We start from the raw sequence: 56,356 nt of genomic DNA on the forward strand, positions 1-56,356 counted from the left end.
AGCCGCTCAACGATCCTCGCCACAGGCCACAGCCTATCGGGCCAATTGAGATGACTTCTTAATCTCCTTGTCGGTTGATCAGATATGTCCGTCCGGCTTGTGATCACTGATGCGATGTGGGACCGAATCGAGCCGTTCATGCCTGCCGATCGGATGGCCGGCATCCGTGTTCCGCGAAGCGGGCCAGGAAGGCCGAGGGCCCGCCCCGACACCGTCCTGGGGGACCGCGCGTACTCATCCCGCGCGATCCGTGCGCACCTTCGGCGGCGCGGAATCCGCGCAGTGATCCCTCAGCCGTCCGACCAGATCGGCCACCGACTGCGGCGAGGCCGCGCCGGAGGTCGGCCGCCCGTCTTCGATGCTGAGGCATACAAGCAGCGCGGCTCAGTCGAACGCTCCATCAACCGGCTCAAGCAGTGGCGTGGCCTGGCCATGCGAACGACAAGCTCGCCATCGCCTACCAGGCCGCACTTCACCTCGCTGCCATCTCCATCTGGGCCCGACGGTGAAAGCCGTACTACCGCAGGTCCGTGCTTGGTTGGCGGCGCCAGTCCCAATCTGGGTAGCGGTCCAGAAGTGCAATGAACTCATCCGCAGGCAGGATTTCATGGTGGTTGGTGTCGATCAGACCTAGGAAACCAGCGAGAACGTGACGGAGGAATGCGCGGGCTGCGTCCATGGACTCGCACGAGACATAGACCCCGTACGGCTCACCGATCTGGGATCTCACTTGCTCCAGCTCGTCCGGCTCGTAGTCCGCCAGGATCCTGCCTGAGAGGTCGAGGTAGTACGAGTACCCGTGCCAGTGGAGCCGCTCGTCACCCGTCGCGTCCGGCGCCAGATCGAAGGAGCGGAATGACCGCTCAAGGAACGGGCGTCGCTCCACAGGGGCAAGAACGATCACAGACGGCCAGGACACAAGACTCCACCTCCGCAGCGACAGTATCCGAGCAGCTTTCTCAGGTCGCCTGACTTCTCCACCAGCCGGGGCCGCCTGACACCGGCTGGTGGACCAAGGAGACACGCTCTAGTCGGCCTGGGACCACGGGGCGGGGGCCGCCGTGGCCGACGGGCCCCCGTTCGGAGCGTCTGCGGTCACTGCGTTCCGCGGGTCCTGCGCAGGTAGTAGGCGCGGGTGACCACGGCGAGCAGCGGGCCCCACGCCAGGATCGGGAGATAGCAGACCCACAGCGCCCAGGCGCCCGGCCCGCTTGTGGGGAACGCCTCGCCGTTGTCGTTCAGCGGCGGGACGAAGTGGAAGAAGTAGTTGAGCGTGGCGTAGGCGGACAGCGCCGTGGCGAGGAAGGCGCCCACCGAGGCGGGGACCACGACGGCGCGGACCGACAGCGCGCGTCCGCCGACAAGCGGGACCCAATCGGGAAGGCGTTCACCCCACGGCTTGACCAGCCCTAGCGTGAGCAGAGCCAGGCATTCCGCGACCAGCGAAAGGAAGACGACGTACGGGCGCTCGCCCGGCAACCAGGTGTGGCCCGCGTACCAGTCGAACCATTCCGAGACGAGCGCGATGCGCCAGAGTCCGGACGGAAGTGCGCAGAGGGGGATGGCGTACGCCGACCACATGATGGCGCGTGACACCTGTGGCGTGCGCACTCCGGTGCCCGCGCCGGCGGTCGCACCGGCAAGGGTGGGAGTCTCGGTGGCGCTCATCGCGGCCTTCCTTTCACCGGGACCCGAGAACACTCGGGGACACCAGGGGATGCCCGGGGAAGCCCGGGAGTTGCTGCCGTTCCCATCCTCCGGCGCCCTCCCGCCGCCCGGCGTCCTCCCCCGGTGCCGACCGTCTCCCCCGTACGGCGGAGGCGGTCCCCGCCCTGGGCCGACCCGACCCGCACACATGGCCAGGAAAGGACCGACCGGCTCCGGCCGGCAGCTTTTCCGGGCCCGGCGATTCTGGGGCATGCTGTTTTCGAGGGCCGCGTTGACGAGTTCATCGCGATTCAGTCTCGGTCTCTACGGGGATGGGAAGTGTGGCGCGATCTCCGCGGTGTGATCGAGCCAGCCTTCACCTTCTTCGAGCGGTGTGCGGAGTACCCGTCGACCACGAGGTGGATTTCATGGTCGACGTGTCCGACGAGCCGCTCCAGGAATGGGCGGAATTGGCACGTCCCGGCGGAGTCGAAGGTTCCTGCGACGACCATGAAGTGCATCTGGTCCTTCGTGTTGATCGCCGACATCGCATTCACCGAGAACCGGTTGCCGGTACGCCGCGCTATCGGGGCGCGCCCCTTCTCGCCCCACCTGCGCCCGGATCGCCGGCCAGGTCCGCTCATGCCGACGGGTCGCCCCTCCGGCCCCTGTTCCACCGCCCGTCTGTCGGGTCGCAGGAAGGAAATCCCTTACCGCTTCGGGCAGTTGCCCACTCCGGTCCCGGTCAGCCGCAGCCGGTCGCGGCCACCACCCGCAGCCGCAGAACCTCCTGCGCCGCCGACGGATGGTGCCGCGGATCCCCCACCGGATCACCCACACCTTGCGTGCCAGATCGATACGCGAACTGTCACCCGCCCGCCGTGCGTGCCGCCTTCCTGATCGCCCCCGGGAGGGCATTTCCACCCCGGCGAAGACCTTCCGCGCGTCATCGCCGAGCTGATATGCCGCAAGCGCCGAACCTTCAACCGTTCCGCCCGGAAGTCTTCCCCTCCACCCCAAGGCCATTTCAGCCACCAACGGTGACATTCCATTTCAGCACCACGGCGAGCGTTCCCAAGACCCCCAGAACAAAGATCAGCACATAAGACGTCCATACTATTCGCCGTACGACAACCTCGCGGATTCCTGCTTGCCGAAGATATCCGAGCGCAGCGAGAATCAAGCATATTCCCATGGCCACGAACCACGGCTCATAAAAGAGTACGTTCCACAGATTCAGCGCGGTGACGTCGAGGGTGACCCAGTCGCTCGGATAGTCGACGTGGATCACCCCGCAGAGCTCCAGCAGCTGGGTGACGATCCCCACGATCCCGTGCGCCACCGCGAAGACTCCGCCCGCCAGTACCGGGACCACGCAGCCGGCCAGCATCAGCGGCCGGGGCAACTCCTGACCCGGCCGGACGGGGAAGCGCCGCGGGAGCGTGCGCACCCACGGCTCACTCAGAAACAGACAGGCCACGCCGCCGAGCAGAATCAGCAGCCCCGCAACGTAATTCGCCATGTACCAGACGTCGAGGCTCTCCTCGGTGAAGGTTCCCGGAACTCCGATCGTCCCGCCCGCGGCCTGGTAGAAACGCACCAGCACCGCATAGAAGACGGAAAGACCGAATCCCCATCGCCCGGCCACCCTTCCGGACTTGCCACCGATCATTTCCGCGCTCCTTCTCGATCCGCTTCCCGGCGGCTCCCGACCTGGCCTCCGCCGAACTCATCATCGCCCAGCGGAGACCGCCGAAGCACACCCCGCCCGTGCACCTCCCTCCATTTCGAAGAATTGAAATCAGGCTAGGGAAGTCCGTACGCGCGACGATACGTTCGACCGGCCATATGCTGCTCCGTTTCCGATCATTTCCGAGTGGCACCGACCATCAGCTGAGGAGGGCCTGTGAGCATCGCCATTTCTGCGCAGGGGCTGCGCAAACGCTACGGAGACCACGAGGCCCTCAAGGGCGTCGATCTCACAGTCGAGGAGGGCACCGTACTGGGCCTGCTCGGGCCCAACGGTGCCGGCAAGACGACGATCGTGCGCATCCTGGCCACGCTCATCGAGGCCGACGCCGGACAGGCCACCGTGGCCGGGTACGACATCGCTCGCCAGCCCCGCGAGGTGCGCCGCAGGATCGGCCTGACCGGCCAGTACGCCGCTCTCGACGAACGTCTGACGGGCCGCGAGAACCTGGTGCTGATCGGCCGGCTCTTCCACATCGGACGGTTCGCTGCCCGGACCCGGGCGCAGGAACTGCTGGAGCAGTTCGGCCTGACGGAAGCCGCAGGCCGCCGGGTCAGCACGTACTCCGGAGGCATGCGGCGCAGACTCGACCTCGCGGCCAGCCTCATCGCGTCCCCGCCGATCATCTTCCTGGACGAACCGACCACGGGGCTCGACCCCGCGAGCCGCAACGTGCTGTGGGAGATGGTCCGCGAGCAGGTCCGCAACGGTGTGACCGTGCTGCTGACCACCCAGTACCTGGAGGAGGCCGACCAGCTCGCCGACCGCATCATCGTCATCAACGACGGACTCACCGTCGGCGAGGGCACGCCCGACGAACTCAAGCGCACGGTCGGCGGCGAGCGCCTGGAGATCACCTTCACCGAGACGGAGACGGCAGAGGTCGCGGCGAAGGCGCTGAGCGCCGTCGGCTTCGCCCCCGCCATGGCGGACCAGGCAGTGCCCCGGCTCTCCGCGCCGCTGGAGACAGGCCTGGTCGGCATCGCCCTGGCATCCACCACCCTCGACCAACTCGGCCTGGCTGTCGCGGACTTCTCGGTGCGCAAGCCGTCGCTGGACGACGTGTTCCTCGAACTGACCGGCAAGCAGGGCATGCAGAGGGCAGAGGCCGAACACACGATGCAGGAAGACCCGGAGGCCGTGTCCCGATGAATGAGGCACTGAACGACTCAGTGGTGCTCATTGGGCGCCATATGCGCCACCTGACGCGCATCCCCGAGAAGTTGATCGGCGTGACCATCATGCCCATCGCCCTGGTTCTGGTGTTCGGCTACCTCTTCGGCAGTGCCATGTCGGTGCCGGGCGGCGGCAACTACCAGGAATACATCATGGCGGGCATCTTCGTGCAGATGATGCTGGCGGGCATCGGCACCACCGCGATCGGCGTGGCCGACGATCTCAACAACGGCCTGGTGGACCGTTTCCGCTCACTGCCGATGTCGCAGGTGGCCGTGCTGATCGGCCGCACCGCCTCCGACCTGGTCCTGACGCTCGTGTCCTGTATCGGGATCACCGCCGTGGGCTATCTGATCGGATGGCGCACCCACCAAGGGTTCGTGAAGACACTCGCCGGTTTCGGGCTGCTCCTCCTCCTCGGCTACGCCGTCTCCTGGCTCGGTGTGCTGATCGGTCTGGTCGTGCGCAACCCCGAGGCGGTCAACTCGATCTCCGTGTTCATCTCGATGCCGCTGTCGTTCCTCTCGGCGGCGTTCATCCCGCTCAACAACCTTCCCTCGTGGCTCCAGGTCATCGCTGAATGGAACCCCATGAGCGCCGTGGTGACCGCCGTGCGGTCCCTGTGGGGCAACCCGACCGCAGTGACCGCGGACAGCAGCTTCGCTCTCAGGCATCCGCTCCCCTTCGCGCTCATCGGGTCGATCCTGCTCCTCGCCGTCATGGTGCCGCTGGCGAGCCGCGCCTACCGCCGCGCGGTAGCCGCCTGACCTGACCGCGCGTCACCCCACGGCCGACCGTACGCAGAGAACGGAGTGTGACATGACCAATCGCTTCACGGTGCTCGGCATCGGCGGTTCGCCCCGGGCCGGGTCGACGTCCGAGCGAGCGCTGCGCATCAGCCTGGAAGCGGCCGAACGCCGGGGCGCCCGCACCGACCTGATCACGGGACCCGAACTCGACTTGCCGCTGTACGACCCACGAACCCCGGTACGCACGCCCCGGGCCCGGCACCTGGTCCAGCGGATCGCCAAGGCCGACGGAATCATCCTTGCGACGCCCGCCTATCACGGCACCGTGTCCGGGCTCGTGAAGAACGTCCTGGACTACGTGGAGGATCTGCGGGACGACCCGCGGCCGTACTTCACCGGGCGTGCCGTCGGCTGCCTCGCCGTCGGCCAGGGCTGGCAGGGCGCGGTCACAGCGCTGGCGGCGCTGCGTACGACCACGCACGCGCTGCGCGGCTGGCCGACCCCGCTCGGCGTGCCGGTCAATACCGAGACCGGAGTCTTCCGCGACACCGAGCGGTGCAGTGACCCGGGGACCGAGGTCCAGCTGGGGATCCTGGGCGACCAGGTCGTGGAGTTCGCCCAGATGTACAAGGCGCTGGAAGCGGCGCGACTCGTCGGCGCGGCAGCCGCCGGCTGACAACGCCTGGCCGGGACAGGACAGGCAGTGAAAACGAGAGTGGAGCAGTTGTGGGCAGACTAGGCCGTTGGTGCTTCCGACACCGGTGGATCGTCATCATGTTGTGGATCGTCGCCTTCGCGGGCGTCACCATGGCCAGTTCGGCTGCGGGCGGAGCCAAGTTCTCCAGTTCGTTCTCGCTTCCGGGCACCGAGTCGACCAAGGCGCTCGACCTCATGAAGGAGGCGTTCCCGAAGCAGTCGGGCGAGTCCGCCTCCATCGTGTGGAAAGCCTCGTCGTCCGTCCGCGACGCCGACGTCGAACGAACGATGTCCGACCTCCTCAAGAAGGCGGCGAAGCTTCCCAAGGTCGGGCAGGTCGCCAGTCCGTACACGCCGCACGGCGCGGCGCAGATCAGCGAGAACGGGAAGATCGCCTACGCGCAGATCACCTTCACCCAGTCCTTCGACAAGCTGGTGGTTGACGATGTCAAACCGCTCGTCGACGCCGCCAAGGCCGCCCGCGGCGACGGACTCCAGGTGGAGCTGGGTGGCAACGTGATCACGCTGGCCGACGCGGCCCCGGCCAACATCAGTGAGATCGTCGGCGTCATCGCGGCCGCGATCGTGCTCTATCTCGCGTTCGGCTCCTTCCTCGCCATGCTGCTCCCGATCGTCACGGCGATCTTCAGCGTCGGCCTCGGAATGAACGGCATCGCCCTGTTCACGCACACAGCCGATGTACCGTCGTTCGCTTCGATGCTCGGCATGCTCATCGGCCTGGGCGTCGGCATCGACTACGCCCTCTTCATCGTCACCCGTTACCGCACGGGCATCCGCGACGGGCTGACCCCGGAGGAGGCGACGGTCCAGGCGATCAACACCTCCGGCCGTGCCGTTCTGTTCGCGGGCGGCACCGTGTGCATCGCGCTGCTCGGCATGCTCGTTCTCAATCTGAGCTTCCTCAACGGTGTGGCCGTCGCGGCGTCCATCGTCGTCCTGTCCACGATGGCGGCGGCGGTAACCCTGCTGCCCGCGATGCTGGGCCTGATGAAGGCCAAGGTGTTCAACCGCCGTCAGCGGCGTCGACTGGAGCAGCCCCGGCAGGACGAGGAGAAGACCACCCTCGCCGCGCGCTGGTCGGCACTGGTGGAGCGCCGGCCCAAGGCCCTGGCCGCCATCGCTCTCATCGTCATGGTCGCCTTCGCCATCCCGACGATGTCGCTGCGGCTCGGATTCTCCGACCAGGGCAACAGCCCGAGTGCCACCACCGTACGCAAGGCCTACGACACGCTGGCCGAGGGCTTCGGCCCGGGTTCCAACGGCCCATTGCAGCTCGTCGCCGTGCCCGGGAAGTCGGCCGACGACAGCGCGCTCACCTCCTTGGTCGCCAAGGTGCGCGATACCGAGGGTGTCGCCCAGGCCGTGGCACTGCCGCCGACCCCCGAGGCCAAGGTACGCATCGTGCAGGTCATACCGACGACCTCTCCACAGTCGGAGGAGACCTCGGAACTGATCACCACGCTACGCGAGGACGTCATCCCCGGAGCTGTCGAGGGCAGTTCGCTGGAGGTGTACGTCGGCGGCGGCACGGCGATCGCCGACGACTTCGCCGAAGTACTCTCGGCCAAGCTGCCGCTGTTCATCACCGTGGTCGTCGCGCTCGGCTTTCTTCTTCTGCTGCTGGCCTTCCGCAGCTTCGTCGTCCCCGCCACCGCCGCCGCGATGAACCTGATCGCCGTCGCCTCGTCCTTCGGTGTCCTCGTCCTGATCTTCCAGTGGGGCGTGGGATCGGACCTGCTGGGCGTGGGCAAGGGACCGATCGAGGCGTTCCTCCCGGTCGTCATGCTGTCGATGCTGTTCGGCCTCTCCATGGACTACCAGGTCTTCCTGGTCAGCCGCATGCACGAGGAGTGGGTCAAGGGCGCGGACAACACCCGCGCGGTCCGCACCGGCCTGGCCGAGACGAGCCGCGTCATCAACGCCGCCGCCATCATCATGATCGCGGTGTTCGGGGCGTTCATCCTGGCCGGCGAGCGCACCATCGCCATGTTCGGCATCGGCCTGGCGGCCGCGGTCGCGATCGACGCGTTCGTGCTGCGCACCATGCTGGTACCCGCTCTGATGCACCTCTTCGGCGCATCCAACTGGTGGCTGCCGTCCTGGCTGGACCGGATCCTGCCGCGTCTGACCGTGGAAGGGCCGTCACCGTCCGAGCCCGCGCGGATCAGCCCGGACGAGGACCGCCTGGTGCTCAGCGGCAAGAACTGAACGATCTCGGTTCCTTCGGGGGCGGGGGGGCGGTCGCAGCTGCGACCGCCCCGTTGTCTTCTTCGCGGTCCTGCAAGAGGGCCGCTGGCCTCCGGGCCCGGCATGACTGTTGCCCCCTGTCGAACGGATGACCTGGGGGGTGGTGTCACCGGGACCGAGGGGTGCCGTCGGAGACGCTGATCAGAGGCCCGACCACCGCCCGGCCGGGCGCAATGCCCGGTCAACTGCGGGCGGCAGGTCTGCATAACGTGGATGCGCGCGAACGGACCCACCGCCGAGGCCGGCACCGGCCCGGGTCCCGGGTCCGGGTCCGAGGCCGGGTCCGGGTCCGGGGATGCCGGAGCGGCTGGGAGCGTCCCCTACATGGTTCCGTTCGTCGCCGCGGGCGGTCTGCTCATCGCCCTGTCGTTCGCCATCGGCGGCTACGAGACAGCGAGCGCCAGGTCGTCCCCAGCGATGGACCTATGACCAGGACGGGGCGTCCTCGGGACCGTCGACGCAGTACTTGAGGGTGTTCCTTGGTGTGTCGCTCACCCGCTCGCCCCTCTCATCCGGCTCCCGCCTCCCCCGACTCAGGTGGCCGGCGTCGCGGGGCCCTGGCCGCCCCGGGTGGGGAGCGGGGTGCGGACGGGAACGCCGCGGTGGGTCATACGACGGTGAGCACGTCGGCGACCGGTCTGCGCGGGGTGGCCGCCGCCGGGGGACCGTAACCGAGGCGGAAGACCATGTGGACGAAGCCCATCCCGGACGCGGGGTCGCGTGCCATCGACCTCAGCTCCGGCCATTCCAGCGGCTGGGACATCAGGGAGGTCGCGAGCCCGTCCTCCGTCGCCACCAGCAGGACCCGCTCCATGGCCTGCCCCGCGCGCAGCCAGTCGGCGGGGCGGTCCGATTCCGTACCGAGCACCGCCAGCTGGGGGTGCTCCTCGAACGTTGCCGTGGGACGGCGCCGGGAGTCCTGGGACAGCCCGAAGTCGCGGACGGGCACCTTCACGTCGTGCTGACGGGGGCCGAAGGCGTAGGCCGGTACGCCCTCGGCCACCGAGCCCTCGCCCGCCCGGCCCATGCGCGTCCAGGCGGCGATCTCCGCCTGCATGAGGTCGCTGGCGGACTCGTGGAGCTCGGCGTCGTGCACGAGGTCGACGAGGTCTTCGGCGTGCCAGCCGCTCGGAACGGCGAGCCTGGCCCCTTCCAGGAGCGCGGCGGCACACAGCTCGTCGAAGATCTCCGGCGGGATCCGCTCGTCGGAGAACGGGAGGCGGCTGGTGTGCCGGGCCCGCACCGCGGGCCCCAGCTCCGCCAGCGCCCGGTCCGGAAAGTCGCCCGCCGGCTCGCGCAACGCGACATCGGCCAGCCGCCAGGGGTCGTTCCGGTCCGGGAGCGTCTCGGTGACCGCCTCCCAGCCGGCCTCCGCGGCGGCCACCCGGAGGTTGAACAGCGCGGCTCCGCATCCGAGATGCATGCCCCGGCCATCGGGGTCTCCGGCCGGCAGGGCTCGGTCCGGATCGCCGTACAGCGAGAGGACGCCGGTCTCCGTGTGATGGACGAACCTCCACGGCTGGGCGTTGTGCATGGACGGCGCGGCGACGGCCGCCGCGACCAGCGCGGGAACGACTTCGGTGACTCGGTCTCTCATGGCTGACCCCTCTGGCTCACAACGCCGTCGCCCGTCCCCGGCGCATCCGGCCCGCCCGGCCGTGCCGGTGTCCGGACCGCCTGCTTCCAACCTAACCCCGCAGGCGCGCCGCTTCATGCCCAACCCGAGAAGGGCCGGCACCGGGGGTCTCCCGGTGCCGGCCGCCCTTGGGCCGGGTGCCGTCAGACGCGGTCGGCCGCGATGAGGACGTACTGGAAGGACCCGTCCCGGTAGGAGTTGATGAACGCGTCCTCGATCCCGGTGACCAGCGAGGATGTGGCCCGCAGCTCCCAGTAGGGCAGGGTGTCGGGCGTGAGGTCGATGACGGCCTGCGGCACGAGGCGGTTGTCGGCCATGGCGCGCAGGTACTCCCGGCGCGAGTGGATGTTGCATTCGAAGTGCGCGTTGATCTGCGAGACCCACTTCGACGGCTGACCGTAGCGCGGGTTCCAGCAGCCGGTGATGGTCACGTAGCGGCCGCCGACCTCCAGGACCCGGGAGTGCTCGGCGAAGAGATCGTCCAGGTCCACGTACATGCTCGACTCGTTGTTCCACGAGGCCGCGGCGGAACCGGTCGCGAAGGGCATGGAGAGCATGTTGCAGACCGTGGCGCGGACATGGCCGTCGATGCCCAGCTCCGCGGCGCGCCCGTTGGCGAAGTCGGCCTGCTTGGCCGACAGGGTCACGCCTTCCACCGAGCACCCGAAGCGCTGGTGCGCCATCACCATGGAGCCGCCGCGGCCGCAGCCCGCGTCCACCAGGGTGTCCTCTCGCCCGATGCCGCCGAGGTGTTCGAGGAGGACGTCCGCCTGCGCGGACTCCAGGCGGTGGAGCTCGGCGATCAGCCGGTCCTCGTACCCCCTGTCCTCGGTGTCGCCGAGCGCGGCGGTGTCGACCTCGCCGACACCGTAGTGGTGGTGGTAGAGGCCGTCGACGTCGCCGAGGCGCAGATTCACGGGCCGGGCCTCACCGTCCCAGTAGCGGGCGATGTCTCCCTGGTAGGGGGTCGCCGGGCCGGGGATGTGCAGTGCGGCGGGGGCGGTGGCGGTCAGTTCGGCGCTGGTCACAGATGGTTTCCTTCTCTTTTACCAGAAATCGGGCAGGCTGTAGCGATAGGTGTTCGACTGATGCCAGTGGTGGTTGCCGTCGACCCAGGCGGCGACGCCTCGCAGGAAGCGGTGCACGCTCGGGAGAGGGCAGGCGGCGGCCAGTGCGGCGGCCTCGGTCTCGAAGTCGCGCATCAGCTCGTTGTGGATCTCGACCGACTTGAGATAGGCGTCCTTGTCCGACAGACCCTCGCGTTCGGCGATCACGACGGGCAGGTTCAGGTGCCGGCCCGGAGCGTCGAGTTCCTTGGTGTACGAGTAGAGGTCGTTCACGATCGTCGTCGCGTTGGAGGCCAGCGCGATGACTTTCTGCATGTCGGCGCGGGCGTGCAGATCCGCGGGGAGTTCGTAGCCGCCGACGGTGTCGGTGATGGTGGGGCAGGGCCGGAAGTTGTTGAACTGGCGCATCGCCAGGTACTCCCAGACCTCCGGGACCTGGTCCTGCTGGGCCCAGGCCGCTTCGGCGAGATACCCCAGGTGCAGCCGCGCCATGTCATGGCGGAGCCGGTCCGCCTGGGAGGGCGCCGCCGCGCGGACGAAGTAGTCCATGGCGGAGCGGTAGGCACGCCGGGGAGCGTCCGCGTGGAGCGAGGCCGCCCAGTCCGGCTGGTACTCGCGCGCGGTGTACAGGGGGTCCAGCGCGGTGTGCGCGAGCAGCAGCCGCTCGCCGAGGCCGATGGGCGACCCCCCGTGGTCCTCGCAGTAGCAGTCGTCCACGGCGTTCTCGGCGACCATCAGGCGGGTGGCGAGCATCAGGTGGTCGACGGTGGGCGCGTCCGGGTGGCAGCCGACCATGTACCGGCCCACGGAGAAGCCGTCGAACTGCTCCTCCCACTCCTCGGGGTACAGGGAGACCTCGTCCAGGGCCCAGGCTTTGATGCGGCGGCTGACCTCGTCGACCCGCCCCGGGTCGGGCTCGGGAATCGGGTGGTGGTAGAGACCCGGAACCGGCCGGCCACGCTCCGTGGCCGCCGGCGCGCGGGGCTCCTCGCGCGGCGTCAGCCGCAGGCCCGCCGTGCCCAGACCGTGGGGGCCGCTCAGCAGCCGTTCCAGGCCGTCTGCCGAACCCGTCCGCGCGGCCTCCGTCCCACCGGCCGACGGCGGGACGACCGGCGGGGGGCCCAGGGGGAGGCCGACGGACGGGACCGCCCCCGTGGGCACTGCGGACGATGCGCCGACGGCGGCACCGAGGTCATGGACGCGAGCCGCGGCCGCCTCGCCTGCGGTCGTCCCGAGGCGGGAGACGGCCTCCGGCAGGCTCGACCGCACAGGCGGCAGCTCGGGCACGGGCATGCGTGGCTCCTTGATGAGGTGGGCTGTTCTTCGACGACGTCCGGGCACGCGGTCCGCTTCCGGGCCGCCGCGCCGAGCCCGCTACCGGGGCCAGTTGGCGATCTGTACGTTCTCCAGTACGCCGACGGCGTCGGGCACCAGGATGGCGGCGGAGTAGTAGGTGCTGACGAGGTAGGAAATGATCGCCTTCTCGTCGATACCCATGAAGCGCACCGAGAGGCCCGGTTCGTACTCGTCCGGGAGCCCGGTCTGCCGGAGACCGATGACGCCCTGGTTCTCTTCGCCGGTACGCATGGCGAGGATCGAACTGGTCTTCTCCGGGGTGATGGGGATCTTGCCGCAGGGCAGGATCGGGACGCCTCGCCAGGCGGGCACCTGCTGGCCGCCGAGGTCGGTGTGGTCCGGGTAGAGGCCGCGCGCGTTGAACTCGCGCCCCATCGCCGCGATCGTCCGGGGGTGCGCCAGGAAGAACTTGGTGCCGCGGCGGCGGCAGAGCAGCTCGTCCAGGTCGTCCGGGGTCGGCGGGCCGGAGTGCGGCTGGATGCGCTGCTTGAAGTCGGCCTTGTGGAGCAGACCGAACTCCCGGTTGTTGATCAGCTCGTGCTCCTGGCGTTCCCGCAGTGCCTCGATGGTGAGCCTGAGCTGTTCCTCGGTCTGGTTCATCGGACCGTTGTAGAGGTCGGCGACCCTGGTGTGGACCCGCAGAATGGTCTGGGCCACCGAGAGTTCGTACTCGCGCGGGCGCAGCTCGTAGTCGGCGAAGGCGCCGGGCAGTTCGTGCTCGCCGACGTGGCCGGCCGACATGGCGATCTCCGCCTCGCCGCGGTGGTTCTGCCGCTGCCGGGAGCGTGCGGTGAACTCGGCGAGGTGGGCCCGGAGCTCCGCCGAGTTCGACACGATGGCCGCGAAGTCCGCGCGGGACAGCGTGAGCAGCGTGCCCGCGGTCTCGGCGGTGGCGGTGTGCGCCCACCGGGCGTCGTCATCCAGCAGGACGTGCTCGCCGAAGTGGTCCCCGTCCGCCAGGACGTCCAGGGTGACCTCGTCGCCGTAACTGCCGACGGAGGTCTGGCCGATCCGGCCGTGTGCGATCAGGTGGAGCTGGTCCGCGGTCGCGCCCCGCTCGACCAGGGTCTCCCCGGCCCGGAAGTCACGCTGGACACACCGGTCGGCGATGGCGGTCAGGACCTCGACGTCGTCGAAGTCCCGCAGCGGGGCGAGTTCGCCCAGCTCCTGGGGGATGACCCGGACCGTGGCCCCGTCCTGGACGAAATCCACCCGTCCGTCACCCACCGTGAAGGACAGCCGCCGGTTGACCCGGTAGGCACCGCCCTTGGTCTCGACCCACGGGAGCATCCGCAGCAGCCAGCGGGAGGTGATCTCCTGCATCTGCGGGGCGGACTTCGTCGTGCTGGCGAGGTTGCGGGCCGCGGCCGTCCCCAGGCTGGACTGCCGGGGCACGTCCTGCCTGGTTTCCGGGCTCGATTCAACAGTCATCGGGCAGGCTCTCCTTGGTCGGGCGGGACGCGCGCAAGCGGACGCGAACGGTCGTCAGGGCGTAAAGGAGGAGGAAAGGCTCGAAAGAGAGAGGAACCCCTCCAGATCCAGGGGAACACTAGGGGCCCCCTCGCCATATGGACCAAGGAAATCCGCCGACATTAGCTCGATACGATGATCACGACCTAGGGGTGTTTGGCCGCGTCAGACGGATTTCAGCCGTGCTTGCGAGGGGCCGTCCGGCAGTTTTCCCGGACTGGTGGAGCCCACCACGGCCCCTGCCCGACGAAATCCGGCCTGCCCGGTCGGGCGGGCGGTGGCAATGCCGCGCGGGACACGGTATGGCGACCGCGGCGAGGTGCCACGCACACGCGCGTCGGCCCCGGCGGTGGGATCACCGCCGGGGCCGACGCGCTCAGGAAACGTGGGCCGGAGCGCTCCGCTCACCGGCCCGGGGTCACGAGGGGGCCCCACGGCTTCACGGCCGGGGCGGCGCCTCACGGACTCAGGTCAGGGGGTCGCCGCGGATACGACGTACACGACGGGGCTGGCCGGATCGGTCATGTTGACCGTGATGTTCTGGGTGGGGCGCGGCTTCTTGTTGCTGTGCGTGGTGCCGGCCCAGTGCTCGCCCGGGCCGAAGGACCAGCCGGTGATCTTGATGTCCCGGGGGCTGATGGTGATCCTGTCCGGTTCCAGCGCCGCACGTCCGGTGCCCGTCTGGCTCAGGAAGCGGTCGAGGCCGGCGGAGGTGGTCCGGAACTTCGCGTACAGCCGGCTGGCTTTCCAGTTGTTCGTCTCGTAGTACTGGACGCCCTGGCCGTTGCCGGGGATCGGGACCTCGAAGATCCGGCGCTGCATCTTGGAGGGCCAGCCCTCGCGCAGTCCCACGGCGGCCGCCTCGGCCTCCTTGTCCTGGCCCGAGCGGCGGCTCTGGCCTGCCGAGATCAGCAGGTAGCCGGCCGGGATGCCGATCAGCAGCACGATGATCGTGGCGGTGATGAAGCGCCGCTTGAACACGTGCCGGCGGTCCTCCGGCGGTTCGCCGTCGCCCGGCGACTCCGACTGGTGCGGCACCACGGGGTGCTCGGCTTCGATCATGATCAGGTGGTCCCTAGGTGCTGCGGCGACGTGACGAGGCGTACGGAGGGGTGGACGCCGAAGAGGGCGGTCGCGGTTCAGTCGACGGTGCGGGTGGACCGCGTGTTGCGGATGGTGCTCGCCGCCTGGTCGTAGATCTGGGCGTACCGCTCGTACCGCTCGACGCGCCGCCGGTTGGTCCGGCGGAAGCGGCGGGCGACCAGCCGCGCCAGGTCCGCGGCGCCGACCATACCCGCCTCGGGGCCCAGCTGCGCCTTGGCGATCCTCGCCTCGGGGCGGTAGCCGCGGCCGGTGAGGTGGCGCTTGAAGGCGTCCCGGGCGGGGGTGATCAGGAGGTCGTCGGCGGCGCTGACGCCGCCCCCGATGACGAAGCAGGAGGGGTCGAGCGCGGCGGCCAGATTGGCGATGCCGATGCCGAGCCACTGGCCGATGTCCTGGAGGAGTTCGATGCACATCGCATCGCCCTCGCGGGCCAGTTCGGTGATGAGCGGCCCGGTGATGTCGGAGACGTTCCCCTTCACCCGGTCCAGCAGATAGTGGGCGACCGGGGAGTCGGCGGCGGCCAGCTCCCTGGCCTCGCGGACGAGGGCGTTGCCGGAGCTGTACTGCTCCCAGCAGCCCCGGTTGCCGCAGGGGCAGCGGTGGCCCGAGGGCACGACCTGCATGTGGCCGAACTCACCGGCGACCCCGTACTTGCCGCGCTTGACCTGGCCGTCCTCCAGGATCGCGCCGCCGATGCCCGTACCGAGGGTGATCATGACGAGGTGGTCCTCGCCGCGGCCCGCGCCGAAGCGCCATTCCGCCCAGGCGGCGGTGTTGGCGTCGTTGTCGACCATGACGGGGACGACGAGGCGGGAGGCGATGGCGTCGCGCAGGGGTTCGTCGCGCCAGGCGAGGTGCGGGGCGAAGAGGACCTTGGAGCGGTCGGCGTCGACCCAGCCCGCCGCGCCGATGCCCACCGCGTGGACGTCGTGCCGGTCGGAGAGGTCCAGGACCAGCTCGACGATGGTGTCCTCGACGACCTTGGGGCTCTTGGACTTGTCGGGCGTCTCGGTGCGGACCTTCTCCAGGATGTTGCCGTCGGCGTCGACGACGCCCGCCATCACCTTCGTACCGCCGATGTCGATCCCGACCGTGGGGACGCGGGGCGCGGACAGGTGCGAGCGGCGTTCCTTGGTGCCGACCGTCTTGAGGACGGTGGCGCGGGCGGAGCCGCGGTGGGCGAAGTCGCGGTACGTGCTCATCGTCCCTGCGGGGTCTGGGGGGGCCGGGCCGCTGTCGCGACCGGCGGCGGACGGCGCCCGCCGGGCTCGATTCTGCCACTGCCCGGCCCCGGCGGGCCGACGGGCGGGGTCGGCCCGCCGGGGCGGGTCGTGGGTCAGGATCCTTCCTCGGTCGCCGCGGACGTGCCCGGGAGGGTGGGCGTCGGAGTGCGTTCCAGCTCGTGGCTGAGCTCCTCCAGCTCGCTGCCGCCCGCCATCTGCCGGGTCAGCTCGTCGAGCGTGATGTCGTCCTTGGTGTGGCTGCCGGACATCACTCCGCGCTTGAGCAGGACGAACCGGTCGCCGACGAGGTGGGCGTGGTGCGGGTTGTGCGTGATGAGTACCACGCCGAGGCCGGCGTCGCGGGCGGCCGCCACGTACTTGAGCACCACGCCGGACTGCTTGACGCCGAGGGCGGCGGTGGGCTCGTCGAGTACGAGGACCTTGGCGCCGAAGTAGACGGCGCGGGCGATGGCCACGCACTGGCGCTCACCGCCGGACAGGGTGCCGATGGGCTGGTCGACATCGCGCAGGTCGATGCCCATGCGGAGCAGTTCGGTGCGGGTCGTCTCGCGCATCGTGCGGACGTCGAGGCGCTTGAAGGGGCCGACGCCCGTCGTGGGCTCGGAGCCGAGGAAGAAGTTCCGCCAGACCGGCATCAGGGGGACGACGGCGAGGTCCTGGTAGACGGTGGCGATGCCCCGGTCCAGGGCGTCGCGCGGGTTGGCGAGGGTGGTCTCCTCGCCCTCGATGAGGAAGCGTCCGGCGTCGTGCCCGTGCAGCCCTGCGATGATCTTGATGAGGGTGGACTTGCCGGCGCCGTTGTCACCGAGGACGCAGGTGATCTCGCCCGCGTGGACCTCCAGCGAGACGTGTTCCAGGGCCTTGATGTTGCCGTAGAACTTGGACACGTCGTCCAGCTCGACGAGCGGGCCCGTGCTCTTCTCCGACGTGGCCGTCATGTCGTCGCCTCCGCGCGCTTGCGCACCCACGCGTTGAGCAGGGTGGCCAGGAGCAGCATCGCTCCCAGGAAGAATTTGAACCAGTCCGGGTTCCACTCGGCGTAGACGATGCCCTTGCTGGTCATGCCGAAGATGAAGGCTCCGACCGCCGAGCCGATCGCGGAGCCGTAGCCGCCGGTGATCAGGCAGCCGCCGATGACGGCGGCGATGATGTACGTCAGCTCGTTGCCGACGCCCTCGCCGGACTGGACGACGTCGTAGCTGAACAGCAGGTGCTGGCCGGAGATCCAGGCGGCGAAGGCGACGCCGAGGTAGAGCCCGATCTTGGTGCGGACGACGGGGACGCCGACCGCGCGGGCCGCGTCGGCCGCACCGCCGACCGCGAAGATCCAGTTGCCGAAGCGGGTACGGAGCAGGATCCAGGTGGCGAGCGCGACGAGGGCGATCCACCACAGGATGGTCACCTTGAACTCGACGCCGCCGAGGGTCAGCGTGGAGGCGAACAGGGCGTGGGCGGAGTCGAAGCCCTCCATGTCGCCGATGGCCTTGGTGGAGACGGTGCCGCTGATGAGCTTGGTGAAGCCGAGGTTCAGGCCGGTCAGCATCAGGAACGTGCCGAGCGTGATGATGAAGCTCGGCAGTTCGGTGCGGGTCAGCATGAAGCCGTTGAACGCGCCGATGGCGAGCGTGACCAGCAGGGACACGAGGACGCCGACCCAGACGTTGGCGGTCATCTGGTAGCTGAACATCGACGAGATCAGCGCGGAGCTGGTCACCAGGACGCCCGCGGAGAGGTCGAACTCGCCGCCGATCATCAGCAGGGCGACCGGGGCGGCCATGATGCCGAGGACCGAGGCCGCGTACAGCACGGTGCCGAAGCTGGACGCCTGGAGGAAGCTGTCGGCGACGATCGCGAAGAACAGGAAGACGGCGACCGCGCCGACGACCGAGCCCAGCTCGGGGCGGCCGAGCAGCCTGCGCAGCGGAGAGGTGTGCACGAGCCGCTCGTCGAGACGCTCCGGGGCGGCGGTGGAGCCGCTCATCGCGTGCCCCGCTTGGTGTAGTCGGCCAGGGCGTCCGCGTCGTCCTTGGTGATGACCTGCGGGCCGGTCAGAACGGGCTGGCCGCCGCCGAGCACGTTGCGGTTGTACCGGTAGAGCCAGAGCAGGTCGACGGCCTGGTACCCCTGGAGGTAGGGCTGCTGGTCGACGGCGAACCCGAGCTTGTCGGTCTGGAGGCCGGTGGCGACCTTGGCGTTGAGGTCGAAGGTGTCGATCTCGGCCTTGCTGCCCGCCGTCTGCTTGGCCTGGACGGCCGCGTCGGCGAAGGGCGCGCCGAGGGTGACGACCGCGTCGATGCTCTTGTCGGACTGGAGCTTGGCCTCGATGGACGCGGTGACGTCGGGCATGTTGGTGCCGTCGACGTACAGGTTCTGCATCGTGCCGTCGAAGGTCTTCTTCGCGCCGGCGCAGCGCTGCTCGTGGCCCACGTTGCCCTGCTCGTGCAGGACGCAGAGCGCCTTCTTGCGGTCCCGGTTGTTCAGCTCGTCGCCGACGGCCTCCCCAGCGATGGTCTCGTCCTGGCCGATGTGGGTGAGCGCCCCGAACTCCTTCGACTCGGCGGAGCCGGAGTTCACGGTGACGACCGGGATGCCCGCCTTGACGGCCTTGGCCACCACGGCCTTCATCGCGTCCGGCTTGGCCAGCGAGACGATCAGCCCGTCGACCTTCTTGTCGATCGCGGTCTGGACGAGCTGGGCCTGCTGGTTGCCCTCGTCGTTGTGCGAGTAGAGGAAGTTGATGTTGTCCTTGAGCGCCGCCTGTTCGGCGCCCTTCTGGACGATGTCCCAGAAGGTGTCGCCGTCTCCCGAGTGCGTCACCATGGCGAAGGTCCAGCGCGGGGTGTTCACCGCGGCCCGCCCCTCGGCGGCCTCGGCCGCGCGTTCTTCCGCCCGCTTGCCGCCGGTGCTGCTGCATCCCGCGGCCGCCAGCATCACTGCCAGCACGGCGCCCAGCGCGCGTACCCCTGTCCGAACCCTTGCCACGACACCGTGCCCTTCTTCTGCTGTGCGCTTCGCCTGACCGGGCCGGGGGTGTACGGTCCCGGGCCGACTGCCCAGTATCCCCGAGGCCCGCCCGAGGGCCCTGCGCGGGTGGCCGACGGTCACAGGAGCCTGGGCCACGGAGTCGCCGAGCGCAACCCGTGTGCCCGTACGAATCAAGCCCGTCCGGCGTTGGAGGACGGAACCGTCGCGGTGGTGTCGGCCGCGCCCGTGAGGCTCCTGTCCGCACCGTCGCGGTGGTGTCGGCCGCGCCGGTGAGGCTCCTGTCCGCCAGGCCCCCATGGCCGGATCCGGCGCGGCTACGGGCGGACCAGGAGCTGGAACTCGAACGCGTATCGCGCCGCGCGGTAGACGTGGGAGCCGAACTCCACCACCCGCCCCGTGTCGTCGTACGTCACCCGCTCCATCGTCAGCAGCGGCGCCCCCGCCTCCTCCTCCAGGGCCCGCCCCTCCCCCGCCGTCGCGGCGCGCGCGCCCACCGACTGGCGGGCGCTGTGCAGCGTGATCCCGGCAGCGCGCATCAGCCGGTAGAGGCCGGTGGCCTCCAGATCCTCGGTGCGCAGGGACACCAGCCCCGGCGGCAGGTGGTTGCGCAGGAGCGCCACCGGTTCGCCGTGCGCGCTGCGCAGCCGCTCCACGAGATGGACCTCGCTGCCCTCGGCGACGCCGAGCGCGGCGGCGACCTCGGCCGTGGCCGGTTCCGTCATGGTGCGCAGGACCGTGGTGGCGGGGCGCTGGCCCGCCGCCTCCAGGTCGTCGTAGAGCGAGCTGAGCTCCAGCGGGCGGCGGACCTGGCTGTGGACGACCTGGGTGCCGACCCCCCTCCGGCGCACCATCAGACCCTTGTCGACGAGCGTCTGGATGGCCTGGCGGACGGTCGGCCGGGACAGGCCGAGCCGCGCGGCGAGGTCGATCTCGTTCCCGAGCAGGGCACCGGGGGCCAGCCGGCCCTGCTCCACGGCTGCCTCCAGCTGCTGCGCCAGCTGGAAGTAGAGCGGCACCGGGCTGGTGCGGTCCACGCTCAGCGGCAGCGGCCGGTCGGTTCCATGTGCGGTCACGGGGCGAGCGTAGTTCGCTTGTCCGGACATGGCCATGGCGTCGCGTTTGTCAGGACAAACGCTTGACATGACGACCGGGCGAAGCCACCTTGGGGCCCATGCGCATCGGACTGATCGGAACGGGACGGATCGGGACATTCCATGCGGAGGTGCTGAGCCGTCACCCCGCCGTGGACGCCCTGCTGCTGGCGGACGCGGACCCCGGGCGGGCGGCCGCCGCGGCCGGGCGGACGGGGGCCGCGGCCGTCTCCGTGGACGATCTGTTCACGGGGGCGGGCGAGGCCCGGGGCGTGCCCGACGCCGTGGTGATCTGTTCGGCGACCGCCGCGCACGCCGGGCTCATCGCCCGCGCCGCCCGCGCCGGGCTGCCCGCCTTCTGCGAGAAGCCGATCGCCCTGGACCTGCCCGGCACGCTCGCCGCGCTGGCCGAGGTCGAGGCGGCGGGGAGCCTGCTCCAGCTCGGCTTCATGCGGCGCTTCGACGCCGGGTACGGCGAGGCCAGGGCCGCGGTGCGGGAGGGGAGGCTCGGCCGGCTGCACACCGTGCGGGCGGTCACCTCCGATCCCGTGCCGCCGCCCGCCGCCTACCTCCCGCTCTCCGGCGGGCTGTACCGCGACTGCCTGGTCCACGACTTCGACATCCTGCGCTGGGTGACGGGCCGCGAAGTGAGCGAGGTGTACGCCACCGGCTCCGACACCGGGCCCACGATGTTCCGGGAGGCCGGGGACGTGGACACGGCCGCGGTCCTGCTCAACCTCGACGACGGGACGCTCGCCACCGCCACCGCGACCCGGTGCAACGGCGCCGGGTACGACGTACGGATGGAGCTGGCCGGCGAGCTGGACCAGATCGCCGTCGGCCTGGACGACCGTACGCCGTTGACCTCGGCCGAGCCCGGCGGCCCCGGCGCCCCGGCGAAGCCCTGGCCGGGCTTCCTGGAACGGTTCGCCCCGGCGTACGAGGCGGAGCTGGACGCGTTCCTGCGCGTGGTTCGCGGCGAGCTGGCCAACCCGTGCGACGGGCGGGAAGCCCTGCACGCCCTGCGGATCGCCGAGGCGTGCGAGGTCTCCCGCCGCGAACGCCGGCCGGTGGCGTTGGCGGAGATCCCCGGCGGCTGAACGCAGCCCGGCCCGCCGCTACCAGGCGACCGGAAGGCTCAGCGGCCCCCGCATCAGCATCCCGGTGCGCCAGGTCAGCGTCGCGGGGTCGGCGGTCAGCCGCAGGTCGGGGCAGCGCTCCAGCAGCGACCGGATGGCGGTCCGGGCCTCGATGCGGGCCAGCGGGGCGCCCAGGCAGTAGTGGATGCCGTGCCCGAAGGCGATGTGGCCCCGGGCGTCCCGGGTGATGTCGAAGCGGTCCCCGCCGGGGTAGCGCCCGGGGTCCCGGTTGGCGTCCGACATCGCGACCAGGACCAGTTCGCCGCCGCCGGGGATCACCGTGCCGCCCACCTCGATCGGCTCGGTGGTGAAGCGGTACGTGGGGGTCTCCACGGGACCTTCGAACCGCAGGATCTCCTCGACGGCGTTGTCGATCAGGGAGAAGTCCGCGCGCAGGGCTGCCAGTTGATCCGGGTGTGCGAGGAGGTTGTGCACGCCGTTGGTGATGAGGTTGACGGTGGTCTCGTGTCCGGCGACCAGCAACAGCCAGGCCATGCCGATCAGTTCCTCGCCCGACAGCCGGTCGCCGTCCTCGTCGGCGGTGTGGATCAGCGCGCTCAGCAGGTCCTCGCCGGGCTTCTCGCGCTTGTCGGCCAGCAGACCGGCGATGTACGCGGTCATGGCCTGGGTGGAGGAGGCGCGCACGGACGGGTCGATGGAGGAGACCGCCTGGCCCGACCAGGTGCGGAAGTCCTCGCGGTCCAGGAACGGCACGCCGAGCAGCTCGCAGATCACCGACATCGGCAGCGGGAAGGACAGCGCCTCGACGAGGTCGGCCGAGCGTTTTGGAGCCGCGAGCATGGCGTCCAGCAGCTCGTCGGTCATCTGCTGTATCCGTGGTGCCAGTTGCTCCATGCGGCGCGGGGTGAACTCACGGGCGACCAGCTTGCGCAGCCGGGTGTGGTCGGGGGCGTCGGAGCCGAGCATCGAGGAGCCCGCCGACACCTTGCTGACCCCGAGCGTGGGTGAGGCGCGGCTCCAGTGTTTGGAGAGCCGCTGGTCGGCGAGGAGGGCGCGGCCCGCCTCGTATCCGACGACGAGCCAGGCGTCCGCGCCTTCGGGGATCCGGACCCGGTGGACCGGGCCCTTCGCGCGCAGCGCGGCGTAGGCCGGGTAGGGATCGCGAGTGAACTGATCGCCGAGGGCGGCGAGATCGACCAGGGGTTCGGTGGTCAACACGGTTCCCTTCTCGATGGGGTGCGGCACCTCACGGTGGCGCCGCGCCTCGATGGGCGCGGCGGACGGAGGCCGTCGCGTTCAGCCTAGGCGGCTCCCGCCCTCGTCGTCCGTGTCGAGGAGCCCCGCGTCGTGGACCAACAGCGCGATCTGTACCCGGTTGTTGAGTTCGAGTTTGGCGAGAATCCGTGAGACGTGGGTCTTGACGGTGGCGACGCTGAGGTAGAGGGAGGCCGCGATCTCCGCGTTGGAGCCGCCGCGGCCGACGGCGACGGCGACTTCCCGCTCCCGTTCGGCGAGTCGGCCCAGACGGCTGCGTGCGCGCTCGGTGCGGTCGGCCCGGTCGCCGTGCCCGCCGCCGGCGGCACGGGCCATCAACTGGCGGGTGACGGCGGGCGAGAGGACCGGGTCCCCGGCTGCGACCCGGCGGACCGAGTCGACGATCCGGGCCGGCGGGGTGTCTTTCAGGACGAATCCCGCCGCCCCGGCCCGGATGGCCCGGAGCACCTGTTCGTCGGCGTGGAAGGTGGTGAGGACGACGACTTCGGGGGCGTCGGGCCGACGGCGCAGCCGCTCGGTCGCGGTGAGTCCGTCCATGACCGGCATCCGGATGTCCATCAGGACGACATCGGGACGCAGCCGCTCGACCAGCTCTTCGGCCTCGGCGCCGTCCGCGCCCTCCCCGACGATGTCGATGCCCTGGTCGCCGCCGAGCATCAGGGTCAGTCCCGCCCGGACCAGCGGGTCGTCGTCGACGATGAGCAGCCGGACGGGCGCGGAGGGGGCCGGGGTTGGTGTCGGGGACGCCGGGGTGTTCATGACGGCCACCGTAGCCAGCCGGTGCGCGGGGCCGGTACGGCGGGCGTCGCTCGTTCCCGTGCGGACCGGCTGCCTCGCTCCCGTACGGCGGGCGTCGCTCGATTCCGTACGGACCGGCTGCCCCGCTCCCGCACGGCGGGCGCCGCCCGATTCCGTACGGACCGGCTCCCTCGCTCCCGTACGGCGGGCCTCGCCCGATTCCGTACGGCGGCGCTCACGAGGCGGGCCACGGGAGTCGGGCCCGGACCGCGAAGCCGCCGTCCTCCGTCGGGCCGTGTTCCAGCTCTCCCCCGGCGAGGGTGGCCCGTTCGGTGAGGCCGATGAGCCCCTGGCCGGAGCCGGGGACCCGTTCGAAGGGTTCCGTGGGGGCCGGGTTCACCACCTCGACGGTGAGGCCCTCGCCCGGGCCGCCGGTCACGGTGAGGCAGACCTCGGTGCCGGGCGCGTGCTTACGGGCGTTGGTCAGGGCCTCCTGCGCGATGCGGTAGACGGTGCGACCGGTGGCGGCGGGGGCGTCCCGGGGTTCGGCGACCCGGTTGTCGACGGCGACCTTCATGCCCGCGAGCCGGGACTCGGCGACGAGGGCGTCCAGGGTCGCGAGGGTGGGCTGCGGCCGGTGGGCCTCGTCCGTGTCGCCGGGCCCGCGCAGGACGCCGATGATCTCGCGGAGGTCCTGAAGGGCCTCGTGGGCGCTGTCCCGGATGACACCGGCGGCCCGGCCGATCTCGGCGGCGGGGGCGTCGGGCCGGAACTCCAGGGCCCCGGCGTGCACGCTCAGGAGGGTCAGCCGGTGGGCCAGGACGTCGTGCATCTCGCGGGCGATGGCCTCCCGGGCGAGGCGCTGGGCCTGTTCGGCCCGCAGTTCCGCCTCGGCCTCGGCGCGGCGGGCCCGTTCGCGGAGGGTGACGACGAGCTGGCGGCGGGAGCGTACGGCCATGCCCCAGCTGATCACCAGGAGGATCAGCAGGGCGCCGAAGAGCACCGAGGCGAGGAAGGACGTCGCCGGGTCGGGGCGCAGGAACGGCTGCACGGGTACCAGGGCCAGCGCGAGCGCCCCGACGATCGCGACCGGCTTGAACGGGCGGTGCACGGCCAGGCTGAAGAGGGCGACCAGCAGGGCCCCGGCGGCCACGGGCTCGACGACGGACACGACGGTGAGGGCGACGGCGAGCCCGACGGGCCAGCGCCGCCGGAGCCAGACGGCGCAGCAGGCCACCGCGCCGACCACGGAGTCGACGAAGACGACGATGTCGGCGGTCGTGTCGTCGGCCTCGATCGTGCCGAGGGCCAGCATGCCGATGCCCGCGGCGATGAGGAAGGCCGTGAGGTCGACGGCCCAGTCCCGTACGGTCCGCCGCGTCCGGATCCGGTCGTCCGGCAGGCCGGGGTCGGCCATCGCCGACGGGAGCAGCCAGCGGTACTCGGTGCGCGTCATGTCGACAAAGTTACGCAGCAGGGCGGCGGAGAAGCGCTCCGAGCGGCGCGGAAGCTACCAAAGTCGCACCCTGCGCTACTTTCGGCGCGGCGGGACGGGACCGGTGGCCGACGCGCCGGGCGCGGGGCGCGCGGAAAGCTCGGGCCATGAAGAAAATCGTCGAGACGGTCGGGTTCCTCGTCTTCATCCAGGGCGTGGGCGGGCTGCTGTACGAGTGGACCGGCTGGTTCCGTTTCTGGACGCTGGTGCGTCACATCGACTTCCTCAGCGACCGCATGCTGTTCGTCAACATCGTGCTGGTGGTGGCGGGGGCGGCCGTGATGATCGCGGCGGATTCGATCAAGACGTGACGAGGGGGTGTCCGGCGGATCAGGGCCGGACACCCCCCGCGGCGGCCCGCCGCCCCCACGCGGTGCCCGCCAGCACGAGGACCGCCCCGGCCGCCCCGAGCAGCCCGAGCTCCTCCCCGCCGAGGCTGATGCCGACCGCGGCGGCCCACAGCGGTTCCGTACCGAGCAGCAGGCTGACCCGGGACGGCGAGGTGCGGCGTACGGACCACATCTGTACGAAGAACGCGAACAGCGTGCAGAACACGGAGAGGAAGACCAGGCCCGCCCACTCCCGCGCGCCGAAGCCCGCGGCTGTGCTCCACGGCGAGGCACCGGTTCCGGGGACGGCGGCGAGGGCCGCGAAGACGGCGACCGCGCCGCCGAGTTGGACGGTGGTCAGGGAGAGCGAGTCGGCGTCCCGTACCGCCTTGATCCGGGCCATGGCCAGGACGTGGACGGTACGGGCGAGGGCGGCGAGGAGCATCAGGAGATCGCCGGCCGAGGGGCTGGTGAATCCGCCGCCCTGGGTCAGCAGGACGACCCCGGCGACGGAGAGTCCGGCCGCGGCGACGAACCCGGCCGACGGGCGGACGCGGGTCACGGCGGCCTCGGCCAGCGGGGTGAAGATCATGGTGAGGCTGATGATCAGCCCGGCGTTGGTGGCCGAGGTGTGCACCACCCCGTACGTCTCCAGCAGGAAGATCCCGCTCAGCACCAGGCCCAGCACTCCGGCGCCCCGCCCCTGCGCACCGGTCAGCGCCCGCAGTCTGCGCCATCCGACCGCCACGAGCACCGGCAGCACGATCGCGAAGCGCAGGACGAGCACGGCGACGACGGTGTGCGTGGTGGTGATGCCCTTGGCGGCGAGATAGCTCGCGCCCCAGACGACGGCGACCGCCAGCACGGGCAGATCGGTGACCCAGGCGCGGCGCGGGGAGACGCCTCCCACGGCGGGCACGGCGGCAGCGGACACGTGGTTCTCCCGGGTTCTCCACGGAACGTGATGTGGAGACCTCACCGGCTCGCACGCGGAGTGATCACGCTACCCGCCGGGTTCCCGGAAAGGGAACACCTGTCTCGGCGGTCGGATCGTTCCCGGGCACCACCCGCCGCTCCCTAGACTGACGCCCGGGTAACGCTGAGGCACGGAGTGGTCACATGGCGTCGGTAAGGGCGGACGGGCGGGTCGAGCGGGGGAACCAGACCCGGCAGTTGATCCTTGGGCGGGCGGTGCAGATCGCCTCGGTCGAAGGTCTTGAGGGCCTGTCGCTGGGGAGGCTGGCCACCGAGCTGGGGTTGAGCAAGAGCGGGGTGTTCGCGCTGTTCGGCTCGAAGGAGGGGCTCCAGCTGGCCACTGTGCGGGGAGCGGTGGCCGTCTTCGTCGACCATGTGCTGCGCCCCGCCCGGTCGGTGCCGCCGGGGCTCGGGCGGGTCTGGGCGATGTGCGAGGCGTGGATCGCGTACTCCCGCGAGCGGGTGTTCCGGGGCGGCTGCTTCTTCTACGCCGCCACCGCCGAGTTCGACGCCCGCAGCGGCCGGGTGCACGACGCCCTGGCGTCCGCGCAGACGGGCTGGGTCACCTTCGTGGAGGAGACGATCGAGGAGGCCAGGGCCGCCGGGGAACTGGCCGGGGACACCGACGTGTGCCAGCTGGCGTTCGAGGTGATCGCCCTGCTGGAGCTGTCCAACGCGGAGTCGGTGCTCCAGAACAACAACCTCGGCTACGACAAGGCCGCCCGCGCCATCCTCTCCCGGCTGCGGTCGGCGGCGACGGGCCCGGGGCTGCTGCCGCCCCCGCGGTGAGCGCCGTGTCCCCGGCTGCTCCGCACCGGCCGCGCACCTACCCTGGCCGGGACGGGGCAGCGACGGCGAGGACGGGACCCAGCACATGTCCGGCACACCGGTTCACACGCTCAACGACGGCACCCGGCTCCCCGCGGTGGGGCTCGGCACCTATCCGCTCGACGACGCGGCGGCCGAGGAGGCCGTCGCCGGGGCCCTGGAGCTGGGCTACCGGTTGGTCGACACGGCTCTCAACTACGGCAACGAGACCGGTACGGGACGGGGCATCGCCCGCAGCGGCATTCCGCGCGAGGAGGTCGTCGTCACCACGAAGGTGCCCGGCCGGCACCACGGGTACGAGGAGACGCTCGCCTCGTTCGAGGAGTCACGGGCCCGCCTGGGCGTCGACTACGTCGACCTGTATCTGATCCACTGGCCGCTCCCCCGTGTCGACAAGTACGTGGACACCTGGAAGGCGATGATCCGGCTCCGGGAGGACGGTCTCGTCCGCTCGATCGGCGTCTCCAACTTCACCGCGGCCCATCTGGCGCGGCTGGAGCGGGAGACGGGGGTGCTGCCGTCGGTGAACCAGATCGAGATGCATCCGCTGCTCCCGCAGGAGGAGCTGCGGGCGGTGCACGCGGCGAAGGGCGTCGCGACGGAGAGCTGGAGCCCGCTGGCCCGGGGCCGGGAGGTGCTGGAGGACCCCTCGATCGTGGCGATCGCGGACGACCACGGGGTGACGCCCGGCCAGGTGGTGCTGCGCTGGCACACCCAGCTGGGCGCGGTGCCGATCCCGAAATCGGCGGACCCGGGACGGCAGCGCGGGAACCTCGATCTGTTCGGGTTCGAGCTGACGGCGCAGGAGTTGACGACGATCGCGTCCGGGCGGCAGCGGCGGTTCGGGGGCGACCCGGAGTCCCACGAGGAGTTCTGAGCGGGCCACGAGACCCGTCCGCGCGCGACGACCGGCCCGGGCGCACCGCGATCCCCCCTGCGATCGCGGTGCGTCCGGGCCGGGTCCGCCGTTCGGGGTCAGACACTTCCAGCGCCGCGCGGCAGGCGGCAGTTCGGCGACAGGGCTGGGTCCTGTCGTCGAACTGCCGTTGTCGCCCGCAGGGCGGCCGCGCGGCGTCCGGTGCGTGCGATCGCAAGGCGCCGGAGTGGTCTTGTAGCGGAGCTACCAGGGCATTTCGGCAACGCCGCGAGCGTGCGTGCCGGGCGTCGCACGGCAGGCGGCAGTTCGACGACAGGGGCCTAGCCGCCGAGCTCCCGGTGACGGGCCGCCAGGGCGGCCGCGCCCTCGTCGGTGAGCGATCCGAACAGCCGGAGCCGGGAGATGCCGCCGTCCGGGAAGATGTCGATCCGTACATGGGTGGCCCGGACGGTCCCGTCGAGCACGAAGCGGTGGTTGGTGTCGGGCTGGAGGCGGGTCCGGGGCAGGATCTCGGTCCAGTCGCCGCCCTCCCCGTCCCGTGCCGAAAGGCTCGCCCAGCCGGCCGAGTTGCCCTTGAGGCAGGCGCTGTCGATCTCGACGGCCCGGATCCCGGACCGGGCGGCGAGGGCGTAGCTGATCCAGTCGTTGCCCCGGTCGCGACGACGGCGGGTCTCCCAGCCGTCGTCCATCTTGCGGGAGCGGCCGGGCTGGATGGTGTTGGTGGCCGGGGAGTAGAACCGGTCGGAGGCGTCCTCGACCCGGCCGCCGTTCTCCAGGGCCGCGAGGTCGAACGTACCGAGGGCGGCGAGCCACGCGGGGTCCGGGGCGACCTCTCCGTACACGCGCAGCCGGGCGATCCCGCCGTCCGGGTGCTGGTTGACCCGCAGATGGGTGAAGCGCTGCTCGACGTCGACGGCGAACCCGTTGGCCGCGTGGCCGCCGACCGCCGTACGGGGGACGAGCGTCGTCCACTTCACGTCGGGGGCGAGGAGGTCTTCGGGGGACGGGGAGCCGGGCAGGGCGACGGCCTCGACGGAGACGGCCTGCGGGTAGTTGCCGCGGAAGTGGGCGGTGTCCAGGACGATGCCCCGGATGACGCCGGGCACGCCGAGCCGGACGAGGGCCCAGTCGTGGTCCTCGGCGGTGGGGTGGGGTTCGGCGGCGCTGATGCCTCGGCGGCGGCGGGTCTCCCAGCCGTCCATGATCTTGCCCTTGTGGCCGAAGTGCTCCGGGTCGAAGACGGCGGGCTCGGGCTTGAGGAGGTTCTCCCGCTCGGCGAAGAACTCGTCGTTGGCCGCGATGACTCCGGCGCCGAGGCGGCGGTCGGCCAGGTCGACGAGATGGGTGAAGGGGAAGTCGGCGGTGCGGTGGTCGGCGTACGGGTCGCCGCCCGCGTACGGGCCGGCGTCGCCGGTGAAGCGGGGTATCGAGGCGTCCGTCATGGTCGGGGGGTCCTTTCGGGCACGGTCGGGGGTCGCGTTCGCGGAGGATGCCGGTGGAGCCGGTGGAGCCGGTGGAGCCGGTGGGGCCGGTGGGGCTGGTGGGGCCGGTTCAGCGGTCCCGTTCCAGGAGGCGGCCGGTGGGCTCGGCGAGGACCCCGTCGGAGGCGATGCGGACGCCGCGCAGCCAGCTGGAGCGGACCACGCCGTGCAGGGTCTTCCCGGCGTAGGCGGTGACCTGGTTGCGGTGGAAGAGCTCGGCGGGGTCGACGGTGAAGGTCGCCTCGGGGGCGAGGACCGCGAAGTCGGCGTCGCGGCCGGCCTCGATGGCGCCCTTGCGGGTCAGCCCGGCCAGCTCCGCGGGGGCGGCGGACATCCAGCGGGCCACGTCGTCGAGGGAGTGGCCGCGACGGCGGGCCTCGGTCCAGATGGCGGGCAGGCCGAGCTGGAGGGAGGAGATACCGCCCCAGGCGGAGGCGAAGTCCGGGGTCTTGAGGTCCGTGGTGCACGGGGAGTGGTCGCTGACGATGCAGTCGATGGTGCCGTCGGCGAGCCCGGCCCACAGGGCGTCCTGGTTGGCGGCCTCGCGGATCGGCGGGCAGCACTTGAACTCGGTGGCCCCGTCCGGGACCTCCTCGGCGGTGAGGGTGAGGAAGTGCGGACAGGACTCGACGGTGACGCGGACGCCCTCGCGCTTCGCGGCGGCGATCAGCGGCAGGGCGTCGCTGGAGGAGAGATGCAGAACGTGGACGCGGGCGTTGAGCCGCTTGGCGTGGGCGATGAGCCCCTCGATCGCGGTGTTCTCGGCGTCGCGCGGGCGGGAGGCCAGGAAGTCGGCGTAGGCGGGGCCGGGGCGCTGCGGGGCGTCGGCCAGGTGGTGCGGGTCCTCGGCGTGGACGATGAGCAGGCCGCCGAATCCGGCGATCTCCGCCATGGAGCGCGCCAGTTGCTCCTGGTCCAGCTCCGGGAACTCCTCGACCCCGGAGGGCGACAGGAAGCACTTGAAGCCGAAGACCCCGGCCTCGTACAGCGGGCGCAGGTCCTTGACGTTGGAGGGGATCGCACCGCCCCAGAAGCCGGTGTCGACGTGCGCCTTGGGGGCCGCGACCCGCTGCTTGGTCCGCAGGTGGTCGACGGTGGTGGTCGGCGGGAGGGAGTTGAGCGGCATGTCCAGGAGCGTGGTGATGCCGCCCGCCGCCGCCGCGCGGGTGGCGGTCCAGAAGCCCTCCCACTCGGTACGACCGGGGTCGTTCACATGGACGTGGGTGTCGACCAGGCCGGGCAGCAGGACGTCGTCGCCGAAGTCCTCCGGACGGGCGCCCTCGGGCACGTCGGCGTCGTACGGCAGGACCGCGTCGATCGTCCCGCCCGCGACGGCGACCGCCGCCGGGCGGGTGCCCTCGGGGGTGACGACGCGCGTCGAGCGCAGTACCAGGTTCACGTCCAAACCGGACACCTGTGCTCCTTCACTCCAGGATGATCACAACAGGAATTCAACGAACTGTTGAATCTCCGATGGAGTCTTCACTCGGGAAACGCCCTCGTCAAGACCCCCCTTCCGGCACGGAGGGCCGACGGGCCGGTCCCGCCGCCACGACTAGAGGTTTCCACAAAGTAAAAGTCATATTTCGAACTGCGGAACGTAGCATGGGCCAGGAGGGGCGGCGCCGAGCCGTCCGCACCGACCGGCGGCACCCGGACAAACCAGGCCCTGACCGGCACGGACGCCGACCGGGGAGCTGTGGGCCGTACCGGAACCGCCCGGTAGGCTGCTGCCTTGCCTTCCGCTTCGAAAGGACCGTTGACGTGCCGCCGTCCCACGCCAGCACAGCCGACTCCAAGCCCTCCGCGTCCAGCGGTGGGGTGCAGTCCCTTGAGCGCGCCTTCGATCTGCTGGAGCGGATGGCCGACGCCGGGGGCGAGGTCGGGCTGAGCGAGCTGTCCGCGAGCAGCGGTCTGCCCCTGCCGACCATCCACCGGCTGATGCGCACCCTGGTCGTCTGCGGGTACGTACGCCAGCAGCCCAACCGCCGTTACGCGCTGGGCCCCCGGCTGATCCGGCTCGGCGAGTCCGCCTCCCGGCTGCTCGGCACCTGGGCGAGGCCCTACCTCAGCCGGCTGGTCGAGGAGACCGGCGAGACGGCGAACATGGCGCTCCTGGACGGGGACGAGATCGTGTACGTCGCCCAGGTGCCGTCCAAGCACTCGATGCGGATGTTCACCGAGGTCGGCCGGCGCGTCCTGCCCCACTCCACCGGCGTGGGCAAGGCGCTCCTCGCGCACACCCCCGCCGACGAGGTCCGCGCGCTCCTGGCCCGTACGGGCATGCCCGCCGCCACCGAGAAGACCATCACCACGCCGGAGGGCTTCCTCGACGCCCTGGAGCAGGTGCGGCGCGCCGGATACGCGGTGGACGACAACGAGCAGGAGATCGGGGTGCGGTGCCTCGCGGTCTCCGTACCGAACTCCCCCACCTCGGCCGCGATCTCGATCTCGGGCCCGGCGGGACGGGTGACCGAGGCGGCCACGGATCGGATCGTGCCGATCCTCCAGCAGGTCGCGGGCGAGCTGTCGGAGGCGCTGGCGAGCAGCGGGACGAACGGGGGCTGACCCCCCGGCGTCCCGCGCCCCGGCCTCCACACCCCGGCGTCCCGCGCCCCGGCCTTCACACCCCGGTGTTTCCCACCCCGGCCGGGGCCGTCAGCCGGCCGTCGTCCATCGTCACCGTGCGGTCCGTCCGGTCCAGATGCGCCAGGTCGTGCGTGACCAGCACGGTGGCGGTGGCGCGCTCCCGCGTGAGGGTCACCAGCAGGTCGAGCACGGCCCCGCCGCGTTCGTGGTCCAGTGCGCTGGTCGGCTCGTCGACGAGCAGGACCGCCGGTTCGTTCATCAGGGCCCGCGCGATGTTGATCCGCTGGCGCTGACCGCCCGAGAGCTGGTGCGGCCGCCGGTCGGCGCGGTCGGCCAGTCCGACCGCGTCCAGCAGCTCCAGTGCCCGGCCCCGGGCGCTCCGGGCGGATCCCCCGGACAGATGGCGCATGGCCTGGAGCTGTTCGGCGGCGGTCAGCGAGGGCAGCAGGCTGGGCTGCTGGAAGACGATGCCGATGCGGTCCCGGCGCAGCGCCGCCCGCCCCGCACGGCTCAGCCCGGCCGTCGGCGTCCCGGCCACGACGACCTGGCCGGAGTCCGGGGTGACCAGGGTGGCGGCCGCCGCCAGCAGGCTGGACTTGCCCGAGCCGGACGGCCCGACGACGGCGGTGAGCGTGCCCGCCGGGACGTCCAGCGAGACCCGGTCCAGGGCGGTGAGCCGCCCCTCGCCGTCCGGGTAGGTGAGGGTGACATCGGTCAGGGTGAGCGTCATCGGGCACTCCCGAGTGCGGTGAGCGGGTCGACGGCGGTGATCCGCCGGACGGACAGGGCGGCCCCGAGCGCGCCGAGGGCGATCATCACGGCGGCCGGGACGAGGACGGTCGCCGGGTCCAGGACGAACGGCACGGCTCCCCCGCCGATCAGGGCCCCGGCCCCGGCGGCGAGGGCGGCGCCCAGTCCCGTACCGAGGACGAGCATCACCACGGCCTGCCCGAGCGCGTCGCGCAGGAGGTACGGGGTCGACGCGCCGAGCGCCTTCAGTACGGCGACGTCGCCGCTGCGCTGGATCGTCCAGACAGTGAAGAACGCCCCGATGACGAGCGCGGAGATGGCGAAGAGGAAGCCGCGCATCAGTTGCAGCGACCCGTTCTCGGCCTGGTAGGAGCCGATCGCGGTGAGGGAGTCGTCGAGGGTGAGCGTGCTGGTGCCCGCCGCCTCGTCCCCCGCCGCGAGGTCCACGCCGCCGGTGGTGGTCAAAGCGATCACGGTCGCCTGTTCGGCGGGCCCGGCGCCGTCGTGGCCGATCTGCTGCCAGTCGTCGAGGGTGGTCCACACGACGGGCGTATGGCTGTACGAGGCGTCGGTGGCGACGGCGGCGACCTCGCGCTCGGTCCGGCCGAGCGCGATCCGGTCGCCGGCGGCGGCGCCCAGTTCCTCGGCCGCCTCCTCGGAGAGCACGACCCGGCCGGGGCCGGTCCCGTCCGGCCCGAGGGTGCCGTCCGGTTCGACGCCGAAGGCCGACACGGCGGCGCTCCGCTCACCGGCGGTGGCGTTCAGGGTGCGGATGCCGACCGGCTGTGCGGCCGCGACCCCGGGCCGGGCGGCCCAGGCTCGCCAGTCGTCCTCCCGGACGGTCGAGTCGGCGAACGACTCCGCCCGCCCGTCGGGGGGCGCGGCGAAGGCCAGGTGGTCGGCGTCGAGCCCGGTGACGGCCGAGGTGTTCTCCCGGGCCAGCCCGGCGGTGAGGCCGGACAGCAGGCCCACGAGCAACGTGATCAGCACCACGACCGAGCCCATGAGCGCGAACCGGCCCCTGGCGAAGCGAAGGTCTCTCCATGCGACGAACATGGCCCCAGCGTCGTCCGGCGCGGCCGGGAAGACATCGCGCGGCGGACGGGCCCGGGATCAACCTTTCGGTTGACCGGGTCCCAGGCCCCCGCGGCTACGCTGGACGGACCATGGATTCGCGATCGCACACCCACGTCACGGCCGCCCTGCGGCTCTGTCTGCACGCGCTGCTGGCGGGGCTGCTGGCCCTGGTGGTGGTGCGCGCGGTGGGCGAGAGCGCGCCGGACACTGCGGCGGTCGTGGCCGTGACGCTGCTGACGGCGGCGCTGTACGCGGCGGGGGCGCTGACCTCCTCCGTGCAGCCGGGAAGCCCGGCGGGGGCGCGGTGGCTGGGCGGGCTGTGGATCCTGTGGGCGGCGCTGCTGGTGCTGTCGCCGGACGCCATGTGGGTGGCCTTCCCGCTCTACTTCCTCCAGCTCCACTTCCTGCCGATGCGCTGGGCGCTGCCCGCCGTCGTGGTCACCGCGGCCGCCGCGATCACCAGCTTCGCCGTGCACCGGCAGGAGATCGAGCCCGGCGCGTTCATCGGGCCGCTGATCGGCGCGGCGGTCGCTGTCGCCACCGTCCTCGGGTACGACGCCCTGTACCGGGAGAGCGAACGGCGGCGCGAGCTGATCGTGGAGCTGGTCGCCACCCGGGCGGATCTCGCCGAGGCGGAACGTACCGCCGGGACGCTCGCCGAGCGCGAACGTCTGGCCAGGGAGATCCACGACACGCTGGCCCAGGGGCTGTCGAGCATCCAGCTGCTGCTGCGTGCGGCCGAGCGCTCGCTGCCCGAGGACGCCCCCGCCGGCGCGCATGTCCGTGCCGCCCGCGAGGCCGCGCAGGCCAATCTCGCCGAGGCCCGGTCCTTCGTCCGCGCCCTGACGCCGCCGGATCTGGAGCACGGTTCCCTGGCCGCAGCGCTGGAGCGGCTCTGCGCCCGTACGACCGCGCCGGACCTGACCGTACGGTTCGCCGTCAGCGGCACTCCGGTGGAGCTGCCGACCCCGTACGAGGTGGCCCTGCTGCGGACCGCGCAGTCGGCGCTGGCGAACACGGCGCGCCATGCGCGGGCCGGGCGGGCGGAGATCACCCTGAGCTTCATGGACACCTCGGTGGCGCTGGACGTCGTGGACGACGGGCAGGGCTTCGACCCGTCCGAAGCGCCGGTGCACGAGCGCGGCGACGGCGGCTTCGGGCTTCCGGCGATGCGGGCGCGCGCCGGGGAGTTGGGTGGTGCGCTGAGCGTGGAGTCGGCGCCCGGCCAGGGCACGGCGGTGGCGCTCACCCTGCCGCTGCCGGTCGCGGAAACGGAGCGTGCGGCATGACCGGGAGCGCGGGCGGGGACCCGATCCGGCTGCTGCTCGCGGACGACCATCCGGTCGTCCGGGCGGGTCTGCGGGCGGTCCTGGACACCGAGCCGGACTTCCGGGTCGCCGGTGAGGCCGCCACCGCCGAGGAGGCCGTCGCCCTGGCGGCGAAGGGCGGCCTCGACGTGGTCCTGATGGACCTGCAGTTCGGTGCGGGGATGCACGGGGCGGAGGCCACGGCGACGATCACCGCCGCGCCGGACGGCCCCCGGGTCCTGATCCTGACCACGTACGACTCCGACGCGGACATCCTGGCGGCGGTCGAGGCAGGGGCGAGCGGCTATCTGCTCAAGGACGCGCCGCCGCAGGAGCTGGCGGCCGCGGTGCGCACGGCGGCGGCGGGCCGTTCGGCGCTCGCGCCCTCGGTGGCCCACCGGCTGATGGACCGGATGCGCACCCCGTCCGCGGCGCTGACCCGGCGGGAGCTGGAGGTGCTCCAGCTGGTCGGCGAGGGTCTGTCGAACCTCCGGATCAGCAAACGGCTGTTCCTGAGCCAGGCCACGGTCAAGTCCCACCTGGTGCACATCTACGCGAAGCTGGGCGTCGATTCCCGTACGTCGGCGGTCGCGGCGGCCACGGCCCGCCGGCTCATCCGCCGCTGACGCGGCCCGCCCGGGCTCCGGACGGGGCGTTCAGCCGCGCGGGGGCTCACCGAAGAGGTCGACCGCGTTGCGCACCTCGCGCAGGGCCGACGCGACCGCGCTCACCGAGCCGATCGCCCCCGCGATCAGCAGCAGGGAACGGCGCATCCGGGGGATCTCCGGCACGCCGCTGACGGCCATGGCGTCCAGGGCCGCCAGCTCGTCCTCGGCGATCGGCCGGTCGGGGAAGTCGGTCCGGACGGCCGCCAGCTCCCGGCGCAGCCGCGAGACGGCCATCCGCAGCTCGGCCACCCTCGGGTCCTCGCCGCTGCCGGTCAGCCGCTTCTGTCCCACGCTTCGCAACACAGCACTCCCCCTCGCACGTCCTTGTGCCGGCGTCTCCCCCGAATCCGGGGTGGTGGCCAAGTCCCCGGGTTCGCCAGCAAGTTAACGCCATGACAGGCAGTGCGCGCCAGCCCACGGAAAGAAATCGGGGTTACCCCTGAGGGTGACATGCGTGTCGCGTGTGCGAAGGACTCAGTGGTATCCAGACCTCATGGTTGAGGACATGGCGACGGACAGGCCGCGCAGGGCGAAGAACCCCGAGGTCGCGGGGGTGCTGCTGGCCGCGGGAGGGGGCCGTCGGCTCGGCGGCCGCCCGAAGGCACTGCTGGAGCACCGGGGCCGCCCGCTGATCGAGCACGCGGTGCGCTCCCTGCGCAACGGCGGGTGCGGCCCGCTGCATGTGGTGCTGGGGGCGGCGGCCGAGGAGGTGCGGGCCCGGGCGGACCTCACGGGGTGCGCGGTGAGCGTGAACCCGGGGTGGGAGGAGGGCATGGGCTCCTCGCTCCGGCTGGGCCTGGCGGCCCTGAGCGCGACGGACGCGGACGCGGCACTCGTCCTCCTGGTCGATCAGCCGGGGATCGGCGCGGAGGCGGTGGCGCGGGTGCGGCTCGCGTACCGCTCGCGGATGAGCCTGGCGGCGGCCTCGTACGGCGGGGAGCGGAGCCATCCGGTGCTGTTCGGGGCGGACCGGTGGGCGGACATCGCGGCGGCGGCCGTCGGCGACCAGGGCGCGCGGAGCTATCTGCGGGAGCACCGCGATGCGATCACGCTCGTGGAGTGTTCGGATGTGGCCGAGGCCCACGACATCGACACCTCGCAGGACCTCAGGCATCTGGAGTGATCCGGAGCCGCCTCGGCGGGGCGGCCCGCCGGGGGCGGTCGACAGTCCGTGGCCGCGCTGGCACGCTGCGCCGCCGTCGGCCCGTTTCTGTCGACCCGGAGAATCTCGACATCAACAAACCATTGAACTTCCACCATGAGGAAACTACTATCCACTGGTCAGAAGCCCTCTGAACCTCAGACGGCACCCACGGCCGTATCTCGGAGCCATGGCACGCCGTGCCGTCTCAGGCGACCCGGCGGCCGTCGAGACGCCGCCGCCCGCTGAAGGAGTGACAGCTCATGTCCGCACCAGCGCCGTCCACGCTGGCCATCGTCGATGCCGAGCCCCTGCCCCGGCAGGATGAGGTCCTGACCGACGCGGCCCTCGCGTTCGTGGCCGAGCTGCACCGGCAGTTCACCCCGCGCCGCAATGAGCTGCTCGCCCGGCGCGGGGAGCGCCGCGCCGAGATCGCCCGCACCTCCACGCTGGACTTCCTGCCCGAGACGGCGGCGGTCCGCGCGGACGACTCCTGGAAGGTCGCGCCCGCCCCGGCGGCTCTGAACGACCGCCGGGTGGAGATCACCGGTCCGACCGACCGCAAGATGACCGTCAACGCCCTGAACTCGGGCGCGAAGGTCTGGCTCGCCGACTTCGAGGACGCGTCCGCCCCCACGTGGGAGAACGTCGTCCTCGGCCAGCTCAACCTGACCGACGCCTACGAGCGCCGCATCGACTTCACCGACCCGAAGTCCGGCAAGTCGTACGCGCTGAAGTCCGCCGACGAGCTGGCGACGGTCGTCATGCGCCCGCGCGGCTGGCACCTGGAGGAGCGCCACCTCCAGCTGGACGGCGTCTCCGTGCCCGGCGCGCTGGTCGACTTCGGTCTCTACTTCTTCCACAACGCGCAGCGCCTGATCGACCTCGGCAAGGGCCCGTACTTCTACCTGCCGAAGACGGAGTCGCACCTGGAGGCCCGCCTCTGGAACGACATCTTCGTCTTCGCCCAGGACTACGTCGGCATCCCGCAGGGCACGGTCCGCGCCACCGTCCTGATCGAGACGATCACCGCCGCGTACGAGATGGAGGAGATTCTCTACGAGCTGCGCGACCACGCCGCCGGGCTCAACGCGGGCCGCTGGGACTACCTCTTCTCCATCGTCAAGAACTTCCGTGACGGCGGCGCCAAGTTCGTCCTGCCGGACCGCAACGCGGTGACGATGACCGCCCCGTTCATGCGGGCGTACACCGAACTCCTGGTCCGCACCTGCCACAAGCGCGGCGCGCACGCGATCGGCGGCATGGCGGCCTTCATCCCCTCGCGCCGCGACGCCGAGGTCAACAAGGTGGCCTTCGAGAAGGTCAAGGCGGACAAGGACCGCGAGGCGAACGACGGCTTCGACGGCTCCTGGGTCGCCCACCCCGACCTGGTCCCGATCGCCCTGGCCTCCTTCGACGCGGTGCTCGGCGAGAAGCCGAACCAGAAGGACCGGCTGCGCGAGGACGTCTCGGTGGCCCCGGGCGACCTGATCGCCATCGACTCGCTCGACGCGAGCCCCACGTACGACGGCCTGCGCAACGCGGTCGCGGTCGGCATCCGCTACATCGAGGCCTGGCTGCGCGGCCTGGGCGCCGTCGCCATCTTCAACCTGATGGAGGACGCGGCCACCGCCGAGATCTCCCGCTCCCAGATCTGGCAGTGGATCAACGCGGACGTGGTCTTCGAGAACGGCGAGCACGCCACCGCCGACCTGGCCCGCGAGGTCGCCGCCGAGGAACTGGCCGCGATCCGCGCGGAGATCGGCGAGGAGGCCTTCACCGCCGGCAAGTGGCAGCAGGCCCACGACCTCCTGCTCCAGGTCTCCCTGGACCAGGACTACGCGGACTTCCTGACCCTGCCCGCGTACGAGCAGCTGCGCTGACCCGACACATCGCGTCACCTCACGTACGAGCAGCCGCGCCGTCCCGTCACGACGGACGCGCCACCGCCCCCGGCACCGCACAGCGCCGGGGGCGGTTCTGACCGGCGGCGAGACCCGCACCCCGCGCCACCCGGTCCGTGGCGGACCTGTCGTCGACCAGCCGGGAGAGTCGGGCGGGCCGCACGCGGTGGCCTCCCGGAGCCGGCCGGTCATGGAGTACCGACGCCTTTCGCTTGACCAAGTCCTTTGCGAAGCAGCACCCTTGGCGAAGTGAGCCCGGAAGAAACGGTGGCGGTGGCCGCATCCACCAGGCCGTTCCCCTCGCCGGCCGAGCACGCCGGGAACGCGGGGAGCGACGGGGCGACGGGGACGCGATGACACAGGTGAGGGCCGAGGACTCGGCCCACCTCATCCTCCGGCAGGCCGAGCGCGCGGAAGCCGACCCGGGCGTTCTGGAGTGGTTCACCGGGCCGGAGGCCGCGCGGGCGGCCGACGAGGTGCTCGGCTGCCTCACCCTGCCCGACGGGAGCACGTGGGGCCCGGGTGTACTGGCGCTCGGCATCGCCGACCTCTTCCGCTACGCCGCACGGGGTCCGGCCGACCGGCCGGCGCTCGCCACCGCTCTGCTGCGGTTCTCCGTGATCGGGGAGCAGGACCCCGACCGGGTGCCGCCCGGGCTGCGCCCGGTCTTCGCCACCTTGGCGGGCGAGCCGGAGGGGGCCGCGACCGAGCCCGGTCTGGCATACGACGCCGGCGTCGGGATGATGGCGGTGTTCCAGCGGACCCGCGACCCGGAGGTGCTGCGCGGGGCGGAGGTCCTGTTACGGCACGCCGCCGCCGTCTTCGGCGGGGGCAGCGTGGAGCAGGGCATCTGCCTGTCGGACCTCGGGCTCGTCCTCTTCTACGGATTCCAGGACGGCGCCGGACGCCAGGCGCTCGCCGACGCCGTCGCCACCGGGCGCGCCGCCGTGGCCTGTGCCCCGGGCGACCGGGACGAACAGGCCCGCCGGCACGGCAACTTCGGCCACACGCTCCGCAACTGGGCCGATGTGACCGGGAACGGGAACGCGCTGCGGGAGTCGGTCGCCGCCCTGCGCAAGGCCGTGGACCTCGCCACGGGGAACAGCCCGCACCGCGACCAGCACCGCGCCATGCTCGGTTCCGCGCTCTGCCTCGCCGCCGACCGCCTGGACGAACCCGCGCTGCGCTCCGAGGGCATCGCCTTGCTGCGCACCGCCCTTCGCGAGCCGGACGCCGTCGTGGCCGACCGGGCCGCGCTCCTCTCCGACCTGGGTGTCGCCCTCTTCGCGGAAGCCGTCGCGACCGGTGGGCATGACGGGCTCCACGAGGAGGGCGTGGCCGCCTGCCGCCGGGCTGCCGACACCGCCCCGAACGCCTTCGAGCGCACCGTCTACCTCACCAACCTCGGGCTGCTGCTGTCCGGACTCGCCGAACACGCGGGTCGCCCGGACCTCCTCGACGACGCGTGCGCCACGGCTCGTGAGGCGCTCGACAGCGCTCCGGACGGCCATCCGCTGCGCGCCCGCGCCCATTTCACGCTCTCCCGGGCGCTGGACGCGCGGTACACGGCGAAGGGCTCCATGGGCGACCTGGACGAGGCCGTCGCCCACGCCCGCCTCGGAGCCGAGTCCGTGCCCTCGGACGACGTGTCCCGTCGGATCGTACTCGCCACTCACCTCGCGGAGCTGCTGGGGAAGCGTGCCGCCCGGCGGGCCGGGAACCTCTGGGATCCGGGAAGCCTCGGTGTGGCCGCGTCGCCGGGCGACCCCGGCGAGATCGACGCCCCTCTCGCGCTGCTCCGGAATCTCGCCGGAGAGGTTCCGGCCCGCTCCGCCGACCGGGCCCGGGTCCTGCGGGCACTCGGCGTCTGCCTGCTGATCCCGGGCGACGCCGACGGTGCCGCCGAGGCTGTCGACTGCTTCCGTAAATGCCTCGTCCTGCCCGCTCCCACCGGGAACTTCGAGGCCACCACGCGTATCGCGCTCGGGGCGGCGCTGGCCCGGCACGCCGGGGCGGACGGCGAGGAATGGCCCAGGGCTGCCGCCGAGCTGCGCCGGGGGCTCGGACTGCTCCGGACCGGGGGTGCGGAGTACTGGGACGGCCACGGGGAGTACGCCGAGGCCCTCATGAGACGGGCGGAGGCGACGGGCGACGCCGGCCTGTGCGAGGAAGCCGTGGACCTGTTCCGCGAGGAGTTGCGGCGAGCGCCGCTCTCCCGCGTCGACCGAGCCGTACGCCACGCGAACGTCGCCCTCGGCCTGATGAACATCATGGCGTGGTCCGCCCGGACCGAGCTCCTGACCGGGGCGGTGGCCGCCCAGCGGGAGGCCGTCGGACTGTCGAGGCCGTCCGACCCCTTCGCCGCCCGGCTGTTCCTGGGCCTCGGTGAGATCCTGATGGCACGCGCCGAGTTCTGCTCGGACGCCGAGGCGCTGGACGAGGGCATCACCGTGTTGCGCAGGGCCGTCGCCGCCTGCCACCCGTCCGTGTACAGCGGGTCCGCCTGCCGCACGGCCCTCGGCGACGCGCTGCGCAACCTCGCCCGTCACACCTCCGACCCCGCTCTGCTGGAGGAGTCCGTACGGTGGCACCGGGAGGCGGTCGCCATGGCACCGGGCGCGCCCCCGCCGATGTCTCTGCTCGGCCTCGCCAACAGTCTCGGGGCTCTCTACCGTTACAGCCGGGACGTGCGGCAGAGCGAGGAGGCCGTGCGCCACTACCAGGCCGTTCTGGACTCCCCTCAGCCCACACCGTACGGACTGCGGGGCAGCGTCCTCACCGGGCTCGGCTTCGTCCGGTGGACCCGGGCCGTCGAGAGCGGGGACGAGACGCTCGGGGACCTGGCCGTCGGCACCCTGCGCGAGGCCGTGGCCGAAACGCCCCGCATCCGCCGGGGGATGGCGCTCACGAACCTGGGCGGGGCCCTCATGGACCGCGGCCTGTTCTCCGGCAACCGGGTCTGGCTGGCCGAGGCCGTGACGGTGCTGCGCCGTGCGGTGGAGGGCAGCCCTCCGACGGCGGTGGAGCGGTCCCTGCATCTGAACAACCTCGCCGAGGCTCTGCGCTGTTGGTACGAGACCGTGGGTGACGCCTCCGCCGCCGACGAGGCGGTCGCGTTGCTGCGCGAGGCGATGGCCCTGACCCACGGCGATCGCTGGGGCGCCGAGTTGGCCGCCGTCAACCTGGGCGCCCTGCTGATCAACAGAGCCCAGTCGGAGAAGGACCCGGGCCCCGCCGACGAGGCCCGGCGGATCCTCGAAGAGGTGATCGCCGGGTTCGGAGCGGACCACCCCTCGCGCCCGTTCGCCCTGCAGAAACTCGCGACCGCCTGCGTGACCTTCGCCCGCCTGGCTCCCGGCCGCCGGGCCGGTGCCCGTCCTGCGGGGGAACCCGACGGGGTGGCGGTCCGGCAGGCCCTGGACCGGGCGGGTGCCGCAGCCCGGGAAGCCCTCGCGGGCACCTCCCCCGGCCACGCCCTGCACGGGGTCTCCCAACTGCTGCTGGCGACCGCGGAACTGGACCGGGCGAGGCGGGGGGACCGGGTCGACCTGGTGGAGGTGGCCCGCGCCGCCCGCGACTGCGCCCGGAGCCCGGTGACCCATCTCGGGGCCCGGCTCCGCGCCGCCCAGGCCTGGGGGCTGGCCTCGGTCCGTGCCGGGCGGGCGGCCGACGGCCTGGAGGCGTACGCCTACGCCGTCGGTCTGCTGCCCCGCATCGCACCACGCGGCCTCGCCCGCGCGGACCAGGAGGCGCGGCTGCTGCTCAGCGACGGCGTGGCGAGTGACGCCGCCGCGCTGGCGATCGAAACGGGTGCGACGCAACGCGCGCTCACGCTCCTCGAACAGGGGCGGGGGGTGCTGCTGGCCCAGGGGCTGGAGAACCGGGCCGATGTGTCGCGGCTGCACACCGTCGCTCCCGGCCTCGCGGCGGAGTTCGAGCGGATACGCGAAGGGCTGAGCAGACCGCCGCGCCCCTCCCCCGTGCTGGGCTCCGGGCCCGGCGGGCCGACGGCGGTCCCGTTCGACGCCGCCCGTGAGGCGGCGGTGGCCGCCGAGGACCGGCTCGCCCTGGCCCGGCGCTGGGAGCGCCTTCTGGACGAGATCAGGGCGTTACCGGGTCTTGACGGGTTCCTGCGACCGCCGTCCGTGGCCGGGCTGGTCGCCTCCGCGGCCGAGGGGCCGGTGGTGGTCGTCAACGTCAGTGCCTTCCGCTGCGACGCCCTGGTCGTGACCGCCGACGCCGGCATCGACGTGGTGCCCCTGCCCCGCCTCACCCTGCGGGACGTCGAGGCGCGGGCGGCGGAGTTCGTCGAGGGGATCGACACGGCGTACGGGGAACGAGGCGTCGACGAGGCCGTCGCGATGATGCGCCGCCTCTCGGGAACGCTGGGCTGGCTCTGGGACACCGTGGCCGCACCCGTGCTGGAGCACCTCGGGCTCGACTCCGTACCGAACGGGGGCGATCCGTGGCCCCGGGTGTGGTGGTGCGCCACCGGTCTGCTGTCCTTCCTGCCGCTGCACGCCGCCGGGCGCGGCGGGGCGGACTCCGGGACCTGGGTTCTCGACCGTGCCGTCTCCTCGTACACCCCGACCGTGCGCGCCCTGGTGCGGGCCCGCGACGGCCTCGCCTCCGGTGGCCGCGACCGCCCCGCCCCCGATGGCCGCGACCGCCCCGCCCCCGGTGGCCCCGCACGCCCCTCCCCGCTGGTCGTGGCCCTCGCCGAGACGCCGGGGGCCGCGCCGCTGCCGGGCGTCGCGCGGGAGGTGGAGCTGCTCGGGGAGCTGTTCCCCGGGGGGAGGCTGCTGGCCGGGCCCGAGGCGACCGTGGCGGCGGTCGGCCGGGCGCTGGAGGCCCACCCCTGGGTCCACTTCAGCTGTCACGGCGTCAACGAGCCGCTCGACCCGTCGCGGAGCGGGCTGGTCCTGTACGACGGCCGGCTCACCGTCCCGGACGCGGCGGCCCAGCGCCCCGGCTGCCCGGAGCTCGCCGTGCTGTCCGCCTGCTCGGCCGCCCAGGGGGGCGTCAGGCTGTCCGACGAGGCGATCCAGCTGGCCTCCTCCTTCCAACTGGCCGGATACCCGCATGTGATCGGTACGTTGTGGCCCGTCGCCGACAAGCTGGCGACCCGGCTCACCGAGGAGTTCTACGCGGCGCTCGCGACGGATCTGGACCTGGGCCGCCCGATCGGTCCGGCCACGGCCCTGCACCATCCGGTCAGGGCCCTGCGCGACCGGTACCCACAGGCACCCCACCTGTGGGCGGCCCATATCCACACGGGTCCCTGAGAGCCGCGCCGGTGGGGCGACACGGCCCCCGACCCGGCCGCTGCGGGAAAGCCTCCTTCAGGTCCCGTCCGGCTCCCCGGCCCCCTGAGCGGTCGGGGCCCCCTCCCCCAGCGCGGTGCCCGAGGGCCCTGGCGGCAGCTCGTCCGGCTCGGCCAGGTCGTCGGTGGGCCGATAGGTCTTGCGGAAGGAGAACTCCGCTACGAGAGCGGCCAGTTCGGCGTCGTCGCTCGCGCCGTCCTCCCCGCCCCGGCCCGGCCCCGCTGCCTTCGCCATCGGTCAGTCCCTCCCTCCGGCCGCTGACGCGGACGGCGGCAGCAGCACCTCCAGCACGTCCACATCGGCAGCCCGCACATACACACCGGCGGTGCCCGGCACCTTCCCGAGGAACGAGCCGTCGGGCCCCATCCGGTACTGGGTCTGGAGATAGAGGTCACCCGGCTGCGGATAGGCCGAGACTGCCGACCGTGAACCGAGCCAACCACCCACCCACAGACCGCTCTTGAGGCGCACCCGGACGAAGCACGAGCCCCGGTCCCGGAAAAGGGCGTCCCAGGCGGTCGGCGTCGGTTCGTACCGTGCCCGGGCGCGTCGCCGCCACCACACCGCCTCCGCCCAGGCCAGCGCGGACGGCACGGCGACGATCAGCAGCAGCGCGGCGATCCCCGCCTGGCGCGGCTGACGCAGCACCCCGGCGACCGGCCCGCCCCCTTCCCCGGCCAGCAGCCGCACGAGCCACGGCCCCGCGACCACCGCGTAGACGGTGTCGAGCAGGGCACCCGCGGCGATGGCGCGCACCAGCCGGTTCTGCGGCTCCTGCTCACTGGCGAGGGAGCCGCGCAGCCGTTCCCGCACCGCCTGGTAGAAGAACCCGGGCAGCACGAGGACCAGCAGAATGGCCAGCTGCCCCACTGTTCCCGGAACCATCGTGGTGCCGCACCCCCGTGCTCGTCGCCGCGGCAGCGTCGCCGCCGCCCCAGGATGGCCCATGGACCCCGGCCGGCCCAAGCCCCCGAGGGCGCCGGGAGGGCCCGCCGGATGTCAGTCCGTCAGGACCACCGTCCGCTGGGCCGAGAAGTCGCCCCACTTTCCGTCCGGAAGCTTGGCCCTGAGCTTCACCGAGTAGCGGGTGCCCGCCGGGTCGGGGAGGTCGAGCCGGTAGGTGGCACGGCCCTCGGGGGGCGTACCGCCCCAGACGATGGTGGTGGTCAGCTTGCCGTTCATGTACAGCTCGTAGGCGGGGATGGTGCCGCCCGTGTCGGGCTGGTCCCAGGACAGGTCCAGGGTGAACAGGCCGCCCTCCTTGCCGACTTCGGTCCGCAGCCCGGTGGGGGCGGTGCTCGCGGGGGCGCCGGGGGCGGACGCGGTGGTGAGGTCGAGGGTGTTGCTGTCCGCCGAGGACTTGTCGGAGGCGTCCCGGGCGCGGACGGTGAAGGTGTAGACGGTCCCCGGACGCAGCCCCGTGAGCTCGGCCGTGGTCTCGGAGGCGGGGACGCTGTGGATCCGGGAATCCTCCTGGTAGATGTCGTACGAGGTGACGCCGACGTCATCCTTGGCCGCGCTCCAGGTGAGCGTGGCGCCACGGCTGCCGTCGGCGCGGCCGGTCAGCTTCGCCGGGACGGTGGGCGGCTCGTCGTCCTCGGGCGGGGTGGCCTGGGTGGTGACGGGGACGGCCTTGCTGGGCGCGGAGAGGTTTCCGGCGGTGTCCTTGGCCCGGACGCTGAAGGTGTAGTCCGTCGAGGCCGTCAGACCGTTGACGTCGATCATGGTCTTCGTCGCCGGGACGCTCTTGACCTTGCTCTTTCCCCGGTAGACCTCGTAGCCGGAGACCTTCTCGCCGTCGGGGGCGGCCTTCCACATGACGTGCACGGAGGTGGAGCTGCTGGCCTGGGCGGTGACGTTCTCCGGGGTGCCGGGCGGCTGGGTGTCGGCTTCGGCGGAACCACCGCAGGCGGAGAGGAGGGGGGCGAGAAGCAGAGCGGAGCAGGCCAACGCGGCAGATATGTGGGGGCGTTGCACGGTGGTGCCTTCCATCCGGACAGCAATGGTCCAGACCTGTATGACATGGCGGGGGGCCCGGCGACAAGAGTCCGGCCGGGAACCTTCCGCTATATGCCGGGTTGCGCCGCCCGCCCCCGGGTCCGGGCCGTCCGCCCGACCGGGCCCGGGCCGTCGGCCCCACCGGCCCTGGCCGCCCGCCCCACCGGTCCGGGGCCGTCCGTCGACCGATGAGTTTCCGGCGCTGGAGGGGTCATCCCTGTATGGATACGCATGAGACCTCCGCGTCGGCTGCGCACAGGACCGCTGTGCCGGCCGCCGAACTGCCCGACCTGGAGCCGGCCGCCCGGCGGATCGCCGAACTGCTCGCCCCGGTCGACGACGGCGCACTGGACGGCCCCACCCCCTGCCCCGACTACACCGTCCGGGAGCTGCTCGGCCATCTCATCGGGCTGGCCACCGCCTTCCGCGACGCGGCCCGCAAGGACCTCGGGCCGAGCACGGCCACCTCTCCCGACGCGGCCCTCCCCGTCCTCGACGACGACTGGCGGGAGGTGCTGCCCCGGCGGCTGGAAGAGGTGGCGGCGGCCTGGCGCTCGCCCGACGCCTGGACGGGCATGACCCGGGCGGGCGGGATCGAACTGCCCGGCGAGGTCGCCGGGGCCGTCGCGCTGGACGAACTCGTGATCCACGGCTGGGACCTGGCCCGCTCGACCGGGCAGCCGTACGCGGCGGGCGAGGCCGAGCTGCGGTCCTGCGAGGCGCTGCTCGCTCCCGACGAGGACGACCCGGACCGCGGCGGCATCTTCGGGCCGCCCGTGCCGGTGCCGGCCGACGCCCCGCTGCTGGACCGCGTGATCGCTCTCAGCGGCCGACGCCCCAACTGGCGGCCGGGCGGCTGAGAGCGCCGCCACGACGCGGGCCGGGCGCGGGAGTCCTTCAGCTGGTGAAGAACTCCGTGATGTGCCCGGCCACCTGGTCCGCCCGGGTCTCGTGCATGCGGTGGCCGCCCGGGACCGTGATCAGGCGGCAGTCCGGGACGAGGGCGGCCACGTCCGCCTGGCGGTGCTGTTCCATCCCGCTCTCCGGGCCCCCGGTGATGACCAGGGTCGGGGAGACGATGTCGCCGAGGTGGTCGGCCGCGTCCGGGCCGGGGTCGGCGAGCTGGTCCCGTACGGCGGGGACCGCGTTCTCGTCGTAGTCCACCGGGCCCTCGGCGCGGCCGGCCGGGCCCGGGTCGCCGGGGAACGGCGCCGGGGTCTCCACCAGCACCAGCCGCTCCACCCGGTCGGAGTGCTCCTGGGCCACCAGCCGGGCGACGACGCCGCCCATGCCGTGGCCGACGAGGCCGACCCGGTCCAGCTCCAGTTCGTCGAGGAAGCCCACGACGTCCTCGGCCATCAGCTCCAGGTCGTAGTCGTCGGGCCAGTCGCTCTCGCCGTGGCCGCGCAGGTCGAGGGCGTAGACCCGCCACTCCTGGCCCAGCAAGGTGCCGGCCGCCTCCCAGTTGGCGGCCGAACCGCCGAGGCCGTGCAGCAGCACGACGGGCGAGCCGAACGCGTCGCCCCAGGCGCGGTACGCGAGGCGCACATCGCCGACATCCACAACAGACTGATCTTCCATGCCTCTGACGCTACAGCCGACGGGCGGGCGCCCGCGTCACTGGCCCCGCCCACCCCGGACGTGCGCCGGCCCGGCGGGACCGTGCGGGGTCCCACCGGGCCGCTGTCAGGGCGGGGCGGAGATCAGTGGACGCCCACCCCGGCGGCCGCCGGCACCACGTGTTCGCCGGGCTGCTGCTCCTCGTCCGCCGCGTCCGGCTTGCGGCCGACGTGGTTGAAGGCGAGGTTCAGCACGATCGCCACCACACAGCCGGTGGAGATGCCCGAGTCGAGGACGACCAGCAGGTCCTCGGGGAAGGCGTGGTAGAACTGCGGCGCGGCGATCGGGATCAGCCCGATGCCGAGGGCCGCCGCCACGATCAGCGCGTTCTCGCCCTTCTCCATGGCGGCGGTCGCCAGGGTCTGGATGCCGCTGGCCGCGACCGTGCCGAAGAGGACGATGCCCGCGCCGCCGAGCACCGGCAGGGGTACGAGGGCGATGACCGAGGCCGCGACCGGGACCAGGCCGAGCACGATCAGGATCCCGCCGCCCGCCGCGACGACGAAGCGGCTGCGGATCTTCGTCATGGCGACGAGGCCGACGTTCTGCGCGAAGGCGCTGCACATGAAGCCGTTGAAGAGCGGGCTGATGGCGCTGCCGAGCGTGTCGGCGCGCAGACCGCCCTCGATGATCTTCTCGTCCGCCGGGCGGCCGACGATCTTGCCGAGGGCCAGCATGTCCGCGGTGGACTCGGTCATGCAGACGAGCATCACGATGCACATGGAGATGATGGCGGCGATCTCGAACTGCGGGGCGCCGAAGGCGAAGGGGGTCGGGAAGCCGACCACGTCGGCTTCCTTGATGGCGCCGAAGTCGGTGATGCCGGCCGGGATGGCGATGAGCGTGCCGATGACCAGGCCGAGCAGGATCGCGATCTGCTGGAGGAAGCCGCGCAGCAGCTTGCGCAGGGCCAGCACGACGACCAGGGTCACGGCGGCCATGGTGATGTTGGTCATCGAACCGTAGTCGTCGGCCGCGGCGTTGCCGCCCTGGGACCAGTTGAAGGCGACCGGGAGGAGCGAGACGCCGATCAGGGTGATCACGGTGCCCGTGACGACCGGCGGGAAGAAGCGGACCAGTTTGCAGAAGTACGGGGCGAGGACGAAGCCCAGAAGACTCGCCACGATGATCGCGCCGAAGATGACGGCTATCCCGTCGTGGCCCCGGTTCTTGCCTATCGCGATCATCGGGGCGACCCCGGCGAACGAGACGCCGTTGACGAAGGGCAGCCGGGCGCCGACCTTCCAGAATCCGATGGTCTGGAGCAGGGTGGCGATCCCCGCGGTGAAGAGGCTCGCCCCCATCAGGAAGGCGGTCTCCTTGGCGGTGAGGCCGACGGCCGGCCCCACGATGAGCGGCGGGGCCACCACACCCGCGTACATGGCGGCCACGTGCTGGAGACCGCTGGTGAACATCTTCAGTGGGGGAAGGGTCTCGTCGACCGGATGTTTCCGGCCGTCGACCGATCCTTCCGCGACGGCGTCGTCCGTCACGTCGGGGGCGGCTGCGTCTGCGTCTTTGCGAAACCTGGGCTTAGCGGCCACGGCGGTTCCTCCGGTCGGTTACGCGTCGTCGGCGACGCGGGTGTCAGGGAGGTGGTGCGTAAGTGGTGCGGCGGAGCTTGGCTCTCTCAGGTCGTGCAGGTCGTGCAGGTCGTGCAGGTCGTGCAGAGGGGGGTACGGGGCGCGCACCGGGGGTGTGTGCGGGCAGCGTTCATCACCGGTCCGGCGGGCGCGCACCATGGGGCGCGCGTCCGCCGGACCGGCTGCCGTGGACCCCGCTCGGGTCCACGGCGGCCGGTCTCGGGCCGTCCCCCCAGACCGGCCGGTCGGGGATACCGCCGGGGGTCAGGCCCCGGCGGCGATCTGCGCGAGGCGGCGGGCCTCGTCGCGGGTGACGCGGGCGATGGCGTCCTCGTCCACCGTGGTGAGGTGGTTGCCCTCGACGACCGGCTTGCCGTCGACGAGGGAGAGGGTCACCGGGGCGGCCGCGCCGAAGATGAGCGCGGTCACCGGGTCGGCGATCGAGGAGTGGGCCAGGGTGTCCAGCTTCCAGAGGACGAGGTCGGCGAGCTTGCCGGCCTCCAGGGAGCCGATCTGGTCGGCGCGGCCCAGGACCTGGGCCCCGCCGTAGGTCCCGAGGCGCAGGGCCTGACGGGCGTTCAGGGCGGCCTCGCGGTGAGCACCGAGACGGTTGATGAGCAGCGCGTTGCGCAGCTCGGTGTGGAGCTCGCCGGACTCGTTCGAGGCGGTGCCGTCCACGCCGAGGCCGACCGGTACGCCGGCCGCGAGCATGTCGGGGACCCGGGCGATACCGGCGGCGAGGCGGGCGTTGGAGGACGGGCAGTGGGCGACGCCGGTTCCCGTACGGGCGAAGGCGGCGATGTCCGAGTCGTTCATGTGGACGCAGTGGGCCATCCACACGTCGTTGCCGAGCCAGCCGGTCGACTCGAAGTACTCGGTCGGGCCCATCCCGAACAGTTCCTTGCAGAACTGCTCCTCCTCGACGGTCTCCGAGCCGTGGGTGTGCAGCCGCACGCCCTTGCGGCGGGCCAGCTCGGCGCCCTGGCGCATCAGTTCGGTGGAGACCGAGAACGGCGAGCAGGGCGCGACGGCGACCTGGGTCATGGCGTCGAAGGAGGCGTCGTGGTGGGCGTCGATGGTCGCCTCGGTGGCGGCGAGCGCGCCTTCCAGGGTCTCGACGGCGAAGTCCGGGGGCAGGCCGCCGTCCTTCTCGCTGCGGTCCATGGAGCCCCGGGCGAGGGTGAACCGTACGCCCGTCTCACGGGCGGCCCCGATGATGGCGCCCGACAGGTCGCCGGAGCCCTTCGGGAAGACGTAGTGGTGGTCCATGGCGGTGGTGACACCGCCGCGGGCCATCATGGCGAGCGAGCCCTGCGCGGCGGCCCGGGCCATCGGCTCGTCGATGCGCGCCCAGGTCGGGTAGAGGGCGACCAGCCAGTTGAAGAGGTTGTGGTCGGTGGCCAGGCCCCGGGTGATCCACTGGTAGAAGTGGTGGTGGGTGTTGACCAGGCCGGGGGTGGCGAGGTGCCCGGTGCCGTCGATGCGCCGCACGACACCGGTGAGGCCCTCCGGGGCCTTGCCCGCGCCGACGGACTCGATGCGGTTGTCCGCCACGACGATGTACCCGGAGGCGTACTCCGTGTCGTGGGCGTCGACGGTGGCGATCGAACAGTTCTCGATGACGATGCGCTGAGGGTCTGCCGAAGCTGCCATGGCGCTTCCTTCTTCTCTCTGTGGCGATGTGGGCACGGCAGGACCCTAGGAGGATTTGAGTGCCACAGCGTTGCGGCTGTGGGTGCCGAGATGGTGGAAGAACAGGTTGAGCACGACCGCGACCAGGGCTCCCGCGCTGATCCCGGAGCCGAGGACGGTCTGCGCCCAGGCCGGGAAACCGGCGTAGAAGGCGGGCGCGGCGAGCGGGATGATGCCCGCGCCGAGCGCGACGGCCACCAGGATGATGTTGGAGCTGTCGTCCAGGCCGGCCTCGGAGAGCGTACGGATGCCGCTCACGGCGATGGAGCCGAAGAGGACGATGCCGGCACCGCCGAGGACGGGCATCGGCACGAGGGAGACGACCGCGCCGAGCACCGGGAAGGCGCCGAGGATCAGCAGGGCCCCGCCGGCCGCCGCGACGACGTACCGGCTGCGGACGCGGGTCAGCGAGACGACGCCGACGTTCTGCGCGAAGGCGCTGGTCGGGAACCCGCCGAAGACCGGGCCGAGGAGGGTGGCGATGCCGTCGGTGCGCAGGCCGCGGGTGATCGTACGCCCGTCGGTGCGGCGCTCGCAGATCTCGCCGAGCGCGAGCATCCCGGCGGAGGACTCCGTCATCAGGACGAGCATGACGATGCAGAGCGAGAGGATCGCGGCGGGCTGGAACTCCGGGGTGCCGAAGGCGAAGGGGGTCGGCAGGGCGGCGAGCGGTGCGGACTTCAGCGCGGAGAAGTCGGCGAGTCCGAACGGGATCGCGGCCAGTGTGCCGACGAACATGCCCACCAGCAGAGCGACTTGCTTGAGGAAGCCGCGCCCGAAGCGCTGGACGAGCAGGATGACGACGAGGGTGAAGGCGGCCAGCGCCAGGTACTTCATGGCGCCGAAGTCGTCGGCGGTGGCATCGCCGCCCTGGGCCCAGGCGACGGGCACGGGCATGAGGGTGACGCCGATGAGGGTGATGACCACGCCGGTGACGAGCGGCGGGAAGAAGCGCAGCAGCCGGCCGAAGAAGGGGCCGACGGCCAGGCAGAAGACCCCGGCGACGAGCACCGCCCCGTAGATCGCGGGGAGTTGGTGGCCCGGTGCGCTGGTCTCGGCGATGGCGAGCATCGGCGCGATCCCGGCGGAGGAGGCGGCGTTGACGAAGGGGAGCCGGTTTCCGGCGAAGGGGCCTAGACCGATCGTCTGGACGATGGTGGCGAGTCCGGCGATCAGGAGACTGGCCGCGATGAGCCGGGTCATGCCGGCGGTGTCCAGGCCGACGGCCTGGCCGATGATGAGCGGAGGGGTGACGACGCCCGCGTACATGGCGGCGATGTGCTGGAGCGCGGCGGGGACGAGCCGCGCGGGGGGAAGCTTCTCGTCGACCGGGTGAACCGCCGGGTCTGCGAGGGTTTTCGAGGGGTCTTTGCCTGGGCTTTCGGCCGGCCCCGTTGCAGGCTGTGCCATGGGTGTTCCCTCCGGGATGACCGGCCGCCGCCCGTCTGCGGGCGGACGGCGGCCGGTTCAGTGCCGCGTCAGAGGTTGGTCATGTCGACCGGGATCTTCGGCTCGACGCCGTCCCGGAGCACGGTGGCCTCGATCAGACCGTAGGGACGGTCCGCCGCGAAGTAGACCTCATTGTCGTTCTTGAGGCCGAACGGTTCGAGGTCCACCAGGAAGTGGTGGTTGTTCGGCAGCGAGAAGCGGATCTCGTCGATCTCGCTGCGGCTGTTGATGATGCGCGAACCCATCTGGTACAGGGTCTGCTGGAGCGAGAGGGAATACGTCTCGGCGAAGGCGTGGAGCATGTGCTTGCGCGCCTGCTCGTAGGACTTCTCCCAGTTCGGCATGTGCTGCTCGTCGCTGGTCCAGTTGTAGCGCCAGCGGGCGGAGACGTCCGTCGCCAGGATGCGGTCGTACGCCTCCTTGAGCGTCGTGTACTTGTCCTTGACGTAGCCCCAGAACTCGGAGTTGGTCGAGTTCATCACGGTGAGGTCCTTGAGGCCCGAGATGACCTCCCAGCTCTCACCGTCGTAGGTGATCTGGGAGACGCGGGTCTCCATGCCCTTGCGGGCGAAGGAGTGCTTGACCTCGTCGGCGCCGATGAACTTGGAGTTGCCCTCCGAGGTCGCGATGCGCTCCCAGGCGTACTCCTCGATCCGGATCCGGGCGCGGTGGATCGGCTCCTGCGAGGAGACGAAGTGCCGGGCGAGGTGGATGCCGAACTGCTCGGCGGACTCGATCCCGTGCTCCTTGGCGAACGCGAACACCGTGTTCTTGGTGGTGTCGGTCGGCAGGACGTTGGCGTTGGAGCCGGAGTAGTGGACGTCGTCCATGTCGCCGGAGAGGGCGACCGAGACGTTCAGGTCCTTGATGTGGTGGGTGTCGCCGTCCCGCGTGATCTTTACGACGCGGTTCTCTGCTTTGCCGTACTGGTTCTGGCCGAGAATCGTGGGCATGTCGGTGCTAGCTCCCTCGGTAAACGGAGTAGCCGAACGGGTTGAGCAGCAGCGGTACGTGGTAGTGCTCGCCCGGGACGACCGCGAAGGCGATCGTCACTTCCGGGAAGAACGCGCCGCTGTCCCTTACGCGGGGGGCGTCCTGCTGCGCCTCGGCTTGCTTCTTGGAAAAGTACGTCTCGGTGTCGAATGCGAGACGTACGTGGGTGGTGCCCTCCGGCAGTGCCGGCAGGTCCTTGCAACGCCCGTCCGCATCGGTCGCGGACGCTCCGAGCGTCACGTACGGCGCGTCGCTTCCGCTGCGGGCGGCGAGCGAGACGGCGACGGACGCGGCGGGGCGGCCGATGCTGGTGTCCAGGATGTGGGTGGACACCGATGCGGTCGTGTCGGTACTCAAGACCGTCACTCTCCTAGATCTCAAGAGTCCTGCGCGGGGGCGTCCTCGGTGAGGGCCTCCGTCACGAGACGGGTCAGCCGGATGCGGTTGATCTTGCCCAGTTCGGTGCGCACGATCTCCTGCTCCTGCTCGGGCGAGTTCCCGATCCGGGACTTCACCGCGTCGCGCATCTGCTCACCGGTGGCGCCGGTGGCGCAGATCAGGAAGACATGTCCGAACCGCTCCTGGTAGGCCAGGTTCAGTTCGAGCATCTCGGTCTTGAGCTCCTCGGAGGCGCCGGCCATCCCCCGCTGCTCACGGGAGGAGGTCGGGTCGCCGGGCTTCGGGCGGCCGATCGGCGGGTGGCCCGCCATCGCGTCGGCCAGGTCCGCCGCGGTGAGCTGCGCCGTGGCGGCGTCGCTCGCGGCGAGCAGGGCTTCTTCGGTGGCGTACGGACGCCCGGCGAGTACGGTGTTTCCCCAGGCCGCACTGGCACACACCTCGTGCAGTGCGGGGGTGGCCTCGCCGTCCGCCAGGGTGTTGAACCGGGTGAGGCCCGGTGTGGAGCTCGAAGTCACGGGAGCCTCCGTGGCTGTTTTTCGCTGTGCGTTGTTCGGGCTGCGGATAGCTAACGCCCTCCGCAACACGACGTCAACACTTTGTTGAAATATCGCGAACGAAGAAAGCCGCCGTCCCGGCATGCGGACGGCGGCTTCCCTGTGCGCTCGGCGAGTTGGGCCAACTACTGACCCTTGGCCGTATGTTCCCTGTTGAGGTAGTTGTACACGGTGAATCTGGAGACGCCCAGGGCGCCGGCCACGGTCTCCACTCCATGGCGCACGGAGAAGGCACCGCGTGCCTCCAGGGCCCGGACGACGCTCTGCTTGGCCTTCCGGTCCAGGTCGGCGAGCGGCATCCCGTGCCGCCGCTCCATCGCGGCGAGGATGTGGTCCAGCGAGTCGGAGAGCTGGGGCAGCCGTACGGCTATGACGTCCTGGCCCTCCCAGGCGAGCACCACATCGTCCGGCTGGGCCTGCTCGGGGCCCAGCAGCTCGGCGCCCATCGCGTCGACGAGCGGCTTGACGGCCGACACGAAGGGGTGGTCGACGGTGACCGGAACGTGATCGGCGGATTCGGTCACCGGGCCTCCTCCTCGATCACGTTCACCTGGAGCGAGACCCGGGTGGCGCCGGAGGCGAGGGCCTGGCGCAGCAGGGAGTCCACTGCGGTGAGCACCTCGTCCGCGCCCCCTTCCGCGGTGTTGCCGAAGGGGCCGACGTCGACGGCGTCCAGCTCGGCGCCCTGGATCACCTCCCGGGCCACCACCGCGTGGGTGGGCGCCTCGTCGAGATCGAAGGGCTCGGTGGTGAATTCCACCCTCAAGCGCACTGTGCCTCCTTGATGTCCTCGCCGCGGGTGCGGGCGCGCGGCTCGGCCACGACTGTAACCGCTGTTCCGGGGCCCGCCCCCGGTGTGCGCGGGGCCCCGTACGACGGTGGTCACGGCAGTGGCAGGACACAGACCGCGACCGGCGCCGGGAAGGGGTCGCCGGCGGCGGTGAGGGAGCCGTCGGGCCCGACGCCGAAGACGGTGACGGTGGAGGAGCGCTGGTTGGCGGCGAAGAGCAGCGAGCTGTCCGGGGACAGGGCCAGCTGCCGGGGCCAGTCGCCGCCGACGGACACGGTGTCCAGCAGCCGCAGGGCCGCCCCTTCGTCCTCCACGGCGTAACGGGTGAGGCTGTCGGGGCCCCGGTTGGCGAGGTAGGCGTACGCCCCGTCGCCGGTGACGACCGGCTGGGAGGGGTAGCCGGTGCCCGATCCCGTGCCGGTGGACTGCCCGGGCCCCGGGGTGAGGACGCCGGTGGCGGGGTCGTACGCGCAGACGACCAGGGTGTTGTCCAGCTCGCAGGCCAGGTAGGCGAAGCGCCCGCCGGGGTGGAAGGCGAGGTGGCGGGGGCCGGAGCCGGGCGCCAGGGCGGCGCGGGAGACCTCGGCGAGCGTCCCGGCGGACTCGTCCAGCGCGTACGTGTACACGGTGTCGGTGCCCAGGTCCACGGCGAGGACATGCCCGCCGTCGGGGGCGGTGACGATCTGGTGGGCGTGCGGCCCGCCCTGGCCGGGGCCGGGCGGCGGTGAGCCGTGGGTGACCAGGTCGGTGCGCTCGCCCAGCGAGCCGTCCTCGGCGATCGGGTGCACGGCGACGCTGCCGGAGCCGTAGTTCGCGCTCAGCAGCCAGCGCCCGGAGGGGTGGACGGAGAGGTGGGTGGTACCGGAGCCGCCGGTGGCTCGGCTGCCGAGCGCCTCGTACGTTCCGTCCGCCGCGCGCCGCACGGCGGTGACCGCGCCCGCGTCCTGCTCGGCGACCGCGTAGACGGTGGATCCGGAGGGGTGGAGGGCCAGGTAGGAGGGGTTGTCGACGCCGGTGATCACGGGACCGGGAGTGATCGCGCCGGTCGCCGTGTCGTACGCGGCCGTGCCGATGCCGGTACCGCCTCCCGCCTCGGAGGTGTACGTGCCGAGGAGCAGCGGGCGGGTGGCGCGCGGGGCGGGCGCGGCGGCCGGACGGGCCGCGGCGTGGGCCGGGCCGGC

General features: G+C 71.8%; 51 protein-coding genes and 1 pseudogene (1 of these 52 cut by a window edge). 16 read left to right on the forward strand and 36 right to left on the reverse strand.

The features are described 5' to 3' along the window. Positions 1 to 153: 153 nt before the first annotated feature. A pseudogene (locus IE145_RS08275) lies at positions 154 to 509 on the forward strand (transposase); the annotation flags it as partial. An 8-nt stretch (positions 510 to 517) separates the two neighbouring features. Here IE145_RS08275 and IE145_RS08280 read toward each other — a convergent pair. The 4 genes from IE145_RS08280 to IE145_RS08295 form a co-directional block, all read right to left on the reverse strand. Continuing rightward, a complete protein-coding gene (locus IE145_RS08280) occupies positions 518 to 904 on the reverse strand; it encodes a hypothetical protein (RefSeq protein ID WP_229825421.1) in 387 nt (128 codons plus the stop codon). Positions 905 to 1,095: 191 nt separating this feature from the next. After that, positions 1,096 to 1,668: a hypothetical protein gene (locus tag IE145_RS08285; RefSeq protein ID WP_229825422.1), complete on the reverse strand. Its 573-nt coding sequence runs from the start codon at positions 1,666 to 1,668 to the stop codon at positions 1,096 to 1,098. 290 nt (positions 1,669 to 1,958) lie between these two features. After that, positions 1,959 to 2,291 (reverse strand): transposase, encoded by a 333-nt coding sequence (locus IE145_RS08290; protein ID WP_189520247.1) that lies wholly within the window; start codon positions 2,289 to 2,291, stop codon positions 1,959 to 1,961. A gap of 383 nt (positions 2,292 to 2,674) precedes the next feature. After that, positions 2,675 to 3,319 carry a hypothetical protein gene (locus IE145_RS08295; RefSeq protein WP_189520248.1) on the reverse strand — a complete coding sequence of 215 codons (645 nt, stop codon included), beginning with the start codon at positions 3,317 to 3,319 and terminating at the stop codon, positions 2,675 to 2,677. 234 nt (positions 3,320 to 3,553) lie between these two features. Between IE145_RS08295 and IE145_RS08300 the strand changes: the two genes are divergently transcribed. From IE145_RS08300 to IE145_RS08315, 4 genes are all read left to right on the forward strand, one after another. Beyond that, positions 3,554 to 4,549 carry an ATP-binding cassette domain-containing protein gene (locus IE145_RS08300; protein ID WP_189520249.1) on the forward strand — a complete coding sequence of 332 codons (996 nt, stop codon included), beginning with the start codon at positions 3,554 to 3,556 and terminating at the stop codon, positions 4,547 to 4,549. Further along, entirely contained in the window at positions 4,546 to 5,340 is a 795-nt protein-coding gene (locus IE145_RS08305; RefSeq protein WP_189520250.1) for an ABC transporter permease, read from the forward strand. Before IE145_RS08300 ends, IE145_RS08305 begins: the two co-directional genes overlap by 4 nt. 52 nt (positions 5,341 to 5,392) lie before the next feature. Further along, the gene (locus IE145_RS08310) at positions 5,393 to 5,998 is read left to right on the forward strand and encodes an NADPH-dependent FMN reductase (RefSeq protein ID WP_189520251.1); all 606 of its coding nucleotides are present in this window, start codon (positions 5,393 to 5,395) and stop codon (positions 5,996 to 5,998) included. A gap of 98 nt (positions 5,999 to 6,096) precedes the next feature. Further along, positions 6,097 to 8,247: an MMPL family transporter gene (locus IE145_RS08315; RefSeq protein WP_229825425.1), complete on the forward strand. Its 2,151-nt coding sequence runs from the start codon at positions 6,097 to 6,099 to the stop codon at positions 8,245 to 8,247. A 646-nt stretch (positions 8,248 to 8,893) separates the two neighbouring features. Here the strand turns inward: IE145_RS08315 and IE145_RS08320 are convergent. The 10 genes from IE145_RS08320 to IE145_RS08365 form a co-directional block, all read right to left on the reverse strand. After that, positions 8,894 to 9,883: an Acg family FMN-binding oxidoreductase gene (locus tag IE145_RS08320; RefSeq protein WP_189520253.1), complete on the reverse strand. Its 990-nt coding sequence runs from the start codon at positions 9,881 to 9,883 to the stop codon at positions 8,894 to 8,896. A 182-nt stretch (positions 9,884 to 10,065) separates the two neighbouring features. Further along, positions 10,066 to 10,950, reverse strand: coding sequence for a geranyl diphosphate 2-C-methyltransferase (locus IE145_RS08325; protein WP_189520254.1), 885 nt, complete (start codon positions 10,948 to 10,950; stop codon positions 10,066 to 10,068). 18 nt (positions 10,951 to 10,968) lie between these two features. After that, a complete protein-coding gene (locus tag IE145_RS08330; RefSeq protein ID WP_229825428.1) occupies positions 10,969 to 12,282 on the reverse strand; it encodes a family 2 encapsulin nanocompartment cargo protein terpene cyclase in 1,314 nt (437 codons plus the stop codon). Between the two features lie 81 nt (positions 12,283 to 12,363). Beyond that, positions 12,364 to 13,776 (reverse strand): family 2B encapsulin nanocompartment shell protein, encoded by a 1,413-nt coding sequence (locus IE145_RS08335; protein ID WP_189520255.1) that lies wholly within the window; start codon positions 13,774 to 13,776, stop codon positions 12,364 to 12,366. A gap of 510 nt (positions 13,777 to 14,286) precedes the next feature. Then, positions 14,287 to 14,877 (reverse strand): hypothetical protein, encoded by a 591-nt coding sequence (locus tag IE145_RS08340; RefSeq protein ID WP_189520256.1) that lies wholly within the window; start codon positions 14,875 to 14,877, stop codon positions 14,287 to 14,289. 77 nt (positions 14,878 to 14,954) lie between these two features. Further along, on the reverse strand, positions 14,955 to 16,121 hold the full coding sequence (locus tag IE145_RS08345) for an ROK family glucokinase (RefSeq protein ID WP_189520257.1): 1,167 nt from the start codon (positions 16,119 to 16,121) through the stop codon (positions 14,955 to 14,957). A gap of 134 nt (positions 16,122 to 16,255) precedes the next feature. Continuing rightward, positions 16,256 to 17,101 carry an ATP-binding cassette domain-containing protein gene (locus tag IE145_RS08350; protein ID WP_189520258.1) on the reverse strand — a complete coding sequence of 282 codons (846 nt, stop codon included), beginning with the start codon at positions 17,099 to 17,101 and terminating at the stop codon, positions 16,256 to 16,258. Then, positions 17,098 to 18,144 (reverse strand): ABC transporter permease, encoded by a 1,047-nt coding sequence (locus IE145_RS08355; protein WP_189520259.1) that lies wholly within the window; start codon positions 18,142 to 18,144, stop codon positions 17,098 to 17,100. Before IE145_RS08355 ends, IE145_RS08350 begins: the two co-directional genes overlap by 4 nt. After that, complete coding sequence (locus IE145_RS08360; RefSeq protein WP_444545672.1) at positions 18,141 to 19,145, reverse strand: sugar ABC transporter substrate-binding protein; 1,005 nt, start codon at positions 19,143 to 19,145, stop codon at positions 18,141 to 18,143. The genes IE145_RS08355 and IE145_RS08360 overlap by 4 nt, the downstream gene beginning before the upstream one ends. A gap of 317 nt (positions 19,146 to 19,462) precedes the next feature. Then, complete coding sequence (locus IE145_RS08365; RefSeq protein WP_189520260.1) at positions 19,463 to 20,221, reverse strand: GntR family transcriptional regulator; 759 nt, start codon at positions 20,219 to 20,221, stop codon at positions 19,463 to 19,465. Between the two features lie 98 nt (positions 20,222 to 20,319). Here IE145_RS08365 and IE145_RS08370 point away from each other — a divergent pair, with 98 nt between their 5' ends. After that, complete coding sequence (locus IE145_RS08370; RefSeq protein WP_189520261.1) at positions 20,320 to 21,339, forward strand: Gfo/Idh/MocA family protein; 1,020 nt, start codon at positions 20,320 to 20,322, stop codon at positions 21,337 to 21,339. An 18-nt stretch (positions 21,340 to 21,357) separates the two neighbouring features. Here the strand turns inward: IE145_RS08370 and IE145_RS08375 are convergent, their stop codons facing one another. The 3 genes from IE145_RS08375 to IE145_RS08385 all read right to left on the reverse strand — a co-directional run bounded on the left by IE145_RS08375 (position 21,358) and on the right by IE145_RS08385 (position 24,808). Next, positions 21,358 to 22,554: a cytochrome P450 family protein gene (locus IE145_RS08375; RefSeq protein WP_189520262.1), complete on the reverse strand. Its 1,197-nt coding sequence runs from the start codon at positions 22,552 to 22,554 to the stop codon at positions 21,358 to 21,360. An 81-nt stretch (positions 22,555 to 22,635) separates the two neighbouring features. Further along, on the reverse strand, positions 22,636 to 23,373 hold the full coding sequence (locus tag IE145_RS08380; RefSeq protein ID WP_189520263.1) for a response regulator transcription factor: 738 nt from the start codon (positions 23,371 to 23,373) through the stop codon (positions 22,636 to 22,638). 214 nt (positions 23,374 to 23,587) lie between these two features. Further along, positions 23,588 to 24,808, reverse strand: a complete 1,221-nt coding sequence (locus IE145_RS08385; protein ID WP_189520264.1) for a sensor histidine kinase — start codon at positions 24,806 to 24,808, stop codon at positions 23,588 to 23,590. Between the two features lie 146 nt (positions 24,809 to 24,954). Here IE145_RS08385 and IE145_RS08390 point away from each other — a divergent pair, with 146 nt between their 5' ends. Next, a complete protein-coding gene (locus tag IE145_RS08390; protein ID WP_189520265.1) occupies positions 24,955 to 25,158 on the forward strand; it encodes a hypothetical protein in 204 nt (67 codons plus the stop codon). Positions 25,159 to 25,177: 19 nt separating this feature from the next. Here the strand turns inward: IE145_RS08390 and IE145_RS08395 are convergent, their stop codons facing one another. After that, entirely contained in the window at positions 25,178 to 26,110 is a 933-nt protein-coding gene (locus IE145_RS08395; RefSeq protein WP_189520266.1) for a DMT family transporter, read from the reverse strand. 185 nt (positions 26,111 to 26,295) lie between these two features. Here IE145_RS08395 and IE145_RS08400 point away from each other — a divergent pair, with 185 nt between their 5' ends. Together IE145_RS08400 and IE145_RS08405 are read left to right on the forward strand one after the other, a co-directional pair. Then, on the forward strand, positions 26,296 to 26,940 hold the full coding sequence (locus tag IE145_RS08400) for a TetR/AcrR family transcriptional regulator (RefSeq protein ID WP_189520267.1): 645 nt from the start codon (positions 26,296 to 26,298) through the stop codon (positions 26,938 to 26,940). Positions 26,941 to 27,025: 85 nt separating this feature from the next. Then, positions 27,026 to 27,856, forward strand: a complete 831-nt coding sequence (locus IE145_RS08405; protein ID WP_189520268.1) for an aldo/keto reductase — start codon at positions 27,026 to 27,028, stop codon at positions 27,854 to 27,856. Positions 27,857 to 28,176: 320 nt separating this feature from the next. Here the strand turns inward: IE145_RS08405 and alc are convergent, their stop codons facing one another. Both alc and allB read right to left on the reverse strand, forming a co-directional pair. Then, complete coding sequence (alc, locus tag IE145_RS08410) at positions 28,177 to 29,298, reverse strand: allantoicase (RefSeq protein WP_189520269.1); 1,122 nt, start codon at positions 29,296 to 29,298, stop codon at positions 28,177 to 28,179. A 109-nt stretch (positions 29,299 to 29,407) separates the two neighbouring features. After that, positions 29,408 to 30,751, reverse strand: a complete 1,344-nt coding sequence (allB, locus tag IE145_RS08415) for an allantoinase AllB (RefSeq protein WP_189520270.1) — start codon at positions 30,749 to 30,751, stop codon at positions 29,408 to 29,410. 350 nt (positions 30,752 to 31,101) lie between these two features. Between allB and IE145_RS08420 the strand changes: the two genes are divergently transcribed. Next, positions 31,102 to 31,905 (forward strand): IclR family transcriptional regulator, encoded by an 804-nt coding sequence (locus tag IE145_RS08420; RefSeq protein ID WP_189520271.1) that lies wholly within the window; start codon positions 31,102 to 31,104, stop codon positions 31,903 to 31,905. 55 nt (positions 31,906 to 31,960) lie between these two features. On the opposite strand, the gene IE145_RS08425 is transcribed toward IE145_RS08420, so the two are convergent. Further along, positions 31,961 to 32,656: an ABC transporter ATP-binding protein gene (locus IE145_RS08425; RefSeq protein ID WP_189520272.1), complete on the reverse strand. Its 696-nt coding sequence runs from the start codon at positions 32,654 to 32,656 to the stop codon at positions 31,961 to 31,963. Beyond that, positions 32,653 to 33,732 carry an ABC transporter permease gene (locus IE145_RS08430; RefSeq protein WP_189520273.1) on the reverse strand — a complete coding sequence of 360 codons (1,080 nt, stop codon included), beginning with the start codon at positions 33,730 to 33,732 and terminating at the stop codon, positions 32,653 to 32,655. Before IE145_RS08430 ends, IE145_RS08425 begins: the two co-directional genes overlap by 4 nt. A 110-nt stretch (positions 33,733 to 33,842) precedes the next feature. Between IE145_RS08430 and IE145_RS08435 the strand changes: the two genes are divergently transcribed. Both IE145_RS08435 and IE145_RS08440 read left to right on the forward strand, forming a co-directional pair. Continuing rightward, positions 33,843 to 35,042 carry a sensor histidine kinase gene (locus tag IE145_RS08435; RefSeq protein ID WP_189520274.1) on the forward strand — a complete coding sequence of 400 codons (1,200 nt, stop codon included), beginning with the start codon at positions 33,843 to 33,845 and terminating at the stop codon, positions 35,040 to 35,042. Next, on the forward strand, positions 35,039 to 35,686 hold the full coding sequence (locus IE145_RS08440; RefSeq protein ID WP_189520275.1) for a response regulator: 648 nt from the start codon (positions 35,039 to 35,041) through the stop codon (positions 35,684 to 35,686). Before IE145_RS08435 ends, IE145_RS08440 begins: the two co-directional genes overlap by 4 nt. 30 nt (positions 35,687 to 35,716) lie before the next feature. Here IE145_RS08440 and IE145_RS08445 read toward each other — a convergent pair whose 3' ends face one another. Beyond that, positions 35,717 to 36,019 carry a DUF5955 family protein gene (locus IE145_RS08445; RefSeq protein ID WP_189520276.1) on the reverse strand — a complete coding sequence of 101 codons (303 nt, stop codon included), beginning with the start codon at positions 36,017 to 36,019 and terminating at the stop codon, positions 35,717 to 35,719. A gap of 214 nt (positions 36,020 to 36,233) precedes the next feature. On the opposite strand from IE145_RS08445, the gene IE145_RS08450 reads away from it, so the two are divergent. The 3 genes from IE145_RS08450 (at position 36,234) to IE145_RS08460 (ending at position 44,058) form a co-directional block, all read left to right on the forward strand. Beyond that, a complete protein-coding gene (locus IE145_RS08450; RefSeq protein ID WP_229825429.1) occupies positions 36,234 to 36,851 on the forward strand; it encodes a nucleotidyltransferase family protein in 618 nt (205 codons plus the stop codon). A 281-nt stretch (positions 36,852 to 37,132) separates the two neighbouring features. Beyond that, positions 37,133 to 38,752 carry a malate synthase A gene (aceB, locus tag IE145_RS08455; protein ID WP_189520278.1) on the forward strand — a complete coding sequence of 540 codons (1,620 nt, stop codon included), beginning with the start codon at positions 37,133 to 37,135 and terminating at the stop codon, positions 38,750 to 38,752. A 374-nt stretch (positions 38,753 to 39,126) separates the two neighbouring features. Then, a complete protein-coding gene (locus IE145_RS08460) occupies positions 39,127 to 44,058 on the forward strand; it encodes a CHAT domain-containing protein (RefSeq protein ID WP_189520279.1) in 4,932 nt (1,643 codons plus the stop codon). Positions 44,059 to 44,115: 57 nt separating this feature from the next. Here the strand turns inward: IE145_RS08460 and IE145_RS08465 are convergent, their stop codons facing one another. From IE145_RS08465 to IE145_RS08475, 3 genes are all read right to left on the reverse strand, one after another. Further along, positions 44,116 to 44,331, reverse strand: coding sequence for a hypothetical protein (locus IE145_RS08465; protein WP_189520280.1), 216 nt, complete (start codon positions 44,329 to 44,331; stop codon positions 44,116 to 44,118). 3 nt (positions 44,332 to 44,334) lie between these two features. After that, complete coding sequence (locus IE145_RS08470) at positions 44,335 to 44,982, reverse strand: DUF6338 family protein (protein WP_189520281.1); 648 nt, start codon at positions 44,980 to 44,982, stop codon at positions 44,335 to 44,337. Between the two features lie 114 nt (positions 44,983 to 45,096). Next, the gene (locus tag IE145_RS08475) at positions 45,097 to 46,089 is read right to left on the reverse strand and encodes a fibronectin type III domain-containing protein (RefSeq protein ID WP_189520282.1); all 993 of its coding nucleotides are present in this window, start codon (positions 46,087 to 46,089) and stop codon (positions 45,097 to 45,099) included. Between the two features lie 227 nt (positions 46,090 to 46,316). Here IE145_RS08475 and IE145_RS08480 point away from each other — a divergent pair, with 227 nt between their 5' ends. After that, positions 46,317 to 46,955, forward strand: coding sequence for a TIGR03086 family metal-binding protein (locus tag IE145_RS08480; RefSeq protein WP_189520283.1), 639 nt, complete (start codon positions 46,317 to 46,319; stop codon positions 46,953 to 46,955). Between the two features lie 37 nt (positions 46,956 to 46,992). Here the strand turns inward: IE145_RS08480 and IE145_RS08485 are convergent, their stop codons facing one another. The 10 genes from IE145_RS08485 to IE145_RS08530 all read right to left on the reverse strand — a co-directional run. Beyond that, a complete protein-coding gene (locus tag IE145_RS08485; RefSeq protein WP_189520284.1) occupies positions 46,993 to 47,676 on the reverse strand; it encodes an alpha/beta fold hydrolase in 684 nt (227 codons plus the stop codon). 122 nt (positions 47,677 to 47,798) lie between these two features. Next, the gene (locus tag IE145_RS08490) at positions 47,799 to 49,259 is read right to left on the reverse strand and encodes a nucleobase:cation symporter-2 family protein (RefSeq protein WP_189520285.1); all 1,461 of its coding nucleotides are present in this window, start codon (positions 49,257 to 49,259) and stop codon (positions 47,799 to 47,801) included. Between the two features lie 303 nt (positions 49,260 to 49,562). After that, a complete protein-coding gene (locus IE145_RS08495) occupies positions 49,563 to 50,951 on the reverse strand; it encodes an 8-oxoguanine deaminase (protein ID WP_189520286.1) in 1,389 nt (462 codons plus the stop codon). A 45-nt stretch (positions 50,952 to 50,996) separates the two neighbouring features. Further along, positions 50,997 to 52,400: a nucleobase:cation symporter-2 family protein gene (locus tag IE145_RS08500; protein WP_189520287.1), complete on the reverse strand. Its 1,404-nt coding sequence runs from the start codon at positions 52,398 to 52,400 to the stop codon at positions 50,997 to 50,999. Between the two features lie 68 nt (positions 52,401 to 52,468). Next, a complete protein-coding gene (gene pucL / locus IE145_RS08505; protein WP_189520288.1) occupies positions 52,469 to 53,392 on the reverse strand; it encodes a factor-independent urate hydroxylase in 924 nt (307 codons plus the stop codon). Positions 53,393 to 53,399: 7 nt separating this feature from the next. After that, positions 53,400 to 53,789, reverse strand: coding sequence for a hydroxyisourate hydrolase (gene uraH / locus IE145_RS08510; protein WP_030710199.1), 390 nt, complete (start codon positions 53,787 to 53,789; stop codon positions 53,400 to 53,402). Between the two features lie 20 nt (positions 53,790 to 53,809). Further along, positions 53,810 to 54,346 carry a 2-oxo-4-hydroxy-4-carboxy-5-ureidoimidazoline decarboxylase gene (gene uraD / locus IE145_RS08515; protein ID WP_189520289.1) on the reverse strand — a complete coding sequence of 179 codons (537 nt, stop codon included), beginning with the start codon at positions 54,344 to 54,346 and terminating at the stop codon, positions 53,810 to 53,812. A 164-nt stretch (positions 54,347 to 54,510) separates the two neighbouring features. Continuing rightward, positions 54,511 to 54,909 carry a helix-turn-helix domain-containing protein gene (locus IE145_RS08520; RefSeq protein ID WP_189520290.1) on the reverse strand — a complete coding sequence of 133 codons (399 nt, stop codon included), beginning with the start codon at positions 54,907 to 54,909 and terminating at the stop codon, positions 54,511 to 54,513. Beyond that, positions 54,906 to 55,157, reverse strand: coding sequence for a YkoF family thiamine-binding protein (locus tag IE145_RS08525; protein WP_189520291.1), 252 nt, complete (start codon positions 55,155 to 55,157; stop codon positions 54,906 to 54,908). Before IE145_RS08525 ends, IE145_RS08520 begins: the two co-directional genes overlap by 4 nt. Before the next feature lie 110 nt (positions 55,158 to 55,267). Next, on the reverse strand, positions 55,268 to 56,356 hold the 3' portion of the coding sequence (locus tag IE145_RS08530; protein ID WP_189520292.1) for a lactonase family protein. It continues 129 nt past the right edge of the window; the window shows 1,089 of its 1,218 coding nt (coding positions 130-1,218); its start codon lies off the right edge, out of view — the gene reads right to left on this strand; its stop codon occupies positions 55,268 to 55,270.

The organism is Streptomyces sindenensis (genome assembly GCF_014649035.1).
Classification (GTDB): domain Bacteria; phylum Actinomycetota; class Actinomycetes; order Streptomycetales; family Streptomycetaceae; genus Streptomyces; species Streptomyces sindenensis.

What these genes read in the sequence shown, in the direction of transcription:
- IE145_RS08450 (WP_229825429.1), top strand. Translation starts at nt 36,234, where the DNA reads ATGGCGACGGACAGGCCGCGCAGGGCGAAGAACCCCGAGGTCGCGGGG.
- IE145_RS08345 (WP_189520257.1), bottom strand. Translation starts at nt 16,121, where the DNA reads ATGAGCACGTACCGCGACTTCGCCCACCGCGGCTCCGCCCGCGCCACC.
- IE145_RS08315 (WP_229825425.1), top strand. Translation starts at nt 6,097, where the DNA reads ATGTTGTGGATCGTCGCCTTCGCGGGCGTCACCATGGCCAGTTCGGCT.
- IE145_RS08465 (WP_189520280.1), bottom strand. Translation starts at nt 44,331, where the DNA reads ATGGCGAAGGCAGCGGGGCCGGGCCGGGGCGGGGAGGACGGCGCGAGC.
- IE145_RS08435 (WP_189520274.1), top strand. Translation starts at nt 33,843, where the DNA reads ATGGATTCGCGATCGCACACCCACGTCACGGCCGCCCTGCGGCTCTGT.
- IE145_RS08480 (WP_189520283.1), top strand. Translation starts at nt 46,317, where the DNA reads ATGGATACGCATGAGACCTCCGCGTCGGCTGCGCACAGGACCGCTGTG.
- IE145_RS08405 (WP_189520268.1), top strand. Translation starts at nt 27,026, where the DNA reads ATGTCCGGCACACCGGTTCACACGCTCAACGACGGCACCCGGCTCCCC.
- IE145_RS08475 (WP_189520282.1), bottom strand. Translation starts at nt 46,089, where the DNA reads ATGGAAGGCACCACCGTGCAACGCCCCCACATATCTGCCGCGTTGGCC.
- IE145_RS08440 (WP_189520275.1), top strand. Translation starts at nt 35,039, where the DNA reads ATGACCGGGAGCGCGGGCGGGGACCCGATCCGGCTGCTGCTCGCGGAC.
- IE145_RS08320 (WP_189520253.1), bottom strand. Translation starts at nt 9,883, where the DNA reads ATGAGAGACCGAGTCACCGAAGTCGTTCCCGCGCTGGTCGCGGCGGCC.
- IE145_RS08295 (WP_189520248.1), bottom strand. Translation starts at nt 3,319, where the DNA reads ATGATCGGTGGCAAGTCCGGAAGGGTGGCCGGGCGATGGGGATTCGGT.
- IE145_RS08370 (WP_189520261.1), top strand. Translation starts at nt 20,320, where the DNA reads ATGCGCATCGGACTGATCGGAACGGGACGGATCGGGACATTCCATGCG.
- IE145_RS08425 (WP_189520272.1), bottom strand. Translation starts at nt 32,656, where the DNA reads ATGACGCTCACCCTGACCGATGTCACCCTCACCTACCCGGACGGCGAG.
- aceB (WP_189520278.1), top strand. Translation starts at nt 37,133, where the DNA reads ATGTCCGCACCAGCGCCGTCCACGCTGGCCATCGTCGATGCCGAGCCC.
- IE145_RS08310 (WP_189520251.1), top strand. Translation starts at nt 5,393, where the DNA reads ATGACCAATCGCTTCACGGTGCTCGGCATCGGCGGTTCGCCCCGGGCC.
- IE145_RS08330 (WP_229825428.1), bottom strand. Translation starts at nt 12,282, where the DNA reads ATGCCCGTGCCCGAGCTGCCGCCTGTGCGGTCGAGCCTGCCGGAGGCC.
- IE145_RS08385 (WP_189520264.1), bottom strand. Translation starts at nt 24,808, where the DNA reads ATGACGCGCACCGAGTACCGCTGGCTGCTCCCGTCGGCGATGGCCGAC.
- IE145_RS08380 (WP_189520263.1), bottom strand. Translation starts at nt 23,373, where the DNA reads ATGAACACCCCGGCGTCCCCGACACCAACCCCGGCCCCCTCCGCGCCC.
- IE145_RS08460 (WP_189520279.1), top strand. Translation starts at nt 39,127, where the DNA reads ATGACACAGGTGAGGGCCGAGGACTCGGCCCACCTCATCCTCCGGCAG.
- pucL (WP_189520288.1), bottom strand. Translation starts at nt 53,392, where the DNA reads ATGCCCACGATTCTCGGCCAGAACCAGTACGGCAAAGCAGAGAACCGC.
- IE145_RS08390 (WP_189520265.1), top strand. Translation starts at nt 24,955, where the DNA reads ATGAAGAAAATCGTCGAGACGGTCGGGTTCCTCGTCTTCATCCAGGGC.
- IE145_RS08290 (WP_189520247.1), bottom strand. Translation starts at nt 2,291, where the DNA reads ATGAGCGGACCTGGCCGGCGATCCGGGCGCAGGTGGGGCGAGAAGGGG.
- IE145_RS08335 (WP_189520255.1), bottom strand. Translation starts at nt 13,776, where the DNA reads ATGACTGTTGAATCGAGCCCGGAAACCAGGCAGGACGTGCCCCGGCAG.
- IE145_RS08495 (WP_189520286.1), bottom strand. Translation starts at nt 50,951, where the DNA reads ATGGCAGCTTCGGCAGACCCTCAGCGCATCGTCATCGAGAACTGTTCG.
- IE145_RS08285 (WP_229825422.1), bottom strand. Translation starts at nt 1,668, where the DNA reads ATGAGCGCCACCGAGACTCCCACCCTTGCCGGTGCGACCGCCGGCGCG.
- IE145_RS08485 (WP_189520284.1), bottom strand. Translation starts at nt 47,676, where the DNA reads ATGGAAGATCAGTCTGTTGTGGATGTCGGCGATGTGCGCCTCGCGTAC.
- IE145_RS08400 (WP_189520267.1), top strand. Translation starts at nt 26,296, where the DNA reads ATGGCGTCGGTAAGGGCGGACGGGCGGGTCGAGCGGGGGAACCAGACC.
- alc (WP_189520269.1), bottom strand. Translation starts at nt 29,298, where the DNA reads ATGACGGACGCCTCGATACCCCGCTTCACCGGCGACGCCGGCCCGTAC.
- IE145_RS08355 (WP_189520259.1), bottom strand. Translation starts at nt 18,144, where the DNA reads ATGAGCGGCTCCACCGCCGCCCCGGAGCGTCTCGACGAGCGGCTCGTG.
- IE145_RS08305 (WP_189520250.1), top strand. Translation starts at nt 4,546, where the DNA reads ATGAATGAGGCACTGAACGACTCAGTGGTGCTCATTGGGCGCCATATG.
- IE145_RS08350 (WP_189520258.1), bottom strand. Translation starts at nt 17,101, where the DNA reads ATGACGGCCACGTCGGAGAAGAGCACGGGCCCGCTCGTCGAGCTGGAC.
- IE145_RS08500 (WP_189520287.1), bottom strand. Translation starts at nt 52,400, where the DNA reads ATGGCACAGCCTGCAACGGGGCCGGCCGAAAGCCCAGGCAAAGACCCC.
- IE145_RS08470 (WP_189520281.1), bottom strand. Translation starts at nt 44,982, where the DNA reads ATGGTTCCGGGAACAGTGGGGCAGCTGGCCATTCTGCTGGTCCTCGTG.
- IE145_RS08430 (WP_189520273.1), bottom strand. Translation starts at nt 33,732, where the DNA reads ATGTTCGTCGCATGGAGAGACCTTCGCTTCGCCAGGGGCCGGTTCGCG.
- IE145_RS08340 (WP_189520256.1), bottom strand. Translation starts at nt 14,877, where the DNA reads ATGATCGAAGCCGAGCACCCCGTGGTGCCGCACCAGTCGGAGTCGCCG.